Source organism: Kitasatospora sp. MMS16-BH015, from assembly GCF_002943525.1.
Taxonomy (GTDB): domain Bacteria; phylum Actinomycetota; class Actinomycetes; order Streptomycetales; family Streptomycetaceae; genus Kitasatospora.
Window position 1 is genome coordinate 5,438,550 of the sequence record NZ_CP025394.1, and the last position, 55,738, is coordinate 5,494,287.

General features: G+C 72.2%; 51 protein-coding genes (2 of these 51 only partly in view). 27 read left to right on the forward strand and 24 right to left on the reverse strand.

All coding sequences use genetic code 11. From position 1 onward, the window contains the following. From CFP65_RS23555 to CFP65_RS23570, 4 genes are all read left to right on the forward strand, one after another. Positions 1 to 173 carry the 3' portion of a hypothetical protein gene (locus CFP65_RS23555; RefSeq protein WP_104818059.1) on the forward strand. It extends 154 nt beyond the left edge of the window, so 173 of the gene's 327 nt are visible here — the last part of the coding sequence; its start codon lies beyond the left edge, outside the window; the stop codon is at positions 171 to 173. A gap of 186 nt (positions 174 to 359) precedes the next feature. Next, complete coding sequence (locus tag CFP65_RS23560) at positions 360 to 1,610, forward strand: Ig-like domain-containing protein (protein ID WP_104818060.1); 1,251 nt, start codon at positions 360 to 362, stop codon at positions 1,608 to 1,610. A 52-nt stretch (positions 1,611 to 1,662) separates the two neighbouring features. Beyond that, positions 1,663 to 2,607, forward strand: a complete 945-nt coding sequence (locus tag CFP65_RS23565; RefSeq protein WP_104818061.1) for a MerR family transcriptional regulator — start codon at positions 1,663 to 1,665, stop codon at positions 2,605 to 2,607. 246 nt (positions 2,608 to 2,853) lie between these two features. Beyond that, positions 2,854 to 4,176: a hypothetical protein gene (locus tag CFP65_RS23570; protein ID WP_104818062.1), complete on the forward strand. Its 1,323-nt coding sequence runs from the start codon at positions 2,854 to 2,856 to the stop codon at positions 4,174 to 4,176. Between the two features lie 63 nt (positions 4,177 to 4,239). Here CFP65_RS23570 and CFP65_RS23575 read toward each other — a convergent pair whose 3' ends face one another. After that, on the reverse strand, positions 4,240 to 5,973 hold the full coding sequence (locus CFP65_RS23575; RefSeq protein WP_104818063.1) for a hypothetical protein: 1,734 nt from the start codon (positions 5,971 to 5,973) through the stop codon (positions 4,240 to 4,242). Positions 5,974 to 6,059: 86 nt separating this feature from the next. Beyond that, on the reverse strand, positions 6,060 to 7,610 hold the full coding sequence (locus CFP65_RS41165) for a hypothetical protein (protein WP_158702329.1): 1,551 nt from the start codon (positions 7,608 to 7,610) through the stop codon (positions 6,060 to 6,062). 246 nt (positions 7,611 to 7,856) lie between these two features. On the opposite strand from CFP65_RS41165, the gene CFP65_RS23585 reads away from it, so the two are divergent. Together CFP65_RS23585 and CFP65_RS23595 are read left to right on the forward strand one after the other, a co-directional pair. Beyond that, positions 7,857 to 8,036, forward strand: a complete 180-nt coding sequence (locus CFP65_RS23585; RefSeq protein WP_104818065.1) for a hypothetical protein — start codon at positions 7,857 to 7,859, stop codon at positions 8,034 to 8,036. A 477-nt stretch (positions 8,037 to 8,513) separates the two neighbouring features. Continuing rightward, entirely contained in the window at positions 8,514 to 10,232 is a 1,719-nt protein-coding gene (locus CFP65_RS23595) for a carbohydrate binding domain-containing protein (protein WP_104818067.1), read from the forward strand. 178 nt (positions 10,233 to 10,410) lie between these two features. On the opposite strand, the gene msrA is transcribed toward CFP65_RS23595, so the two are convergent. Then, positions 10,411 to 11,076, reverse strand: a complete 666-nt coding sequence (gene msrA / locus CFP65_RS23600) for a peptide-methionine (S)-S-oxide reductase MsrA (protein WP_217368181.1) — start codon at positions 11,074 to 11,076, stop codon at positions 10,411 to 10,413. Between the two features lie 155 nt (positions 11,077 to 11,231). Here msrA and CFP65_RS23605 point away from each other — a divergent pair, with 155 nt between their 5' ends. From CFP65_RS23605 to CFP65_RS23620, 4 genes are all read left to right on the forward strand, one after another. Further along, on the forward strand, positions 11,232 to 12,386 hold the full coding sequence (locus CFP65_RS23605; RefSeq protein WP_104818068.1) for a cystathionine gamma-synthase: 1,155 nt from the start codon (positions 11,232 to 11,234) through the stop codon (positions 12,384 to 12,386). A gap of 94 nt (positions 12,387 to 12,480) precedes the next feature. Continuing rightward, positions 12,481 to 13,692 (forward strand): threonine ammonia-lyase, encoded by a 1,212-nt coding sequence (gene ilvA / locus CFP65_RS23610; RefSeq protein WP_104818069.1) that lies wholly within the window; start codon positions 12,481 to 12,483, stop codon positions 13,690 to 13,692. 156 nt (positions 13,693 to 13,848) lie between these two features. Then, entirely contained in the window at positions 13,849 to 14,871 is a 1,023-nt protein-coding gene (locus CFP65_RS23615) for an ATP-binding cassette domain-containing protein (RefSeq protein WP_104818070.1), read from the forward strand. Between the two features lie 38 nt (positions 14,872 to 14,909). After that, the gene (locus CFP65_RS23620) at positions 14,910 to 15,731 is read left to right on the forward strand and encodes an ABC transporter permease (protein WP_254553073.1); all 822 of its coding nucleotides are present in this window, start codon (positions 14,910 to 14,912) and stop codon (positions 15,729 to 15,731) included. 86 nt (positions 15,732 to 15,817) lie between these two features. Here the strand turns inward: CFP65_RS23620 and greA are convergent, their stop codons facing one another. After that, positions 15,818 to 16,315, reverse strand: a complete 498-nt coding sequence (gene greA / locus CFP65_RS23625; RefSeq protein ID WP_104818072.1) for a transcription elongation factor GreA — start codon at positions 16,313 to 16,315, stop codon at positions 15,818 to 15,820. A gap of 319 nt (positions 16,316 to 16,634) precedes the next feature. After that, on the reverse strand, positions 16,635 to 17,057 hold the full coding sequence (locus CFP65_RS23630; protein WP_104818073.1) for a DUF4307 domain-containing protein: 423 nt from the start codon (positions 17,055 to 17,057) through the stop codon (positions 16,635 to 16,637). Between the two features lie 142 nt (positions 17,058 to 17,199). On the opposite strand from CFP65_RS23630, the gene mca reads away from it, so the two are divergent. Both mca and CFP65_RS23640 read left to right on the forward strand, forming a co-directional pair. Next, entirely contained in the window at positions 17,200 to 18,081 is an 882-nt protein-coding gene (mca, locus tag CFP65_RS23635) for a mycothiol conjugate amidase Mca (RefSeq protein ID WP_104818074.1), read from the forward strand. A gap of 64 nt (positions 18,082 to 18,145) precedes the next feature. Then, on the forward strand, positions 18,146 to 18,334 hold the full coding sequence (locus tag CFP65_RS23640; protein WP_104818075.1) for a hypothetical protein: 189 nt from the start codon (positions 18,146 to 18,148) through the stop codon (positions 18,332 to 18,334). Positions 18,335 to 18,373: 39 nt separating this feature from the next. On the opposite strand, the gene CFP65_RS42185 is transcribed toward CFP65_RS23640, so the two are convergent. Further along, positions 18,374 to 19,396 (reverse strand): LuxR family transcriptional regulator, encoded by a 1,023-nt coding sequence (locus CFP65_RS42185; protein ID WP_217368182.1) that lies wholly within the window; start codon positions 19,394 to 19,396, stop codon positions 18,374 to 18,376. Between the two features lie 228 nt (positions 19,397 to 19,624). Between CFP65_RS42185 and CFP65_RS39165 the strand changes: the two genes are divergently transcribed. Continuing rightward, positions 19,625 to 19,924 (forward strand): hypothetical protein, encoded by a 300-nt coding sequence (locus tag CFP65_RS39165; protein WP_158702330.1) that lies wholly within the window; start codon positions 19,625 to 19,627, stop codon positions 19,922 to 19,924. A 148-nt stretch (positions 19,925 to 20,072) separates the two neighbouring features. Further along, positions 20,073 to 22,025, forward strand: coding sequence for a vanadium-dependent haloperoxidase (locus CFP65_RS23655; RefSeq protein ID WP_104818076.1), 1,953 nt, complete (start codon positions 20,073 to 20,075; stop codon positions 22,023 to 22,025). Positions 22,026 to 22,056: 31 nt separating this feature from the next. Here CFP65_RS23655 and CFP65_RS23660 read toward each other — a convergent pair whose 3' ends face one another. Next, positions 22,057 to 22,542, reverse strand: coding sequence for an Lrp/AsnC family transcriptional regulator (locus tag CFP65_RS23660; RefSeq protein ID WP_254552533.1), 486 nt, complete (start codon positions 22,540 to 22,542; stop codon positions 22,057 to 22,059). A gap of 112 nt (positions 22,543 to 22,654) precedes the next feature. Between CFP65_RS23660 and CFP65_RS23665 the strand changes: the two genes are divergently transcribed. Then, the gene (locus tag CFP65_RS23665) at positions 22,655 to 24,316 is read left to right on the forward strand and encodes a histidine decarboxylase (protein WP_104818078.1); all 1,662 of its coding nucleotides are present in this window, start codon (positions 22,655 to 22,657) and stop codon (positions 24,314 to 24,316) included. On the opposite strand, the gene CFP65_RS23670 is transcribed toward CFP65_RS23665, so the two are convergent. From CFP65_RS23670 to CFP65_RS23680, 3 genes are all read right to left on the reverse strand, one after another. Continuing rightward, the gene (locus tag CFP65_RS23670; protein WP_104818079.1) at positions 24,303 to 25,373 is read right to left on the reverse strand and encodes an NAD(P)/FAD-dependent oxidoreductase; all 1,071 of its coding nucleotides are present in this window, start codon (positions 25,371 to 25,373) and stop codon (positions 24,303 to 24,305) included. The two genes, CFP65_RS23665 and CFP65_RS23670, sit on opposite strands and share 14 nt — an antisense overlap. A gap of 31 nt (positions 25,374 to 25,404) precedes the next feature. Further along, positions 25,405 to 27,144 (reverse strand): serine/threonine-protein kinase, encoded by a 1,740-nt coding sequence (locus CFP65_RS23675; RefSeq protein WP_104818080.1) that lies wholly within the window; start codon positions 27,142 to 27,144, stop codon positions 25,405 to 25,407. Between the two features lie 160 nt (positions 27,145 to 27,304). Beyond that, positions 27,305 to 27,883: a DUF2269 domain-containing protein gene (locus CFP65_RS23680; protein WP_254552534.1), complete on the reverse strand. Its 579-nt coding sequence runs from the start codon at positions 27,881 to 27,883 to the stop codon at positions 27,305 to 27,307. Positions 27,884 to 28,152: 269 nt separating this feature from the next. On the opposite strand from CFP65_RS23680, the gene CFP65_RS23685 reads away from it, so the two are divergent. Genes CFP65_RS23685 through CFP65_RS23695 form a run of 3 tightly spaced genes read left to right on the forward strand, consistent with a single transcriptional unit; the run spans position 28,153 to position 31,047 of the window. Then, a complete protein-coding gene (locus CFP65_RS23685; RefSeq protein ID WP_104818081.1) occupies positions 28,153 to 29,370 on the forward strand; it encodes a sensor histidine kinase in 1,218 nt (405 codons plus the stop codon). After that, a complete protein-coding gene (locus tag CFP65_RS23690; RefSeq protein ID WP_104818082.1) occupies positions 29,345 to 30,007 on the forward strand; it encodes a response regulator transcription factor in 663 nt (220 codons plus the stop codon). The genes CFP65_RS23685 and CFP65_RS23690 overlap by 26 nt, the downstream gene beginning before the upstream one ends. Positions 30,008 to 30,054: 47 nt before the next feature. Further along, positions 30,055 to 31,047 carry a sigma-70 family RNA polymerase sigma factor gene (locus CFP65_RS23695; RefSeq protein ID WP_104818083.1) on the forward strand — a complete coding sequence of 331 codons (993 nt, stop codon included), beginning with the start codon at positions 30,055 to 30,057 and terminating at the stop codon, positions 31,045 to 31,047. Positions 31,048 to 31,181: 134 nt separating this feature from the next. On the opposite strand, the gene CFP65_RS23700 is transcribed toward CFP65_RS23695, so the two are convergent. The 4 genes from CFP65_RS23700 to CFP65_RS39170 form a co-directional block, all read right to left on the reverse strand. After that, positions 31,182 to 31,958: a MerR family transcriptional regulator gene (locus tag CFP65_RS23700; RefSeq protein ID WP_104818084.1), complete on the reverse strand. Its 777-nt coding sequence runs from the start codon at positions 31,956 to 31,958 to the stop codon at positions 31,182 to 31,184. Then, positions 31,958 to 33,052, reverse strand: coding sequence for a serine hydrolase (locus tag CFP65_RS23705; protein ID WP_104818085.1), 1,095 nt, complete (start codon positions 33,050 to 33,052; stop codon positions 31,958 to 31,960). The genes CFP65_RS23700 and CFP65_RS23705 overlap by 1 nt, the downstream gene beginning before the upstream one ends. A gap of 775 nt (positions 33,053 to 33,827) precedes the next feature. Further along, positions 33,828 to 35,240, reverse strand: coding sequence for an RNA-binding domain-containing protein (locus tag CFP65_RS23710; RefSeq protein WP_158702331.1), 1,413 nt, complete (start codon positions 35,238 to 35,240; stop codon positions 33,828 to 33,830). Next, positions 35,227 to 35,598: a DUF262 domain-containing protein gene (locus tag CFP65_RS39170; protein WP_158702332.1), complete on the reverse strand. Its 372-nt coding sequence runs from the start codon at positions 35,596 to 35,598 to the stop codon at positions 35,227 to 35,229. The genes CFP65_RS23710 and CFP65_RS39170 overlap by 14 nt, the downstream gene beginning before the upstream one ends. A 259-nt stretch (positions 35,599 to 35,857) precedes the next feature. On the opposite strand from CFP65_RS39170, the gene CFP65_RS23720 reads away from it, so the two are divergent. Beyond that, positions 35,858 to 37,906, forward strand: a complete 2,049-nt coding sequence (locus tag CFP65_RS23720; RefSeq protein WP_104818088.1) for a thioredoxin domain-containing protein — start codon at positions 35,858 to 35,860, stop codon at positions 37,904 to 37,906. Between the two features lie 253 nt (positions 37,907 to 38,159). Then, positions 38,160 to 38,999 (forward strand): GNAT family N-acetyltransferase, encoded by an 840-nt coding sequence (locus tag CFP65_RS23725; protein ID WP_104818089.1) that lies wholly within the window; start codon positions 38,160 to 38,162, stop codon positions 38,997 to 38,999. Between the two features lie 20 nt (positions 39,000 to 39,019). Here CFP65_RS23725 and CFP65_RS23730 read toward each other — a convergent pair whose 3' ends face one another. Continuing rightward, positions 39,020 to 39,493 (reverse strand): hypothetical protein, encoded by a 474-nt coding sequence (locus CFP65_RS23730; RefSeq protein WP_104818090.1) that lies wholly within the window; start codon positions 39,491 to 39,493, stop codon positions 39,020 to 39,022. Positions 39,494 to 39,596: 103 nt separating this feature from the next. Then, positions 39,597 to 40,526, reverse strand: a complete 930-nt coding sequence (locus CFP65_RS23735; protein WP_104818091.1) for a hypothetical protein — start codon at positions 40,524 to 40,526, stop codon at positions 39,597 to 39,599. Positions 40,527 to 40,943: 417 nt separating this feature from the next. On the opposite strand from CFP65_RS23735, the gene CFP65_RS23740 reads away from it, so the two are divergent. The 3 genes from CFP65_RS23740 (at position 40,944) to CFP65_RS23750 (ending at position 42,975) form a co-directional block, all read left to right on the forward strand. After that, complete coding sequence (locus CFP65_RS23740) at positions 40,944 to 41,588, forward strand: papain-like cysteine protease family protein (RefSeq protein ID WP_104818092.1); 645 nt, start codon at positions 40,944 to 40,946, stop codon at positions 41,586 to 41,588. Positions 41,589 to 41,598: 10 nt separating this feature from the next. After that, on the forward strand, positions 41,599 to 42,426 hold the full coding sequence (locus tag CFP65_RS23745; RefSeq protein WP_104818093.1) for a hypothetical protein: 828 nt from the start codon (positions 41,599 to 41,601) through the stop codon (positions 42,424 to 42,426). A gap of 279 nt (positions 42,427 to 42,705) precedes the next feature. Continuing rightward, positions 42,706 to 42,975 carry a hypothetical protein gene (locus CFP65_RS23750; protein ID WP_158702333.1) on the forward strand — a complete coding sequence of 90 codons (270 nt, stop codon included), beginning with the start codon at positions 42,706 to 42,708 and terminating at the stop codon, positions 42,973 to 42,975. A gap of 27 nt (positions 42,976 to 43,002) precedes the next feature. Here the strand turns inward: CFP65_RS23750 and CFP65_RS23755 are convergent, their stop codons facing one another. Further along, the gene (locus CFP65_RS23755; RefSeq protein ID WP_104818095.1) at positions 43,003 to 43,683 is read right to left on the reverse strand and encodes a hemolysin III family protein; all 681 of its coding nucleotides are present in this window, start codon (positions 43,681 to 43,683) and stop codon (positions 43,003 to 43,005) included. Positions 43,684 to 43,958: 275 nt separating this feature from the next. Here CFP65_RS23755 and CFP65_RS23760 point away from each other — a divergent pair, with 275 nt between their 5' ends. Next, positions 43,959 to 45,779, forward strand: a complete 1,821-nt coding sequence (locus CFP65_RS23760; RefSeq protein WP_104818096.1) for a phosphoenolpyruvate carboxykinase (GTP) — start codon at positions 43,959 to 43,961, stop codon at positions 45,777 to 45,779. A 67-nt stretch (positions 45,780 to 45,846) separates the two neighbouring features. Here the strand turns inward: CFP65_RS23760 and CFP65_RS23765 are convergent, their stop codons facing one another. Next, positions 45,847 to 47,061, reverse strand: a complete 1,215-nt coding sequence (locus tag CFP65_RS23765) for a pyridoxal phosphate-dependent aminotransferase (RefSeq protein ID WP_104818097.1) — start codon at positions 47,059 to 47,061, stop codon at positions 45,847 to 45,849. A gap of 111 nt (positions 47,062 to 47,172) precedes the next feature. Then, on the reverse strand, positions 47,173 to 47,793 hold the full coding sequence (locus tag CFP65_RS23770; protein WP_104818098.1) for a bifunctional 2-polyprenyl-6-hydroxyphenol methylase/3-demethylubiquinol 3-O-methyltransferase UbiG: 621 nt from the start codon (positions 47,791 to 47,793) through the stop codon (positions 47,173 to 47,175). 155 nt (positions 47,794 to 47,948) lie between these two features. On the opposite strand from CFP65_RS23770, the gene CFP65_RS23775 reads away from it, so the two are divergent. Together CFP65_RS23775 and CFP65_RS23780 are read left to right on the forward strand one after the other, a co-directional pair. Continuing rightward, complete coding sequence (locus CFP65_RS23775) at positions 47,949 to 48,632, forward strand: prepilin peptidase (protein WP_104818099.1); 684 nt, start codon at positions 47,949 to 47,951, stop codon at positions 48,630 to 48,632. 42 nt (positions 48,633 to 48,674) lie between these two features. Beyond that, positions 48,675 to 49,106: a hypothetical protein gene (locus CFP65_RS23780; protein WP_104818100.1), complete on the forward strand. Its 432-nt coding sequence runs from the start codon at positions 48,675 to 48,677 to the stop codon at positions 49,104 to 49,106. 31 nt (positions 49,107 to 49,137) lie between these two features. On the opposite strand, the gene CFP65_RS23785 is transcribed toward CFP65_RS23780, so the two are convergent. The 5 genes from CFP65_RS23785 to CFP65_RS23805 form a co-directional block, all read right to left on the reverse strand. After that, positions 49,138 to 49,785 carry a sensor domain-containing protein gene (locus CFP65_RS23785; RefSeq protein WP_104818101.1) on the reverse strand — a complete coding sequence of 216 codons (648 nt, stop codon included), beginning with the start codon at positions 49,783 to 49,785 and terminating at the stop codon, positions 49,138 to 49,140. Positions 49,786 to 50,069: 284 nt separating this feature from the next. Further along, positions 50,070 to 50,297, reverse strand: coding sequence for a hypothetical protein (locus CFP65_RS23790; RefSeq protein ID WP_104818102.1), 228 nt, complete (start codon positions 50,295 to 50,297; stop codon positions 50,070 to 50,072). A 20-nt stretch (positions 50,298 to 50,317) separates the two neighbouring features. Further along, positions 50,318 to 52,246, reverse strand: a complete 1,929-nt coding sequence (locus tag CFP65_RS23795; protein WP_104818103.1) for a hypothetical protein — start codon at positions 52,244 to 52,246, stop codon at positions 50,318 to 50,320. After that, the gene (locus tag CFP65_RS23800) at positions 52,243 to 53,136 is read right to left on the reverse strand and encodes a protein phosphatase 2C domain-containing protein (RefSeq protein WP_104818104.1); all 894 of its coding nucleotides are present in this window, start codon (positions 53,134 to 53,136) and stop codon (positions 52,243 to 52,245) included. The genes CFP65_RS23795 and CFP65_RS23800 overlap by 4 nt, the downstream gene beginning before the upstream one ends. Further along, positions 53,133 to 53,816, reverse strand: a complete 684-nt coding sequence (locus CFP65_RS23805; RefSeq protein WP_104818105.1) for a hypothetical protein — start codon at positions 53,814 to 53,816, stop codon at positions 53,133 to 53,135. Before CFP65_RS23805 ends, CFP65_RS23800 begins: the two co-directional genes overlap by 4 nt. 186 nt (positions 53,817 to 54,002) lie before the next feature. On the opposite strand from CFP65_RS23805, the gene CFP65_RS23810 reads away from it, so the two are divergent. Continuing rightward, positions 54,003 to 55,738, forward strand: the 5' portion of a protein-coding gene (locus tag CFP65_RS23810; RefSeq protein WP_104818106.1) for a helix-turn-helix domain-containing protein. It continues 610 nt past the right edge of the window; only the first 1,736 of its 2,346 coding nucleotides appear in the window; its start codon is at positions 54,003 to 54,005; its stop codon lies beyond the right edge, outside the window.

The window sequence follows — 55,738 nt, forward strand, 5'->3', positions numbered from 1 at the left end:
AGTCCGTCGAGGCCATCGAGGTCGACCCCTCCGGTTCGCTCGCCCACTTCATCGACCCGGTCGCGCTGCTGGCCGAGGTCCCCGGGGTCGAGCTGGCCTCGGCCACCTGGGAGTCGGCGCAGACCGAGTTCGAGGCTTCCGAAGAGGGCTGGGACGAGTACACCGTCGAGTAAGGCCCCCTTCTGTCACTGCCGCCCGTCCCGAGCCCCGGCTCGGGGCGGGCGGTTTGTCCTTTTCTCCTCTTATGGCATGAGTCGAAGTACTCTCGTACGATCTCAACCGGTTGATGATGGAACCGTTTCCTCCTGAACTGCGTTGTTTGTCCGTGGTAGCGCAGCTGTAGAGCAGGGAGACACGAAGTGACGGCATCCGAGAAGCAGCACCGTCCGGCCCAGGGCCAGTGGAGCCGTCGTGGGGTGCTCACCGGCCTGCTCGGCGCCCCCGTGCTGCTGGTGGCGGCCTGCAGCGGCTCCAGCGGCTCCAGCGGGGGTTCCGGCGGGGCGTCCGGGGGTGGCGGGGGCGACACTCCGAAGACCTCGGCCGCGAAGATCACCGTCTCGCCGGCCGACGGGGTCACCGACGCCGCGTTCACCGATCCGGTCAAGGTCACCGTCACGGACGGCAAGCTCGGCTCGGTGAAGGTGACCGACGCGGCCGGCAAGGCGATAGCCGGGCAGCTGGCGGCCGACGGCACCAGCTGGACCTCCACCGACCCGCTGGTCAGCGGCACCAAGTACACCGTGGCGGCCGTGGCCACCGACGGGAAGAAGCTGGAGGCGGATTCCAACACCGCCTTCGCCACCGCGACCCCGGCCAACACCTTCGTCGGCTACTTCACCCCGGAGAACGGCTCGACCGTCGGGGTCGGGATGCCGGTCTCGATCAACTTCAACAAGCCGGTCACCGACAAGAAGGCCGTGCAGCAGGCGATCACCGTGGTCGCCGAGCCGGGCGTCGAGATCGTCGGGCACTGGTTCTCCAGCACCCGGCTCGACTTCCGCCCGGAGCAGTACTGGGCCAAGGGCACCAAGGTCACCCTCAAGCTCCGGCTGAAGGACGTGGAAGGCGCCAAGGGCGTCTACGGCACCCAGTCCAAGGACGTGAGCTTCACCGTCGGCCGCAGCCAGGTCAGCGTGGCCGACCTCTCCGCCGACACCCTCACCGTCACCACCGACGGCAAGGTCACCGCCACCTACCCGGTGATCGGCGGCGCCCCCGAGCACAAGACCTGGGCCGGCAAGCTGGTCATCGCCGAGCAGTACCTGCAGACCAAGATGGACTCGCAGACCGTCGGCCTGGGCGACGAGTACAACATCCCGGACGTGCCGCACGCCCAGCGCCTGACCAGCTCCGGCACCTTCATCCACGGCAACTACTGGTCGCCCGCCTCCGCCTTCGGCAGTGCCAACACCAGCCACGGCTGCATCGCCCTGCGCGACGTCAAGGGCGCGGGCGACCCGGGCACCAACGCCGCCAAGTTCTACGCCTCCTCGATGACCGGCGACGTGGTCGAGGTGGTCAACTCCGGTGACAAGACGGTCGATCCGTCGAACGGCCTGAACGGCTGGAACATGGGCTGGGCCGACTGGAAGGCCGGCAGCGCGCTCTGACCCGCCGCCTAGGCTTGAGTCTCCAGTGACGGGAGACCCCAGGGTGGAGGGCATGGACGAAGCACCGCTCCGCACCATCGGCGAGCTGGCCCGGGCGACCGGGCTCTCGGTCAAGACCATCAGGTTCTGGTCCGATGCCGGGGTGGTGCCGCCCACCGACCGCACCCCGGCCGGTTACCGCCTCTACGGGCCTTCGGCCCTCGCCCGTCTCGACCTGGTGCGCACCCTGCGCGACCTCGGCGTCGACCTCGCCACGATCCAGCGCGTGCTGGCCCGGGAGGTCACCGTCGCCGAGGTCGCCGCGGTGCACGCCGAGGCGCTCGACGTGCAGATCCGCACCCTCCGACTGCGCCGTGCGGTGCTGAGGGCGGTGGCCCGCCGCGGGTCCACACCCGAGGAGCTGGAAATCATGCACAAGCTCGCCAAGCTGACCGACCGGGAACGCCGCCGGCTGATCACCGACTTCATCGACGAGGCCTTCGACGGGCTGGACGTCGGGCCCGAGTTCATCGCCAAGATGCGCCAGGCCATGCCCGAGCTGCCCGAGGACCCGACCCCCGAACAGGCCGACGCCTGGGTGGAGTTGGCCGAGCTGGTGCAGGACGAGGACTTCCGGGCCGGGATCCGCCGGGCCGCCGCGTACCAGGCCGCCGAGCGGGGCAACGGCGCCCGTACCGGCACCGCCGCCGATGCGCAGCTGGTCGAGCTGGTCCGCGAGCGGGCCGAACTGGCGCTGGCCGCGGGGGTGCTCCCCGGCAGCGCGGCCGCCGGGCCGGTGGTGGACGAGCTCGCCGGTGCCTTTGCCGGGCTCTTCGAGCGCACCGACGGACCGGAGTTCCGGGTCTGGCTGCTGGAGCGGATGGAGCAGGGCAACGACCCGCGGTACGAGCGGTACTGGCAGCTGATCTCGGTGATCAACGGCTGGCCGGTCGCGCCGACCCTGGCCCCCGCCTTCGACTGGCTGACGGCCGGCCTGCGGGCCGGGCTGAGCCGCTAGCTGAACGGGTGGGGAGCGGAGTTCAGCGGTCAAGTTCAGGTGATTCTGTACGGTCTTCTGACGGTCTGACCCCAGGGCCCGATCTGTCCCTCCCTTGGGATACTTTGGGCCCAGCTCTCATCTTCGGGGGAGAAAACCAGTGCGTCCCGGTGAGGGATGTGTGCTTGCCTGGGGCGGTCCGCCGCACCGGCGGGCCGCCGGGCCGGCCGCGTCCGGGGCGCAGTTCACAGGAGACAGCCAGACATCATGACGATACGTCGCACCACTCGCACCGTCCTTGCCGCCTCCGTCTGCACCGGGGTGCTCGCCCTGGGCATGACGGCCTGTGGCACCGTCAAGGAGATCAGCGCCGCGCAGAAGGTCTCGGGGGCGTTCGGCAAGCTGGGCGAGAGCAAGACGGTCAAGGCCGAGCTGTCGCTGGACGCCACCGCCGACCAGCTGATCGCCTTCGAGAAGGCCACCGGCGCCGACGGCAAGGACAAGCTGGACGCCAAGTCGGCCGCCGCGATCGCCGGCACCTCGCTGACCCTGGCCGTCACCTCGGACAAGCCGCTCAAGGACGCCCAGGCCGAGGCCCAGAAGCAGGCCCAGAGCGGCTCCGCCTTCGGCGGCAAGGGCCTGGCCCTGGAGTACGTGCTGGCCGGCAAGGACGGCAAGACCTACGCCGACGTGCGCGCGGTCGACGGCAAGCCCTACCTGAAGGTGGACGCCGAGGCGATCTCCACCCTGGTGGGCAAGGACCCGGCCGAGATCAAGAAGTTCAGCGACACCGTGCCGGCGGAGCTGAAGATCGTCAAGGACGCGCTGGCCGGCAAGTGGGTCAGCGTCGACCCCAAGCTCTTCGAGGAGCTGGCGAAGAACGTTCCCGGCGGTGCCCTCGGCGGTGCCAAGCCCTCCGCCGCGCCCTCGATCGACCCCAAGGTCGCCGAGTCGCTGGTGCAGTCGCTCAAGGACGTCGTCACCAAGAACGTCAGCTTCGAGGACAAGGGCAGCAAGGACGGCGTCGACCACGTGGTGGCCCTCGCCTCGGCGAAGGGCCTCGCGGACGGCTTCCTCGGCGCGGTCAAGCCGCTGGCCAAGGACTTCCCCGGCTTCAAGGACCTCCCGTCGGACGCGCCCACCGAGCTCACCAACGAGAAGGTCAGCGTCGACCTGTACCTCAAGGGCGGCGCGCTGAGCTCGGTCTCCTTCGACCTGGCCCAGCTCGACGCCAAGCTCGGCAAGGACGTCCACCTCCCGGTGAAGCTCGCCCTCACCCAGGACGCCGCCCCGATCCAGGCCCCGAGCGGCGCCACCGAGTTCGGCATGTCCGACATCACCAACCTGATGGGCCTGTTCACCAAGTCCATCGCCGGCGGCCTCGACGGCGGACTCGGCGGCGACTCCCCGCTGGGCGGCGCCGGCCTCAAGCCGGGCGGCGCCAAGGCCGCCCCGCTCACCCCGGACCAGGTCAAGGAGCTGACGAAGTCCGGCGCCACCGAGCAGGAGCTCAAGATGCTCAACGCCGGCGGCATGTCCTACGAGGACATCAAGGCCCTGATCGCGGCCGGCGACGGCGCCCAGAGCTGACGCTCCCTCGAGACCGGTGGCCCGCCCCTGCCCGGGAGCGGGCCACCGGCCTTCCGGGACGGGTCAGTCGGCGGTGAAGTAGCCCGCCAGGTCGGCGACCAGGTCGGTGGTGCCGGCGAAGTTGTAGAAGGCCACCCCGTTCCGGGCGTTGGGGGTGATCGCGGCGTTGGCCACCGTCTGGTGGGCCGTGAAGTTCAGGTTCGAGGCCGTCGGGCGGTCCGCGCCGGTGTTCGGGTAGACGGTCACGTAGCTCGCCGCCGTCGGGTTGGTGGCGGTGACGTTGAGGGCCACGGCCTGTACGCCGAAGGCGGGGATGCCGTTCTTCCAGCTGCTCACCTGGAGCACCGCCGGATTGCCGCTCCAGACCGGGCTGTTGACGCCGCCGGTGCCGTTGCGGCTGTCCAGCACCCGGGTCGGGCCGGTCGGCACGAAGACCGAGCCGCTGCCCGAGTAGTACCCGGCCAGGTCGGCCACCAGGTCGGTGGTGCCGAGGAAGTTATAGAAGCTGATCTTGCCGTCGGCCCCGACCGGGACGGTGACCAGGTTCGGCACGGTCTGGCCCGCCGTGAAGTTCAGGTTCGAGGCGGTCGGGCGCTGCTCGCCGTGCGGGTAGACCGTCAGGTACCCGCCCCGACTCGCGTTGGTGGCCGTCACGTTGAGCACGACGGCCGTGACGCCGCTCGCGGGCACCCCGCTGCGCCCGGTCACCTGGAGGTCGACCTGGCCGTTCGGCCCGGCCGGGGCCTTGGCCACGCCGGTGCCGTACCGGGTGTCCATCACGCGGGTCGGGCCGGCCGTGGTGTAGCGCGAACCGGTGCCGTCCGAGGTGTAGTAGCCGCTGATGTCGGCCACCAGGCTGGTGGTGCCGAGGAAGTTGTACAGGCTGACCTTGCCGTCGGCGCCGACCGGGACGGTGACCAGGTTCGGCACGGTCTGGCCGGCCTTGAAGTTCAGGCTGGAGGCGGTGGGGCGGGCGGTGCCGTGCGGGTAGACCGTCACGTACCCGTCGTGGGTGGTGTCGGTGGCCGTCACGTTGAGGACCACCGCCGTGACGCCGCTCGCCGGCACCCCGTTGGCCCCCGCGACCTGGAGCGCGACCTCGCGGCCCGGGCCGACCGGGCCCTTGGGCGCGCCGATCGCGGACCGGGTGTCCAGCGCCCGGACGGGCGTCAGCGGCTTGAAGGTGCCGGCCTGCCCGGTGGGTGCCGGGTGGCCGTCGGCCACGTAGTCGAGGTCGGCGTCGGCCTGGACGGAGTCGCCCTGGGCGGAGGTGAGCGCGAAGGTGCCGTGCAGCCGGGCCGACCTGGGGCCGGAGGAGGCGGAGAACAGGAAGTCGACGGTGCCGATGGTCTGGCCCCAGGCGGGCAGCAGGTCGAAGGCGGCCGACCGGAGGCTCAGCGAGCCGTCCTCGCCCACCACCGGCGTCCAGACGCCGTTGGAGATCGAGTGGGTGGCGTCCCCGACGCCCACCTCGGGGACGATCATCCGGGCCAGCTGCCGAGCGGTGTAGCCGCTTGCGGTCACCGAGGCGGCCGAGATGGTGTAACTCGCGGTCAGGCCCCGGAGGTCGCCGCCGTAGCCGTTGATCCGAACCCGGCAGTAGGTGTTGAAGTCGTTGCCGCCCTTGAGCGTGAACGGCTGGTCGGCCGTCCACGGCCGGCTGCCCCCGTTGGCGGTGTCGCAGACCGGGTTCAGCTGCGCCGGCAGCTGGGCGGCGACGGCGCTCTGCACGGGCAGCAGCCCGGTGGCGAGCACGGCTCCGGCCGCGAGCAGGCCGGTGCGTCGGTTGATGCGCATGGTGAGTCCCCCTTGCCGCGCCGGGCGCGGCCGCTGATGGTCGGTCGGATGCTACCGACCGCGATCCGGCGCAGTTGGAGAGGGTCTCAGTTCGCGGCGAAGTAGCCCGACACGTCGGCGACGAGATCGACGTTGCCGGCGAAGTTGAAGAAGGCCACGCCGCCCTGCACGGGGGCGAGCACGGCGTTCGGTACGGTCTGGCCCGCCGTGAAGTTGAGGTTGGAGGAGCCGGGCCTGGCCTGCAGGGGGCCGAAGACGGTGACGTAGCTGCTCGCGGTGGCGTTGGTGGCGGTGACGTTGAGCGCGACGGCCGTGGCGCCGAACGGCGGGACGCCGTTCGCCCAGCTGTCGACCCGGACTTCCGCGGTGTGGCCGCCCCGGATCGGGCCGTGCACGGAGCCGGTACCGTCGCGGCTGCCCAGCGCGCGGGTCGGGCCGGTGGGCACGAAGACCGAGCCCTTGCCGGAGTAGTAGCCGGCCAGGTCGGCGATCAGATCGGTGCTGCCGCTGAAGTTGTAGAAGGTCACCTTGCCGTCCACCACCGGCACCGAGACCAGGTTCGGCACGGTCTGGCCGGCCGTGAAGTTGAGGTTGGAGGCGGTGGGGCGGCGCTGGCCGTGCGGGTAGACCGTCACGTAGCCGGCGGCGGTGGGCTTGGTCGCGGTCACGTTCAGGACGACGGAGGTCACACCGGTGGCCGGGATGCCGTTGGCGCCGGCGATCTGGAGGGTGACCTCCCGGCCCGGCCCGACCAGGTCCTTGGGGACGCCCGTCCCACTGCGGGTGTCCATGATGCGGGTCGGGCCGGCGGTGGTGAAGCGGGAGCCGGTGCCGTCGGAGGTGTAGTAGCCGTCGATGTCGCCGACCAGGTCGGTCGTCCCGGCGAAGTTGTAGAGGTTGATCCTGCCATCGACGACGGGGACGGTGACCAGGTTCGGAACGGTCTGGCCCGTGGTGAAGTTGAGGTTCGAGGCGGTCGGCCGGGTCTGGCCGTGCGGGTAGACCGTGACGTACCCGCCCTGGCTCGGGTTGGTGGCCGTGACGTTGAGGGTGACGGCGGTGACGCCGGTGGCCGGGATGCCGTTGGCGCCGGCGATCTGGAGGGTGACCTCGCGGCCCGGGCCGACCGGGGCCTTGGGCGCGCCGATCCCAGAGCGGGTGTCCAGCGCCCGGACGGGCGTGACGGGCTTGAACGTCCCGGCGGTGCCGGTGGGGACGCTCTTGCCGTCGGCGACGTAGTGCAGACCGGCATCGGCCTGCAGCGTCCCCTGGGGGCCGGTGGCCTTGAACTGCCCGTGCAACTGGGCCGAGCGCAGGCCGGAGGCGGCGGAGAACTGGAGGGTGATCGCGCCGTGGCTGCCCTTCTCGTCGCCGTGCGGCAGCACGCTGAACTGCGGGGACTCCATCGTCAGCGAGCCGTCCCCGTTGACCGTCCAGGGCCAGGCTCCGGAGTCGAGCACACCGCCCGAGTCGGTGATGACCGCCGTCGCGACGATCATCCGGGCGAGTTGCTGCGCGGTGTAGCCGCTGGCGGTGACTGAGTCGGCGGGGATCGTGTAGCTCGCCGTCAGGCCCACCAGCCCGGCACTCAGCACGGCCCCGGCCGCGAGCAGCCCCACCCGACGGTTGATACGCACAGCGATCCCCCTCACCACGACGGGCGCCGCGCCCGCCGGTCGCCATGATCGTACCGATCGCCCATTCGATGGCCGTGGCCAATTCCTGCCAGCAACTCCGTTGTGATGGCCGGTGCATGACGAATAGTCAACTCGGCTCGGGAGGTGGTGGGCCGAGTGATGTCGATCCCGGGCGAACTTCGGTTGCATCGGAGATCAATAGGCGTATGGTGAAGGCACGTTGTGGTGTCTTCACGGGGGGTTGAGATGGCGCGTTCGTTCAAGGAATTCTGGGCCCGGTTCAAGGCCGAGAACGGTCTCGGTAAACGGTCGGCCGAGACTGTGTACGCGGAGAACCTCCGGCGTCAGGCGCCGCCGGACCTGAACCTGGCCAAGCACTACATCCCGAGCAGCGGTGCCGGTAACGGTGCCGGCTTCGGGCGCTGAGTCCGGCTGAAGCCGGCACCGCTTCGAGCGGTGGTCAGCAGGCGCATGGTGAGGGCGCGTTCACGTCGATCTCGCGGGGGTTGAGATGACACGTTCGTTCAAGGAGTTCTGGGCCCGGTTCAAGGCTGCCAACGGTATCGGGACGCGGTCGGCGGGCTATGTTCCCTCCGAGGATCTCCGGCGCCAGGCTGCCCCGGACCAGCACCTCGGGGAGCACTACCGCCCGTCGGGCCCCGGCGGCCCGATCGTGGGTGGCGGGGGGCGCTGAGGCCGGCCGGGCTCCCCGGGGCGGGGGCAGGCACCCTTGATCTGATTGCACCGACCCTCGTCAATGGTCCAGACCTATTGACGGGGGTCGGCGGCTTTCCTACGATCCGGTCCGGCACATCCCCACATGTCCCCCCACCTCACCCGAGCCGGGCGTCACGCCCCCACGCGTCGGTCATGTCCGCGCGCCCGGCGGGAAGGGAGCACAGCATGTTCCGTCGGAGGTCCTCGCACGCCCAACGGGTCGGCCGCCCACCGCAGTCGGGGGTGGCGCGCGCAGTCTCGGCGCCCCGGCCGGGACGGGTGGAGCAGCGGCCGAGCGTGCTGCGGCGGTCGCTCGCCGGGGTGAGCGCCGCAGCGGTGATCAGCGCCGGCATCGCGGTGGCCGGCTCGGTGTCGGCCGGGGCCGCGACCACCAACCTGCTGGTCAACCCCGGTTTCGAGAGCGGCCTTTCGAGCTGGAGCTGTACCGGCGGGACGGGCACGGTGGTGAGCGGCCCGGTGCACTCGGGCAGCTCGGCGCTGCAGGCCACCCCGGCCGGGCAGGACAATGCCCAGTGCAGCCAGACCGTCAGCGTGCAGCCCAACTCCCAGTACACGCTGAGCGCTTGGGTCCAGGGCAGCTACGTCTATCTGGGTGCCACCGGCACCGGCCTCGGCGGCACCACCTCCACCTGGACGCCGAGCAACGCGACCTACGGCCAGCTGAGCGTGGCCTTCAGCACCGGCGCGAGCACCACCTCGGTGACGGTCTGGCTGCACGGCTGGTACGGCCAGCCCGCGTACCTCGCCGACGACGTCTCGCTCACCGGCCCCGGCGGCAGCGGCAGCCCCTCCCCGTCGCCGTCCAGCACCCCGCCGACCTCGCCGCCCCCGTCGAGCACCCCGCCCAGTTCCCCGCCGCCGAGCAGCACCCCGCCCAGCTCGCCCCCGCCGTCCAGCACCCCGCCGAGCAGCCCGCCGCCCACCGGCAGCAGCTGCCCGACCAAGCCGCGGCCGGCCGGCAAGGTGCTCCAGGGCTACTGGGAGAACTGGGACGGCGCCGCGAACGGCGTGCACCCCGGCATGGGGTGGGTGCCGATCACGGACAGCCGGATCGCCGCGCACGGGTACAACGTGATCAACGCCGCCTTCCCGGTGATCCTCTCGGACGGCACGGTGCTCTGGCAGGACGGGATGGACAGCGGGGTCAAGGTCTCCACTCCCGCCGAGATGTGCCAGGCCAAGGCGGCCGGGGCGACCCTCCTGATGTCCATCGGCGGCGCGGCGGCCGGCATCGACCTGAGCTCGAGCACCGTCGCCGACCGTTTCGTGGCCACCGTGGTGCCGATCCTCAAGCAGTACAACTTCGACGGCATCGACATCGACATCGAGACCGGCCTGGCCGGCAGCGGCAGCATCGGCACGCTCTCGGCCTCCCAGGCCAACCTGGAGCGGATCATCGACGGCGTGCTGGCCCAGATGCCGGCCGGCTTCGGCCTGACCATGGCCCCCGAGACGGCCTACGTCACCGGCGGCAGCGTCACCTACGGCTCGATCTGGGGCGCCTACCTGCCGATCATCAAGAAGTACGCGGACAACGGCCGGCTCTGGTGGCTGAACATGCAGTACTACAACGGCAGCATGTACGGCTGCTCCGGCGACTCGTACCAGGCCGGCACCGTCCAGGGCTTCACCGTCCAGACCACCTGCCTCAACAACGGCCTGACCATCCAGGGCACCACCATCAAGGTGCCCTACGACAAGCAGGTCCCCGGCCTCCCGGCCCAACCGGGCGCCGGCGGCGGGTACCTGGACCCGGGCTCGGTCGGCCAGTCCTGGAACGCCTTCAGCGGCGCCCTCAAGGGCCTGATGACCTGGTCGATCAACTGGGACGGCTCCAAGGGCTGGACCTTCGGCGACAACGCGAAGTCCCTCCAGGGACGTTGACCCCCGGCGGCGCCGGAGGGCGGCCCCGGGCGGAACGGGACGGGCGGCTCAGGAGGACGGGACGTCGGGCGGGTGAGCCTGGACGGGTCAGCCGAGTCGTTCGTCCCGAGGAGTCGCCATGCTCACCCGCCGACACCGCACGGCCCCCGGCGCCGCAGCGCCGGGGGCCGTCCGTGGCTCAGCCCTCGGTGCGGGCCACGCCGATGGGGCAGGTGGCGCCGGTGCCGCCGAGGCCGCAGTAGCCGTTGGGGTTCTTGGCGTCGGAGAGGTACTGCTGGTGGTAGGCCTCGGCGGGGTAGAAGGGGCCGGCCGGGGCGATCTCGGTGGTGATGGGGCCGAGGCCGAGGCGGGTGAGGGCGGGCTGGAAGGCCTCGCGGGAGGCCTCGGCGGCGGCGAGTTGGGCGGGGGAGTGGGTGTAGACGGCGGAGCGGTACTGGGTGCCGACGTCGTTGCCCTGGCGGAAGCCCTGAGTCGGGTCGTGGGCCTCCCAGAAGGTCTTGAGCAGGGTCTCGTAGGAGACCTGGGCCGGGTCGTAGACCACCCGGACGGCCTCGGTGTGGCCGGTCAGGCCGCTGCAGACCTCCTCGTAGGACGCGTTCGGCGTGTGGCCGCCCTGGTAGCCGACCAGGGTGGTGTACACGCCCGGGAGCTGCCAGAACTTGCGCTCGGCGCCCCAGAAGCAGCCGAGCCCGAAGTCGGCCACCTCCAGGCCGGCCGGGTAGGGCCCGGTGAGCGGGGTGCCGAGCACGGTGTGCGGCTCGGTGAGAGTGAAGACGGGGGCGGCGCGGCCGGGCAGGGCCTGCTCGGCGGTGACGAGCTCGGGCTTGGGGTGGTGGAACAGCAAGGCGGGCTCCTGAGGGCTCGGGGGTCGCGGTGGGTACAACGCCCGGCGGCGGTCGGTGATTCCGGGGCGGCGGCCGGGCGGCGGACCTGACGGAGGGCCCGCGGCAGGTGGCCGTGCCGACTGCCGGGGGCGGTCGGGCCCACTAGGCTCGGGGCATGACCGAGCACCCTCTTCCCCAGGGCTTCGAGACCCTCGCCATCCACGCGGGCCAGGAAGCAGACCCCCAGACCGGGGCCGTCGTCACGCCGATCTACCAGGTGTCCACCTACAAGCAGGACGGCGTGGGCGGCCTCCGGAACGGCTATGAGTACAGCCGCTCCGCCAACCCCACCCGCACCGCGCTGGAGGAGTGCCTGGCGGCACTGGAGGGCGGCGCCCGCGGCCTCGCCTTCGCCTCCGGCCTGGCGGCCGAGGACACCCTGCTGCGGACGATCCTCAAGCCGGGCGACCACATCGTCATCCCGAACGACGCCTACGGCGGCACCTTCCGCCTGTTCGCCAAGGTGCTGACCCGCTGGGGCATCACCTTCGACGTGGCGAACATGCAGGACCTCTCGACCGTGCGGGCCGCCCTCAAGCCCGAGACCCGGGCCGTCTGGGTGGAGACCCCGTCCAACCCGCTGCTCGGCATCGCCGACATCGCGGGCCTGGCCGAGATCGCGCACGGCGCGAACGCCCTGCTCGTGGTGGACAACACCTTCGCCAGCCCGTACCTCCAGCAGCCGATCTCGCTCGGCGCGGACGTGGTGGTGCACTCCACCACCAAGTACATGGGCGGCCACTCGGACGTGGTCGGCGGCGCGCTGGTCGCGGCCGAGGCCGGTCTGGGCGAGGAGATCGCGTACCACCAGAACGCGATGGGCGCCGTCTCCGGCCCGTTCGACGCCTGGCTGGTGATGCGCGGCATCAAGACCCTCGGCGTCCGGATGGACCGGCACAGCTCCAACGCCGAGAAGATCGTCGAGCTGCTGACCCGCCACCCGAAGGTCAGCCAGGTGCTCTACCCGGGCCTGCCCGAGCACGCCGGCCACGACATCGCGGCCAAGCAGATGAAGGCGTTCGGCGGCATGGTCTCCTTCCGCGTCGCGGGCGGCGAGGAGGCAGCGGTCGAGGTCTGCAACCGGGCCAAGCTGTTCACCCTCGGCGAGTCGCTGGGCGGCGTCGAGTCGCTGATCGAGCACCCGGGCCGGATGACCCACGCCTCGGTGGTCGGCTCGGCCCTGGAGGTGCCGGCCGACCTGGTCCGCGTCTCGGTGGGAATCGAGTCGATCGACGACCTGCTGGCCGATCTGCAGCAGGCGCTCGGCTAGGACTGAGCACCTGTCACCGAGGGGCGTGCGGCCGGTGCCGCGCGCCCCTCGCGCGTGATCGGCCGTGCCCGGAGGCGGTGCCTACAGTGGGGGCATGCAGAGCTGGCCGATCACCATGGACGACGTACGCGGCGCCCACAAGATGCTCGCCGGGGTCGCCCGGGTCACCCCGATGGAGGGCAGCCGGTACCTCTCCGGCCTGGTGGGCTCGCCGGTGCATCTCAAGTGCGAGAACCTCCAGCGCACCGGCTCCTTCAAGCTGCGCGGCGCGTACGTGCGGATCGCCGGCCTCTCCCCGGTGCAGCGGGCCGGCGGGGTGGTGGCCGCGAGCGCGGGCAACCACGCCCAGGGGGTGGCACTGGCCGCGGCCCTGCTCGGGGTGCGCTCCACCGTCTTCATGCCGCTGGCCGCCCCGCTGCCCAAGGTGGCCGCGACCAGGGAGTACGGCGCCGAGGTGCGGCTGCACGGGAGCACGGTGGACGAGGCGCTGCAGGCGGCCCAGCGCTACGCCGAGGCGACCGGCGCGGTCTTCATCCACCCCTTCGACCACTGGGACGTGGTGACCGGCCAGGCCACCGTGGGCCTGGAGATCCTGGAGCAGTGCCCCGAGGTGCGCACCATCCTGGTGGGCGTCGGCGGCGGCGGGCTGCTGGCCGGGATCGCGGCGGCGGTCAAGCCGGTGCGGCCGGACGTGCGGGTGGTCGGGGTGCAGGCGGCGGGCGCGGCGGCCTACCCGCCCTCGCTGGCGGCCGGGCGGCCGGTCTCGCTGGAGCGGTACGCCACGATGGCCGACGGGATCATGGTGGGCCGGCCGGGCGACATCCCGTTCGAGGTGGTCAACACGCTGGCCGACGGGGTGCGCACCGTCTCCGAGGAGTCGATCTCGCGGGCCCTGCTGGTCTCCCTGGAGCGGCTCAAGCTGGTGGTGGAGCCGGCCGGGGTGAGCCCGGTGGCGGCCCTGCTGGAGCACCCGGAGAGCTTCGAGGGCCCGGTGGTCGCGGTGCTCTCCGGCGGCAACATCGACCCCCAGCTGATGCAGCGGGTGCTCCGGCACGGCCTGGCGGCGGCCGGCCGCTACCTCTCGCTCCGGGTGCGGCTCACCGACCGCCCCGGCGCGCTGGCCGGCCTGCTCGCGGTGCTGACCCGGGCGGACGCCAACGTGCTGGACGTGGCGCACGTGCGGATCGATCCCCGGTTGGGCCTCACCGAGGTCGAGGTGGACCTGCACCTGGAGACCAAGGGCCCCGAGCACTGCGCGCTGGTGATCGGCGAGCTGCGGGACGCGGGGTACGTGGTCAGCCAGTAGGAGCTGATGGCGGGTCGGAAAACCCCTTGACGCGATATATCGCGAGCTGCCATTCTCGCGACCTATCGCGACCGGGCGATGCCCGCTGGCCGGGATACCCCGGTCGGGCCAGAGTGGACATGTCCGACAGACCACCAGAGGAGATGAGGCAGGCCCATGGCGCCAGCCATCGAAGCCGAGAACCTGGTCAAGACCTTCGGAGACGTACGCGCCCTGGACGGCGTCAGTCTCGACGTCCCCGAAGGCACGGTGCTCGGGCTGCTCGGCCCCAACGGCGCCGGCAAGACCACCACCGTCCGGGTGCTCACCACCCTGCTCCGCCCCGACTCGGGCCGCGCCGTGGTGGCCGGGGTCGACGTGCTCAAGCACCCGAACCAGGTGCGCAGCCTGATCGGACTCTCCGGGCAGTACGCGGCCGTGGACGAGTACCTGACCGGCCGGGAGAACCTCCAGATGGTCGGCGAGCTCTACCAGATGTCCAGCCGGGCGGCGAAGGCCCGCGCGCTGGAGCTGCTGGAGTGGTTCAACCTCACCGAGGCGATGGACCGCACCGCCAAGACCTACTCCGGCGGCATGCGGCGCCGGCTCGACCTCGCGGCCGCCCTGGTGGTGCGGCCGCCGGTGATGTTCCTGGACGAGCCGACCACCGGCCTCGACCCGCGCAACCGGCTGGCCCTCTGGGAGGTGATCGAGACGCTGGTCGAGCAGGGCACCACCCTGCTGCTCACCACCCAGTACCTGGAGGAGGCCGACCGCCTCGCCCACGACATCGCGGTGGTCGACCACGGCAAGGTGATCGCCCGGGGCTCGGCCGACGAGCTCAAGGCGCAGATCGGCGGCGAGCGGGTCGAGGTGGTGGTGCACACCCCGAGCGACGTGAGCGAGGCGCTGGCCGCGCTCACCCCGTACGCCAAGGGCGACCCGACGGTGGAGAAGAACACCCGGAGGATCACCGTCCCGGTGAGCGGCGGCGCCAAGGTGCTCGCCGACGTGATCCGCGAGCTGGACGCCCGCTCGATCGAGCTGGACGACATCGGCCTGCGCCGCCCGACCCTGGACGACGTCTTCCTCTCGCTCACCGGCCACGCCACCCTCGCCGAGGAGGGCACCGAGGAGAACTCCGGCGGTCGTAAGGGCGGCAAGGGCGCCAAGGGCAGCAAGCACGGGAAGGACGACTGATGGCCACCACCACCCCCGACCACGCGATCGGCGGCGCGATGCCGGCCCAGCGGCACGGCATCCCGGCGATGCTGCACGACTCCTGGGTCGTGGCCAAGCGCAACCTGCGCCGGATGACGCGGATCCCGGAGATCGTGGTCTTCGGGCTCATGCAGCCGGTCATGTTCGTGCTGCTGTTCAGCTACGTCATGGGCGGCGCGATCCAGATCCCGGGCGCCCGGTCGAGCTCCTCCACGTACACCCAGTTCCTGATGGCCGGCATCTTCGCCCAGACCGTCACCTTCGCGGTGGCCGGCGCCTCGGCCGGCATCGCGGAGGACATGACCAAGGGCCTGGTCGACCGGTTCCGCTCGCTGCCGATGACCCGCTCCGCCGTGCTGGTCGGCCGCACCATCGCCGACCTGGTGCAGACGGCCTTCACCCTGCTGGTGCTGGCGCTGGTCGCGCTGCTGGTCGGCTGGCGGATCCACGAGGGCTTCCTCAAGGCGCTCGGCGCCTTCGGGCTGCTGCTCCTGCTGGGGTACGCGTTCTCCTGGATCGGCGCGCTGATCGGCCTCTCGGTGCGCAGTCCGGAGGCGGCCACCTCGGCCGGCCTGATCTGGCTCTTCCCGCTGACCTTCATCTCCAACGCCTTCGTGCCGGTCAGCTCGATGCCGGGCTGGCTGCAGGGCATCGCCTACTGGAACCCGTTCTCCGCCACCGTGCAGGCCTGCCGCAACCTCTTCGGCAACCAGGTCGGCCCGGTGGACCAGGCCTGGCCGATGCAGCACGCGGCGCTGGTCTCGGTGCTCTGGTCGCTGGTGATCATGGCGGTCTTCTCCTGGCTCTCGGTCCGCAAGTACCGCTCGGCCGCCGGCTGAGCCCCGCCGCGGCCACGCGAGAGGGCACGCGAAAGGCGGCCCGGAGCGCTCTCACTCCGGGCCGCCTTCGCACGTACGGGTGCGGGTCAGCCGGCGTGCGGCTTGACCTCGATCACGGTGACGCTGGCCTTCTTGCCGTTCGGCAGCTCGTAGACGGCCTCCTCGCCGACCTTCTTGCCGTCGATGGCGCGGCCGAGCGGCGACTGCGGCGAGTAGATCTCGATGTCGTCGCCGACCACCTCGCGGGAGCCGAGCAGGAAGACCATGGTGTCGTCCTTGTCGCCGTCGAAGGCGACGGTGACGATCATGCCCGGGGCGACCACGCCGGAGTCGGTCGGGGCCTCGCCGACCTTGGCGCGCTCCAGCAGCTGGGTCAGCTGGCGCACGCGCAGCTCGCCCTTGCCCTGCTCCTCCTTGGCGGCGTGGTAACCCGCGTTCTCCTTGAGGTCACCCTCCTCACGGGCGGCCTCGATCTTCTGGGCGATCTCGATCCGCCAGGGGCCGGTCAGCTCCTCCAACTCAGCCTTGAGCTTGTCGTATCCGGCCTGAGTGAGCCAGGTCACGTTCTCGCTGGTCTGGGTCACGGGTGCTCCTCGTCGGTGCTGTGGCAGTGCTGAGGGTGGGGGTCGTCAGCAAACGGCGATGGTTCGTCGTACTGCGGGCTCATACGGTCTACTGCGGGGCGGAAACTGTCGTACTACAAAGCAACGCCCGCTCCCGGGCCACTCGGCGCGGAAGGGGCGAAACCACCAGCCTAACAACTTCCGGCGCCCAGTGGGAGGGTCATTTCTCCTGGCCCGGCCTCCCTACGGATGCCCGGACTCCTCGTCGAGTATGCCGCCGGTTCATGGCGCGTCGTTGTGCGCCGGGCCGCTTCGAGGGAGTGCGGGCCGCTCGCGGGAGCTACTTGGCCGGGGTGCAGCCGAGCAGCTCGGCGGTGGTGCTGCGCGCGGTGGTCCTCAGGGTGACGGTCTCGTCGTAGCCGCCGCCCTGGGCGGGCACGGGCACGTCGCTCAGGCCGACCACCGAACCGTCGGCGGCCTGGGCGCGGACGGTGCAGACCCCGCCGACGCCCTTGGACTTGCTGACGGTCAGCTGCACCTTGATCGCACTCTCCGAGACCACCTCGAAGCCCTGCACGGTGGCCCGCAGCTTGGTCTCCCGCATCAGGTAGGACCCGCCCAGCCAGGCGATGAGCCCGAGCGCCAGCACCGCGCAGACCGCTCCGACGATCTTCAGCTTGCGATCGGCCGAGGCGTCGCTGCCGCGCCCGTACCGATCGGCCGGGGGCCGGGGAGTGGTGGCGGTCCTAGTGCCGGAGTCCATGAGTAGGCTCAGTCCTTTCGCCGAGGGGCCGTCGGTCGCCGGTGGGAATGGACGAGCCCCTCGTTCAGTCACTATAGGAGGGGCTGAACCGCGCCGGTGTCGGCGGGGGAGCCGTAGCTCTTGCTTTGGAAGGAACCAGGCGTTGACTGAGCAGCTCAGACTGATGGCGGTGCATGCCCACCCGGACGACGAGTCCAGCAAGGGTGCCGCCTCCATGGCCATGTACGTCTCCCAGGGGGTGGACGTGCTGGTCGCCACCTGCACCGGCGGTGAGCGTGGCTCGATCCTCAACCCCAAGCTCCAGGGCCGCCCCGAGATCGAGGAGAACATCCTCGAGGTCCGGCGCAAGGAGATGGACGCGGCGCGCGAGATCCTCGGCATCAAGCAGGCCTGGCTGGGCTTCGTGGACTCCGGGCTGCCCGAGGGCGACCCGCTGCCCCCGCTGCCCGAGGGCTGTTTCGCCCTCCAGGACCTGGCGGTGGCCACCGAGCCGCTGGTGCGGCTGATCCGCGAGTTCCGTCCGCACGTCATCACGACGTACGACGAGAACGGCGGGTACCCGCACCCGGACCACATCATGACCCACAAGATCAGCGTCGCGGCCTTCGAGGCGGCGGGTGACCCGGACGCCTTCCCCGGCACCGGCGAGCCCTGGCAGCCGTCCAAGCTGTACTACAACCACGGCTTCCCGATGAGCCGGATCCGGGCCATGCACGCCTACCTCACCGAGCGCGGCATCGAGTCGCCCTACGGCGAGTGGATCGAGAACTGGGACAAGAGCGGCCGCCAGGAGCGGGAGATCACCACCCGGGTCGAGTGCTCCGACTGGTTCGAGACGCGGGACCGCGCGCTGATCGCGCACGCCACCCAGATCGACCCGGACGGGCCGTGGTTCCGAGTGCCGATCGAGGTGCAGCGCGAGGTCTGGCCGACCGAGGACTACGAGCTGGCCCGTTCGCTGGTCGACACCGACCTGCCGGAGAACGACCTCTTCGCCGGGCTGCGGGTCGCCGCCACCGCCTGAGCCCTACCCCGCGTTACCCCACCCCGGTGGCCCGCGCCCCGTAAGGCCGGGTCACCATGGAGAGATGAGCAACTCCGTGCACCTCGTCAACCTCGCCGCCGACGCGTACGACGCGAACAAGGTGACTCCCGGTCTCCTCGGCTTCATCGTCTTCGCCGCCCTCGGCGTGGCGACCTGGTTCCTGGTGAAGTCCATGAACCGCCAGTTCAAGCGGGTCGACTTCGTCGAGGAGCCGGAGCAGCCCAAGCAGTAGCCGGTCGCGGCGGCGGCTCCCGGGTCGGGCCCTCCACGGCTACGACTCGTCGAGCCAGCCGCTCGCGGCGGCGAGGGCGCCCGCCTGGAAACGGCTGCGGGCGCCGAGGCGTTCGGTCAGATCGGCGCTGAGGCGGCGGACCGTCCGGTCGGAGACTCCGAGTCGGCGGGCCGCCGCCTCGTCGGTGTCGCCGTGCGCGAGCAGCCGCAGCAGGGCCCGTTCCTGGCCGCTCAGGCCGTGCCCGTCCCGGGGGCGGGCGGTGGTCAGCGGGGTGGCCCCGGCCCAGACCAGCTCGAACAGCGCCGCCAGCGGGGCGACCGCGCCGCGCCCGGAGACCAGGGTCGCGCCGCGCTCCGGCCGGTCCGGGTCGAGCGGCACCAGGGCGGTCTCGCGGTCCACCACGACCATCGGCAGCGGCAGGGTCGGTGCCGTCCGCACCTCACCGCCGTGCCTGGCCAGCCGACGCCCCCGGGCGAGCGCGGCCGGGTCGTGGCGCACCGCGTCCAGGTACAGGGTGCGCAGCAGCACGCCCCGGGCCGGCAGGGCCTGCTCCAGCGCCTCGGTGCCGTCGGCCGGAGCCGTCGGCGCCCCGGCGGTCACGAAGGAGAGCACCTCCCGCCGGGCCCGCCCGATCAGCCGCTCCAGCCCCTCGCGCACCGCGTCGGCCCCCTCCAGCGCCGCCCCTCCGCCCGGCGCGCCGGCTCCCGGCCGGCTCCGCTCGGCGGTCAGCCGGGCGAGCGCCGCCCGGCCCTGTTCGAGCCGGTGCCGGCGGCTCAGCAGCTCCGCCTGCTGCCGGGCCAGCAGCGACTCCAGCCCGACCTCGGGGGTGACCGGCCGCAGCGCCAGCGGGTCCTCCCAGGAGGGCCGGAGCAGGGCCAGCCGGGCCAGCGCGTCGAAGGCCGCCCGGACGGTCGGCAGGTCGATCCGCAGGTGCGCCGCCAACTCCCCGGCTCCGGCGTCCGGATGCCGCAGCATCGCCAGGTAGACCGCCTCGGCCGTCCCGTCCACCCCGAAGGGGGCGAGCACGCCCGCTGCGGCGAGCTCGCCGCCCTGTTCCGTCATGACCGGATCCCCCCTCGCGCGAGCCCTTGATCCGCAAGCTCTTGATCGAAGCGGGGACCAGCCTGGTGGCCGGCCCCTACCGATCGCTTTCACCGCGCTTACCGGGTGCTGCCCGGGGTGTGTCCGGTGCACATCGCTGCGCGTCCGGCGCGTCCGGTGCCGGTCAGGCCGGTACCGGACAGGGGCCGGTGCTGGCGGGTCGGCGACGGGGGTTGCCAGGGTGCCGGGATGTACCTGGTCAGTGTGCGGCTCGCGGGCAGCCGGGTCGGGGCGGCGGCGGAGGCCGGGGCCCTGACCGAGGCGGTCTGGCGCGAGGCCGGTGAGGACGATCTGCTCAGCCACGTCTATGCCCAGCCCGGCGGGCCCGGGCTCGAACTGGTGCTGTTCCTGCGGGCGGAGCGGATCGAGGCCGCCGAGCAGGTGGCGGGGGAGCTGGTGCGGCGGGGGGTGGTGGCCGAAGGGCTGCCGTTCACCGTCACGCACTGCGCGGTCGACCTGCTGCTGCCCGATTTCGAGGGGCGGCTGTGAAGGGGCAGCTGTGAAGGAGGTGGCTGTCCGGTCGGCTGCTTGGCCGGTACCGGTCAGGCCGGGGTCGGACAGTGATCTTCCCTTCACCGTCCGGGGGCGCAGTGGCGAGAGTGGGCCGACCACCCCACCGCTCGCAGAAGGACCACAGATGCGCAGAACCGTCGCCGCGCTCGTCTCGGCCGTGCTGGCCGCCTCCGGCGCCCTCGCGGCCTCCCCGGCCCGGGCCGCCACCGATCCGGTCGGCACCAACCACGTCCTCGACTGGAACGGCTACCTGCTCCGGGCGTTCACGGCCGACACCGGCCCGGCCACTCTGCTCACCGGAGGCTCGCCCGGCCCGCTGACCCGGGCCGCCGCGATGATGTACACGGCCATGTGGGACGCCGAGAACTCGGTGGTCGGCGGCGCCAACCCGACGTACGGCTACTACCTGGGCCAGCAGCCGGTGTCGGCCGGCGCCTCCGCCCAGGCGGCCATGGACCAAGCCGCGCACGACACCCTGGCCGGCGTCTTCACCGCCCAGAAGGCCACCTTCGACGGCGAGTTGACCACCGAGCTGGCGACCTTACCGGGCGGGCCGACCGACCCGGCCGTGAAGAACGGCACCGCCGTGGGCGCGGCGGCCGCCAAGGCGGTGATCGACAAGCGGTCGGGCGACGCGGCACAGGTGAACGTGCCGTTCACCCCGGCCGGCGTGCCCGGCTCGTACCCGGCCGGCCCGGCCGCCGACCCGGGCTGGGGCAAGCTCCCGCCGTTCGCGATGACCTCGGGCAGCCAGTTCCGCCCCGGGCTGCCCGGCGGCTACTCCGACTACCCCTCGCTGCTGGCCAGCCAGGCCTACGCGGCGCAGGTCAACGAGGTCGAGCAGCTCGGCGGGGCGAACTCGACCACCCGGACGGCCGACCAGACGCAGCTGGCGTTGTTCTGGGCCAACGACGCGAACGGCACCTACAAGCCGCCGGGCCAACTCTTCGACATCACCGGCCTGTTGGTGCATCAGAAGGGGCTGAACGAGTACGAGTCCGCCCACCTGTTCGCACTCACCGCGATCGCGATGGCCGATGCCGCCGTCACCGCCTGGGACAGCAAGTACCTGACGCCGATCCAGCTCTGGCGCCCGTACAGCGCGATCAACAACGCCTCGGCGCTGACCAGCCCCGGCGTGCAGGCCGATCCGAACTGGAAGCCGCTGGCGGGCGCCACCCCGAACTTCCCGTCCTACGTCTCCGGCCACTCCACCTTCGCCGGGGCCTGGGGCTCGGTCATGCGGGACTACTTCGGTGACAACGTGAGCTTCACCGCGGGCACCAAGGACCCCCGGGTGCCCAATGTCACCCGGTCTTTCACCAGCATCACCGCCGCTGCCGAGGAGGACGGCATCAGCCGGCTCTACCTCGGGGTGCACTACCGCTGGGACACCCGGGCCGGGCTCGACGAGGGCTACGCGCTGGGCGACTACGTCTACGGCAGCCAGCTGCGCACCCCGCCCTCGTACACCGGCCGGGTCGCCGCCGCGACGGCCGCCGTCTCCGGCACCTCGGTGACGCTGCCGGTGGGCCGGGCCGTGGCGGCCGGGCACACCCTGCTGGTCTCGACGATGCTCACCAACACCCACTCGGGCACCGTGACGGCCACCGACAGCCAGGGCAACGGCTACGCGCTCGTGCCCGGCTTCCCGGTCAACGACGGGGCCGGTGACCGCACCCTGGTGCTGAGCGCGGTCGGCGTCCGGCCGCTGAGCGCCACCGACACCATCACGCTGCACTACCCGACCACCGGCGAATACCAGGTCGCCGTGGACGAGTTCGCCAACGTCTCGGCCGTGGACAGGGTGGCCACCGCCACCGGTGCGGCCGGTACACCGTTCAACTCCGGTGCCACCGCTGCCACTTCGACGCCGAACGAGCTGGTCTGGGGTGTGGGCGGCATCCAGGGCGGCAAGACCGCCGGCTGGGACGCCGGGTACTCCGCCCTGCCCACCGTGACGCTGGTCGAGGACCAACTGGCCACCGCCTACCGGTCGGTGTCCGCTGTCGGCTCCTACGCGGCCTCCGGCACGGCCAGCCACCAGTGGATGGCCGCGGCGGTCACCCTGCGGTAGTCGCCGGCTCCGCCTGGCCCCTCGGGTGGTTTCAGGGGGTCAGGTGCCGGCGGCCGGGGATCTGCTCGAAGATCAGGTTGGTCCGGGTCTGCGCCACCGCCGGATGGGTGGTCAGGTGGTCCACCACGAAGTCGCGGAGCGACTCGGGGGCGGCCAGGGCCACGTGCAGCAGGTAGTCGTCGGAGCCGGCCATGTGGAAGACCTCGACCACGCCCGGCAGGTCCGGGGCGCTGGCCCGGAAGCTCTCGTTCTGCTCCCGGGTGTGCGCCCGCAGCCGGACCGAGATCATCGCCTGGAGCGGCAGGCCGATCGCCGCCGGGGAGATCTCGGCCCGGAAGGCCCGGATCACCCCGCGCTCGCGCAGCGACCGCACCCGGGCCAGGCAGGTGGAGGGCGCGATGCCCACCGCCTCGGCCAGCGCGTTGTTCGGCAGCCGGGCGTTGTCGGCCAGCACCCGCAGGATCGCCCGGTCGGTCTCGTCGAGGGGCTGCTGCGGCCCCCGGTGATTGTTCGGCACGGTACCCAGGATCGACCCTCCAGCCGAGTTTTCGCAAACTTCTGCGCACCTGTACCGAATCTTCTTCGGCACTGTTTCGGTCGGCCCGACGGATGTTCCATCCTTGCTGCTCATGAGCCCGTTCGAGACCATGAACCCCGCCGCCGACCAGGAGCTGCCCCCGCTGGCGCTGGCCGGCCACCGGCTGCCGCAGCCCCCGGCGGAGGAGCCGCAGGTGGCGGAGTACGCGATACCCGTCGGCGGGCTCGACCGGGAGCAGCGCCTGCGCGCCCTGGACCGGATTGACACCTACCTCGCCCACAAGCGGCAGCACCTGCTCGGCTACCAGGCCAACCAGGAGCTGGACGGCTGCGCCTCGGACCTCGGGCGCTTCATGCGGCACAACATCAACAACCTCGGCGACCCGTTCCGCAGCGGCGGCTACAAGCCGAACACCAAGGCCGTCGAGCACGCGGTGCTCGACTACTACGCCGACCTGTGGCGGGCAAAGGGCCCGCACTCGCCGGAGGATCCGGAGTCGTACTGGGGCTACGCGCTCTCGATGGGCTCCACCGAGGGCAACATGTACGCGCTCTGGAACGCCCGGGACTACCTGAGCGGCAAGCCGCTGATCCGGCCCACCGCCTCCTCCGGCTCCGGCGCCGTGGTGACCCCCAACTCCCGCCGCCCGGTGGCCTTCTACTCCGAGGACACGCACTACTCCTTCGCCAAGGCCGTCCGGGTGCTCGGGGTGGAGACCTTCCACGATATCGGCGTGGAGAACTACCCCGGCCAGTGCCCGCTGCCGGGCTCCGGCGGCGTCTGGCCGCTGGAGGTGCCCTCGGTGCCCGGCCCGTCCGGGCTCTCCTGGGACGGCACCGGCGAGATCTCGGTGGACGCCCTCGAACTCCTCGTCGAGTTCTTCGCGGCCAAGGGCCATCCGGTCTTCGTCAGCCTCAATCTCGGCTCCACCTTCAAGGGCGCGCACGACGACGTGCGCGCCGTCTGCGAGCGCCTGCTGCCGATCTTCGAGCGGTACGGGATGGTCGAGAGCGAGGTGGTCCGCGGGCGGGACCAGCGCAGCGGCGAGCTGCTGACCGACCGGCGGCGCCGGTTCTGGATCCACGTGGACGGTGCGCTGGGGGCGGCGTACCTGCCGTTCCTGCGGCTCGCCCAGGAATCGCCGGAGACCTACGGCTGGACGCCCGCCGCGCCGGCGCCGGAGTTCGACTTCGGCCTGCGGCTGCCCACCGCCGGGCACGGCGAGGTCGACCTGGTCTCCTCGATCGCGATGAGCGGGCACAAGTGGCCGGGGGTGCCGTGGCCCTGCGGCATCTACATGACCAAGGTCAAGTACCAGGTCTCCCCGCCCTCCCAGCCCGACTACACCGGCGCCCCCGACACCACCTTCGCGGGCTCCCGCAACGGCTTCTCGCCCCTCGTCCTCTGGGACCACCTGGCCCGCCACTCCCACGCCGACCAGGTCGACCGGATCCGCCGCTCCCAGGAGCTCGCGGCCTACCTCGAATCCCGCCTCACCGCCCTGGAACGGACCCACGGCCTCACCCTCTGGCCCGCCCGAACCCCGGGCGCCCTCACCGTCCGCTTCCGCAAGCCCAGCCCCGAGCTGGTCACCAAGTGGTCCCTCTCGGCCCAGGACGTCCTCACCACCCCCGGTGAGGAAGCCACCCGCCGCTCCTACGTCCACGTCTTCCTGATGCCCTCCGTCACCCGCGAGAAGCTCGACGCCCTGCTGGACGACCTGGTCAACGACCCGGTGATCACCGGTAGCTGATTCCGTCTGGTCGGCCCGGGAGCAGGCGGGCGGCCGTGTTGCGGAGGCGGGTGTGGTCGGTGGTGACGATGCGGTGGAGGGTGCGGGAGGCGAAGGCGGTGCGTTGGGCGCTGCGGCGGCGTTCGCGGTCGTAGGTGTGGAGGGCGGCCGGGAGGGCGCCGGGGCCGTGGTGGGCGAGGGCGCGGGTGAGGGCTTCGGCGTCGAGGAGGGCGGTGCAGGCGCCCTGGCCGAGGTTGGGGGTCATGGCGTGGGCCGCGTCGCCGACCAGGGCGACCTTGCCGGCCGTGACGAAGGTCGGGAGGGCGGGGTGGAGGTGCCGCATCTCGTAGCAGAGCCAGCCGGCCGGGTCGGTCTTGGTGAGGATGTGCGGGATGGGGTCGTGCCAGTCGGCGAAGAGGCCGGGCAGGTCGGCGGCGGTGGTGCCCTCGGGGACGGCGGCGTACCAGTTGGTGTGGCCCGGTTCGACCGGGGTGAGGCCGAAGAAGCGGCCCTTGCCCCAGGTCTCGCCGTGCCGGTCGGTCTCGAAGTCGGCGATGCCGATCCAGGCCACCGAGCCGACCTTGGTGGGCCCGGCGGAGGCGGAGAAGCAGGCCGCCCGCACGGCACTGCGCAGCCCGTCGGCCCCGACCACCAGGTCGTAGCCGGCCTGGAGGGCGGCCGCGTCGGTGACGTTCGCACCGAACTCCACCACGCCCGCGCCGCCCAGGGTCGCCAGCTCGGCCAGCAGGAGGTCGATCAAGTAGGGCCGGGAGATGAGCAGTTCGGGCTTGCCGGCCTTCTTCTCCAGTCGCTCCAGCGGAAGTCCGGCCAGTACCCGGCCGTCCGGGGTGCGGATCTGCGCCGAGCGGTACGGCACCGCGCGGCGCCGGACCGCCGCGCCCACGCCGAGCCGGTCGAGCGCGTCCTGCGCGGCCGGGGTGAGCGCGAACGCCGTGCCGTAGCGCTCGAGTTCGGCCCGGCGCTCGCGGATCGACACCTGCCAGCCGGCCCGCCGTAGCCCGATCGCCGTCGCGAGCCCGCCGACCCCGGCGCCGACCACAACTGCCGTTCCTGTCATCGTTGTTCCTCGGATCGATCGGTGAGGGGAATCAGTAGGGGGTGTCGAAGCAGGTCGTGGGAGTCGTCCAGGCGGAGGTGCCGTACTGGTTGGCCGCGCGCAGGGCGATGCAGACGTGGTCGCCGGAGTACGGGCCCTGGACGTCGTAGCTGGTGCCCGAGGTGGAGAGGACCTTCTTCACCCCGCTGGTCTGGTTGTCGTACTGGATCTCGTAGCGGGTCGCGTCCGACTGCGCGTTCCAGGTCATGGTGAACGGCATGTCGCAGGCGCCGAAGCAGCCGTGGTCGAAGGTCGCCTTGTAGGCCGCCGGGACGGCAGGCGCGGAGCCCTTGGGCTGCACGGGCGTCTGGACGGGCTGGGGCGTCGGAGTCGGGGAGGGCTTCGGCGCGGGAGCGGCCGGGGGCGCGGACTGCTGCGTGCCGGTGGAGCCCCCGCCGGAGCCGCCGCCGGCGCCGTTGCCGGAGCCGCTGCCGGAGCTTCCGTTCGAACTTCCGCCGGAGGTGGTGCCGTTGTTCGTGCCGCCGCCGGTGGTCGTGGTGCCGAGCACGCCGCCGGCGGCGCCGTAGCCGGCGCCTGGCGGCGGCGCGGTGACGGTGGTGACGGTGGTGGCGGGCGGGGTCGAGGGCGCAGCCGAGCCCGGCGGCGGCGTGGCGGGGGCACCGGTCGTGGGGGAGGAGGAGGCCGAGGGGCGGGCCGAGGTGGTGGAGGGCGGTGCGGTGCTGACGGCGGTGCCCCTCGGGAAGCCGTCGGCCAGTGAGGGCGGGGTGCCGGTGCCCGGGACGAGGAGCAGGGTGGCGGCGGTGCCGGCGGTGACCACGGCGGCCAGGACGAGCAGGGCCGGGCGGCGGCGGGGCCGTCCGGGGCCGAGGGTGTTCGCCTCGGTGGGGGTGGGCAGGGCGGAGAGGGCCGGGATCCCGGTGTCGCCCGCGTGCCGGATCAGCACGGCCAGGCCGGTCTGGTCCAGGGTCTCCTCGCCCAGGGTCAGCGCGGCCACCAGGTCGGCGGGGGTGGGGCGTTCGGCCGGGTCCTTGGTCAGGCAGCGGCGGACCAGGCCGACCAGGTCGGCCGGGACGCGGTCGAGCTCGGGCTCCTCGTGCACGATGCGGAAGCCGAAGCCGAAGGAGTCGGTCTGGCCGAACGGGTGCTCCCCGGTGGCCGCGAAGGCCAGCACCAGCCCGAGGGCGAACACGTCGGCGGCGGGCCCGACCCGGCCGCGGACCTGCAACTGCTCGGGGGCCATGAACTGCGGGGTGCCGAGCACCACGCCGGTCTGGGTCAGGGTGGTGACGGCCGCGCTCCGGGCGATGCCGAAGTCGATCAGCCGGGGCCCGTCGGGCCCGAGCAGGATGTTGCCGGGCTTGACGTCCCGGTGCACCAGCTCGGCCGCGTGGATCGCGGCCAGCGCCTCCGCCAGCCGGACGCCGAGCGCCCGCACCGACACGGTGTCCAGCGGGCCGTGCTCGGCGACCACCGCGTTCAGGGTCGGCCCCGGCACGTACTCGGTGGCCAGCCAGGGCTGGGCGCAGTCCACGTCGAAGTCGAGGGTGGCGGCGAAGTACGGCCCGGACATGGCCCGGGCCGCGGTCACCTCGCGGCGGAACCGGGCGATGAAGTCGGCGTTCTGGGCCAGCTCCTCGTTGACCACCTTGACGGCCACCAGGGCGTCCGCGCGCCGCCCGAGGTAGACCCGGCCCATGCCGCCGGCGCCGAGCACCCCGAGCAGCTCGTACGGGCCGACCAGCCGGGGATCCCCGTCCTGGAGGGCCTTCACCGGCCCGCTCCGCGGAGGGGTGCCGGGTGGTCGGGCAGCAGAGGCAGCATGGTTCTCTCACGTTCGGCGGGAGGGTGCGTGGGGTCGTCACCGCGAGGATGACGGCCCGGCCGCCGAAAGCTCCAGGTCACGGCACCGGCCATTGATGGCCGGTCGTCGCTCAGCCGGTCGGGCGCCCCCGTCGTGACCGTCGGCGGCCCCACGGCTTGGCGACGGAGATCACCACCTCGGCGAGGTAGACCGACAGGGCCACGGCCGGGATGATCACCAACTCGTAGCGGGTGGACCCGAGGTGCAGCTCGGCGATGCCGCCGGTGGGGTGCCGTTCCACGAGACGTGCCGCCTCGTGCAACCGGGCGGTCAGCGCGAAGGCCGAGGCGGCCGTGGCGGCCAGGGTGAGCCAGAACTTGACGGTCACCCAGTGGTACCGGAACAGGCCCCAGGGCGTGCCGAGCGAGAGCACCAGCCCGGTCAGCAGCGAGGCCAGGCTCAGCGGCAGCACCAGCGCGTCCCCGAGCAGCGGCAGCACCCGGTAGGCGCTGCGCAGCGTCTCCGCCCGGTCCGTCAGCAGCCCCGCCAGGCCCAGCGTGAGCAGGCAGAGCATCAGGCCGAGCCAGCCGACCGAGCTGACCACGTGCGCGATCACCGCGCCCTTCCGGGCCCGGGGCGAGAGCCGGAACCCGGCGGGCGGCCGGGAGTCGAGCCGGCGCGGAACGGAGCGTGAAGCCGCAGTGGTCATGGCGGGCCCTCCTGAGTGGTGGCGGCGGTGGAGACGGAGGTGGGGGTGTCGGCGTTCGGCCCCGTGCCTCCGCCGGCCTGGCAGCGGAGGCACCCGAGGATCGTCGCCCTGACCCGCCTTCGCCGTCGTCCCCCGCCCGGCGGCCGTCCGGCTACTCCCGGGGGAGTAGCGCCGAGCCGCCGGCGTACGACCGGGGGCGGCCCGGACCGGTGCCGAAGCCGCACCTGTGGCCGATGCCGGGCCGGGGCGAGTCGAACTAGCCTTCCGGCATGAGCGATTCACGCCTGCTGCTGGAGGAGCCGTCGAGGCCTGCGCGCCCGCCGGTGGTCTCCTCGCTAGCCGTTGCCGCCCTCCAGGTGGTGGGCACGGTCGGCGCGGCGCACCAGCAGCCCGACCGCAGTCGACTCGACGCCCTCGCCTACGTCTTGCTGCTGCTCGGCCCCGCGCTGCTGCCGCTCCGTCACCTGCACCCGGTGGCGGTGCTGGCCGGCACGGCTGCGGTCACCCTCGGCTACCTGGGCGCGGGTTACCCGTACGGACCGGTCTTCGCCGGCCTCGGGGTGGCGTTCTACGCCGCCGTCCAGGCCGGGCGACGGCGGGCGGCCTGGGCCTTCGTCGGCGGCTGCTACCTCGTCCAGTTGACGACCGGCTACCTGCTGCCCGGGGTCGGCCGGCCGGCGGGCGGCTGGCAGGAGGTGGGGCTGGCGGCGGTGCTGCTGCTGATCGCGAGCGGTGCGGAGCTGGCCCGGACGCGCCGGGAGCAGTCGGCGGCGACCGAGGCCGCCGAGGCGGCGGCGCGGCGGCGCCGGGCCGACGAGGAACGGCTGCGGATGGCGCGGGAGTTGCACGACATCCTGGCGCACAGCATCTCGCTGGTGCACATCCAGGCGGGGGTGGCGCTCGAGCTCCTCGACACCCACCCGGAGCACGTCAGGAGCGCCCTGACCACCATCAAGTCCACCAGCAAGGAGGCCCTCGGCGAGGTCCGGCAGGTGCTCGACGTGCTGCGCCGGCCGGGCGGCGCAGCACCCCGCACCCCGGCCCCCGGCCTGGACCGGCTGGACGAACTGGTCGACCAGGCGGGCCGGGCCGGGCTGGCCGTCACCGTCCGCACCGAGGGCGAGCCCGCAGCGGCCCCGGCGGCCGTCCAGCGGGCCGCGTTCCGGATCGTCCAGGAGGCGCTGACCAACGTGATCCGCCACTCGGCCGCCCGGACGGCCACCGTGCGGCTCACCCGGACGGCCGGGGGCCTCGCCGTGGAGATAGCCGACCCGGGCCCGGCAGGTGGTGGGGGTGCGGGTACGGGCGGTGCGGGGGCGGCGGGCGGCGCGGGGGCCGGGCTGATCGGAATGCGGGAGCGGGCCGCCGCGTTCGGGGGCACCCTGGAGGCGGGGCCGCACGGCACCGGCTTCCGGGTCCGGGCCCGGCTGACGGAGAGCGACGGGGGAGTGGGGGCGGCGGATGGTCCGGGTGCTGCTGGCGGATGACCAGATGTTGGTGCGGGCGGGGTTCCGGGCGCTGCTCGACGCCCAGCCCGACATCGAGGTGGTCGGCGAGGCGGACGACGGCGAGGCGGCCTTGCGGCTGATGGTCGCGCTGCGGCCCGACGTGGTGCTGATGGACATCCGGATGCCCCGCCTCGACGGCCTGGAGGCCACCCGGCGGATCGCGGCCGACCCCGGGCTGGCGGCGGTCCGGGTGGTCGTGCTGACCACCTTCGAGCTGGACGAGTACGTCTTCGAGGCGCTTCGCTCCGGCGCGGTCGGCTTCCTGGTCAAGGACGCCGAACCGGCCGAGCTGCTCCGGGCCGTCCGGGTCGCCGCCGAGGGCGGCGCGCTGCTCTCCCCGGGCGTCACCCGGCGCCTGATCGGCGAGTTCGCCGCCCGCTCGAAGGAGCCCCGGTCGGTCAGCCTCGACGCCCTCACCGACCGTGAACGCGAGGTGCTCGCCCTGGTCGGCCTCGGCCTCTCCAACGAGGACATCGCCCGCCGCCTGCTGGTCAGCCCCCTCACCGCCAAGACCCACGTCAGCCGCGCCATGGTCAAACTCGCCGCCCGCGACCGCGCCCAACTGGTCGTCCTCGCCTACGAATCCGGCCTGGTCCGGCCCGGCTGGCTCGGCTGAGCCCTGATACTGCGCACCTGTCGGTGCCCGTCGCTAGGGTGGCGGGCGTGCCTGGGACGAACGGACGTGACGACGCCGTCGAGCTGTTGGAGCCGTACCGGCGGGAGTTGACGGCCTACTGCTACCGGATGCTCGGGTCGGCCTTCGAGGCCGAGGACGCGGTGCAGGAGACGCTGGTCCGGGCCTGGTCGAAGTACGGCGGGTTCGAGGGGCGGTCGGCGCTGCGCACCTGGCTGTACCGGATCGCCACCAACGTCTGCCTGGACATGGCACCGGCGCCGCAGCGGCGGGCCCGGCCGATGGACCTCTCGGCGCCCTGCCCGGCCGGTGCACCGGACTTGGCGCAGCTGGAGGAGCGGGTCTGGGTCGGTCCGGTGCCGGACGAGCGGGTGCTGTTCGGGGATCCGGCCGAGGTGGCGGTGGGGCGGGAGACGGTGCGGCTGGCCTTCGTCTCGGCGCTGCAGAAGCTGCCGGCCCGGCAGCGCGCGGTGCTGATCCTGCGGGAGGTGCTGGCCTGGTCGGCGGCGGAGACGGCCGAGCTGCTTGAGACCACGGCCGCCTCGGTCAACAGCGCACTCCAGCGGGCCCGGGCCACCCTGGCCGCCGACGGCGGAGTGCCGGAGGCCGACACCTTCGAGCCACTGGACGAGACGCAGCAGGCGCTGCTGGCACGGTACGTGACCGCGTTCGAGGCCTTCGACATCGAGGCGTTGACCAGCCTGCTGCACGAGGACGCGGTGCTCAACATGCCGCCGTACCGGATGTGGGTGCGGGGCATGGCCGAGCTGGGGGAATGGTGGCGGGGCACCGGCAGCGGCTGCCGCGGGTCCCGCCTGCTCCCGGTCGAGGCGAACGGCACCCCGGCCTTCGCCCAGTACCGCCCGGCCGAGGACGGTGACGGCTGGACCCCGTGGGGCCTCACCCTGCTGGAGATCACCGACGGCCGGATCGCGACGATGACCAACCACCTGGACGCCGAGCGGCTCTTCCCGCTCTGGGGGCTTCCGGCACGACTGCCGCTGCGGCTGCCGGTGCGCTGAGCCGTTCGGTGGCGGTGGCGGTGGCGGTGGCGGTGGCGGTGGCCGCGGGTCGCGGGAAGCCGCCGGTCGGGTCGGCGGTACCGAGGGCTGGCTCTGGCCGCCCGGGCGCCTGCCGTCCATGGTCGCGGACCTGCTCAGTGCTGCGGCATCGGTACACCGGCGGCGCGGAGCCCGGCCTCAGTGAGCGCCGTCAGGCGGGCGGCTACCGGCGCCTGGTCGTCGCGGTGGCTGTTGATCAGCCGGTACTGGGTGGAGGCCCTGGCCCAGGCCCGCAGGCTCGCCTGGTCGCCGAGCAGGGCGGGGTCGGCGAGGTACCGGTCGACCATGGCGGTCGCCAGCTCCTCGATCCTCGGGTCGTCCGGGGCCCAACCCTCGGCCTCCCGGGCCAGCTTGACCAGGCGGACGTACTCGGGGTCGCCCAGCCCGCGTTCGAGCTGGGTCAGGAGGCCCTCGAAGGCCTCGGGCACCAGCGCCAAGGCCATGACCAGGGCCTCGCGTTGGGCGGCCACGTAGTCGGGGTCGAGGCCGAGGCCCGCCATACGCCCCAGTGCGGCGCAGGCGCGGTCCGGGAGCAGGGCCCGATCGCCGTCGGCGAGCCGCTGCAGGGTGGCTCGGCGGGCGGTCAACTCGGCTATCCGCTCGGTGAGTTGCCGCTCGGTTTCGGCGAGCGCGGCGTCGAACCGGGCGGCGTCGGCACCGAGCATGGGCCCGATCTCGGCCAGCGGCACGCCGGCGGCGGCCAGCGTCCGCACCTGCACCAGCTGCAGCAACTCGCCTGACCCGTACCGCCGGTAGCCGGAGCCGTCCCGCTCCGGCTCGGCGACCAGGCCGAGCTTGTGGTAGTGCCGCACCGTCTTCACCGTGACGCCGACGAACGCCGCGGCCCGCCCGATCGTGACCCCGTTCCCCATCAGGCCAGCGTGCCGCAGAACACGGCTTCGACCAAACGCTGCTGGGCGCTCGCGAAGGCCGGTGCGATCGACAGCTCGGCGTCGTCCACCCAAGTCAGCCCGGCCGTCAGGGTGGTGCGGCCGTCGGCGCTGCCGTACATCAGCGCCGCCGAGCCCATGGTGGCGCCGTTGTGGTGGAACACCGGGCCGGCCGCCGTCTGCTGCGCGAACACCCCCAGGCCGTAGCCGACGGTGGCCTCCGGGCTCCGCATCTCGGCCAGCAGTCTGGCCGGCAGCAGCCTGCCGCCCATCAGGGCCGAGAAGTAAATGTGCAGGTCACGGGTGGTCGAGATCAGGTCGCCACCGGCGCCGACCCAGGACGGGTTCTGCCGGGTGACGTCGATGGTCCGCTGCCGCCCGCCGTCCTCGTAGCGGTAGTAGCCGTGGTTGTGCGGCTCGGGGAGCTCCGCAGAGGCGCCCGGTGCCACCGTGCCGGTGAGCCCCAACGGCTCCAGCACCAGCCGCCGCAGCTCCTCGGCGAACGGGCGTCCGGTGACCCGCTCGATCACCAGCCGGGCCAGCACGTAGTTGGTGTTCGCGTAGCTCCAGCCCGCGCCCGGCGCGAACCGGACCGGCTCGGCGAGCGACAGTCGCACCAACTCCTCGGGCAGGTAGGTCCGGAACCGGTTGTCCACCCACTCCTTGCCCTGCCAGGGGACGCCGAGGACGACCGTGCCGTCCTCGTAGAGCTCTCCGGTGTGGTTGAAGATCCCGCTGGTGTGCTGCAGCAGCATCCGGACCGTGATCCGCCGGTCGATACCGAACTCCGGCAGCAGGTCGGCGACCTGGTGATCCAGCCCGAGCCTGCCCTCGTCGACCAGCAGGAGCACCACGGTGGCGACGAAGCTCTTGGTGCTGCTGCCGATCCGGAAGTGCCCGTCCGTCAGCGGTGCGGCGTCCCCCTTCAGCTCCCGCCGGCCGGCGCTACCGACCCATTCGCCACGCTCGTCGTTCACCCGGAGCTGGACCCCGAGGAAGCCGGACGCGGCCAACTCCTCGATCGCCTCCTGCAGTTCGGTTCGATTCTGTCGCACGCCGGAAAGGTCGGTGGTCATGGTGCCCCTCGATTCGGTGCCGTCTTCTGCGGCGACCTGCCGCTGCGAAGAGCCTCCACCCTGCCCCAGGGTCAACCTCCAGCGTGATCTGGCTCACGGAGCGATGAGCGCCTCGTGAGCGGACGATGTTCAGCGACGTCGGCGGCGGTTGCGCACCAAGCGGACGAGGCACGCGGCAGTACCGATGGCGGCGCCGATGACGAGGTCCAGTACGCGAAGAAGACCGGGCCGGAGTGGAAGCCGGTGGTGTCGGGGCGGGGGCAGACGGAGCAATCGCCCCGTCGATCACCCGGTGTCTGCTCTGCACCCCCGCCAGCACTTCTTTCGACCGCCAACCCGACACCCCGCTCACCTACCGCGAGACCGAGGCCGTCCGCGTTGTCGTCAGGGGCGGCACCAGCCACGAGATCGCCACTACCCTTTCCGTCTTCGCTGGCCCCGGCAAGGGCCACCTGCCCGCGATCCCGCACAACCTTGGAGCCCGCAACCGCAGCGAAATCACCGCCTGGGCCTGGGGGTCCCGTCTCATGCCCGCCCTGGGGTGGCCTCTCTGCAACTTGAGACGGGCGGTCCGGTTGGGCCGCGGACAGGTTTTCCTGACTTCGTGTGCAGGATTGGCGGTATGCCGAGTTGGTTCGAGCTGCTAATTCCCTCTGCCACTGCGGGATCGCCGGGGAGAGGGCGGGGAGCATACCTCTGGCGATACTGCCATGGGTACTCGTTACAGTCGTAAGCCCCGGAGTGAATGTGATTCAATCCGGGGCTATTTCAGCACTTATGCGCGAGGCCTGGCGAACCGCTGGAAGAGTCGCATGTAGTCGGCCTGTTCCACTATCTTGACTCCTGGTCCACTTCGCTCGTACATGACGTCCTTGTAGAAGCTGGGCTCGGTTGATGGCGTGATCTCGACGAGGATGACAGAGCGCCCGTGATAATCGACGAGACTGATCCCAGCGGCGACTCGCTTCTGCAGGCCAAGCGTCAGGTCGGATCCTGCCAGCTTGTCGGAAACCCAGTCGAAATAGCTCTTGAGGCTCTCGCCTCGCACGGCAGCCTCTCGTTCTATGCCGACGACGTCGAAGCGACTGCTGCGCGACTTGACCGACTTGACGCCGTCCATCTCCTGAATACGCTGCACATCCTTCTCGCTGTCCGCCACGCCGATAACGAGGTAGCCGGTGCTATCGGGGCCAACGTTGGCAATCGCCGTGATGCTGCGGAGGATTTTTTCCCAAGACCCCTCGTCGAATTCCCGCTTTCCGCCCAGGACTGGCAATCCTTGCTTCAGTTCGAAGAGAGACTGCTCGGTGACCGAGTTCTGGAGGATCCTCTCCAGATGTGATGCGAGGCCAAACCGGGCGGCATCGCGGCGGGAACCCGGGTCGGACTCGAAGGCGTCCCGGATAGCTCCCTTCACCACGTCGATGTTCGTGCGCTTGTTCTCTGCGGTCCAGTCGCCGCCACCTCCGGGGATGTTCAGTGGTCCGCGAGAAGTTCCGATGTCACGGAGCTTGAGTGCGGCCTCCGTGCGCCCGGAAACGCGCATTCCTTCTCTGATGATCAGCTCCCAAAAAGCCAGGAAGACTGCATGGAAGTAGCGCGGATAGCGGCCTCCGGAGCTTCTGCCGACGACGTGCTTCACAAACTTCTCGCCGGCGGCATCCAAGGCAGCTCGCAGCTCCTCGTAGACGAGTGAGAAGTCATCCCGAACGTTGGACTCTCCGTATATGTCGATGCGTTCGGACAGTCGCCTGTCCAGTATGTGCGGTACGCTGTCATCGGAATCCACCGAGCCGTACACGGCGTCCCGAGTGGACGTGCCAGATGAGACAAGTGGATCGATGAGGCAATCCACCAGAATGTCAAGGATAAGCTGCTCGTCGATTGAGCCACGGACATCGATGCGGCGCAGGATTGCCTGCTGCACCCAGAAGATATTGTCGACGTCGACGCCATATTCAAGGTGACGATTATTGATACTGAGGTTCGGCATTGCGCGCAGGGGAACGATGTCGCTACTGCTGGAATCCCCCCGGATCTCGCTCACGATAATGCGCACCAGCTGCGCTATCTTGGCCGTGGATCCTACCTGGCGAAGCTCTTGGCCGGAGAGTCGACGACCGCCTGAATTGATGCGGCGAAACGCCTTGTCGACCTGCTCTGGATTCGATGCCTTAAAGACGGACATCGGCAGGAGGTAGTTGGCAATCTTGCGGGACTGTTGTGTCGGCAAGCGCTTGCAGGTCGAAATACTGGCCGTCTATGTCGAATTCGTTCTCGATGAATGAGAAAATTGCATTGAGGCGCTGCATGCCGTCGATCAGCTCGTAGCTCGTGCCGCTTTCTCCCGCGATCTCTGCGACCAGGATGAGTGGAATGGGCAGGTCGCTCAATATCGAATCTACGAGATCGCACTTCTCCTCGACGGTCCAGACGAGCTTTCGCTGGTAGCGTCGATTCACGGAGAACCGGTCGGCGAGATAGTCAGTGTAGAGCTTCTGGATGCTCTCGCTGCGAACGGACAGGTCTGACAAGGGGATCGACAAGGCGGTTGCTCCCGTACTTCTGCCACTGGTGTCCCGATGAGCCCGGGTTTGGTGGAGTCTATAAGCTAGACCTGTCGTATCGCAGGGGAAATATCCAAGTAGTTGCTGCCCGAGATAGCGGTGGTTTGCCTGGAGGGTCGTAGCCGTGGCCGAGATCCTGGGGACCGGCAGTGGGCGCCGGGTTGGCCAGCGTTGGTTGGCTCGGCGTGTTCGGTGAGACCGGTACCGCCGAGGGGGGAAGGGTTGGAATACTGCCAGCATGCCGAATCGTCTCGCGGACGCGACCTCCCCGTACCTGCAACAGCATGCCGACAACCCCGTGGACTGGTGGGAGTGGGGGCCGGAGGCGTTCGCGGAGGCCGAGCGGCGTGGGGTGCCGGTGCTGCTGTCGGTCGGTTATGCCGCTTGTCACTGGTGTCATGTGATGGCGCACGAGAGCTTCGAGGACGCCGAGCTGGCCGGGTACCTGAACGAGCGGTTCGTCGCCGTCAAGGTGGACCGGGAGGAGCGGCCGGATGTGGATGCCGTCTACATGGAGGCGGTGCAGGCGGCGACCGGGCAGGGTGGGTGGCCGATGACGGTGTTCCTGACGCCAGGGAAGGATCCGTTCTACTTCGGGACGTACTTTCCGCCGGAGCCGCGGCACGGGATGCCGAGCTTCCGGCAGGTGCTGGTGGGGGTGGACAAGGCCTGGCGGGAGCGGCGGGAGGAAGTGGCCGAGGTGGCCGGGCGGTTGAGGGTGGAGCTGGCGGAGCGGGCCTCGGTGTACGGGAAGGGGGCCGGAGTGGCCCCGCCCGGGGAGGAGGACCTGCGGCAGGCCGTGGTGGGGCTGGCGAAGAGCTTCGACCGGGTGGCCGGGGGGTTCGGCGGGGCGCCGAAGTTCCCGCCGGGGATGGTGGTCGAGTTCCTGCTCCGGCACCACGCTCGGACCGGGGACGCCACCGCGCTGGACATGGCCGAGCGGACCTGTGAGGCGATGTCCCGGGGCGGGCTGCACGACCAGTTGGGCGGCGGGTTCGCGCGGTACTCGGTCGACGCCGGGTGGGTGGTGCCGCACTTCGAGAAGATGCTCTACGACAACGCCCTGCTGCTGCGCTGCTACCTGCACCTGTGGCGGGCCACCGGCAACGAGCGGGCCCGCCGCACCGCGCTCGACACCGCCGACTTCCTGCTGCGCGAACTCCGCACCGCCGAGGGTGGTTTCGCCTCGGCGCTGGACGCCGACAGCCTTGACCCCGCGACCGGGAAGAGCGTCGAGGGCGCGTACTACGTCTGGACGCCCGAGCAGCTGAGGGAGGTGCTGGGGGAGGCGGACGCCGAGCTGGCGATCGGGCTGTTCGAGGTCACCGGCACGTTCGAGCACGGGAGTTCGGTGCTCCAGCTGCTCACCGACCCCGAGGACGAGGAGGCGTGCCGGCGGATCCGGGCCGCGCTGCTCGCCGCCCGGGCGAGCCGGCCGGCCCCGGCCCGGGACGACAAGGTGGTGGCGGCCTGGAACGGGCTGGCCATCGCCGCGCTCGCCGAGACCGGTGCGCTGCTGGACCGGCCGGACCTGGTGGCAGCCGCCGTGGCCGCCGCTGACCTGCTGCTCTCGGTGCACCTCACCGCCGACGGCCGGCTGCTGCGCACCTCACGGGACGGCCGCGCCGGCGCCAACGCGGGTGTCCTGGAGGACTACGCGGACACCGCCGAGGGGTTCCTGGCGCTGTACGCGGTGACCGGCGACGCCGAGTGGCTGGGGCTGGCGGGCGGGCTGCTCGACACCGTGCTGCTGCGGTTCACCGACGCCGAGACGGGTGCGCTCTTCGACACCGCCGACGACGCGGAGGAGCTGATCCGCCGACCGCAGGACCCGACCGACAACGCCACCCCGTCGGGTTGGACGGCCGCCGCGAACGCCCTGCTCTCGTACGCCGCGTACACCGGCTCCGAGCTGCACCGCACTGCGGCGGAGCGGGCGCTCGGCATCGTCGGTGCGCTGGCGGCGCAGGCGCCGCGGTTCGTCGGCTGGGGGCTGGCCGCGGCCGAGGCGCTGCTGGACGGCCCGCGCGAGGTGGCCGTGGTCGGCCCGGCTGGTGACCCGGCCACCGCCGAGCTGCACCGCATCGCGCTGCTCGGTACCGCGCCCGGCGCCGTGGTGGCCGTCGGCACCCCGGGGGAGGAGGAGGTCCCACTGCTGGCGGACCGCCCGCTCCAGGACGGCCGGGCGACGGCGTACGTCTGTCGCCATTTCACCTGTGACGCCCCTACCACCGACGCCTCGGTGCTGGCCCGCCGCCTGGGCTCGTTGCACTGGGGGCAAGAGTAGGCGGAGGGCAACGATAGGTGGGGGGCAACGATAGGTGGGGGCAAGGGTAGGCGGGCGGCACAGGTAGGCGGAGGGCAAGAGTAGGCGGGAGGCAAATGTAGGCGGGTGGCAAGGGTAGGCGGAGGGCAAGAAGAGGCGGGTGGCAAAGGTAGGCGGAGGGCAAGAAGGGGCGGGGAGTAAGAAGAAGAGGTGGCGGGGCGACGGTCGCTGTAGTTCGCGGGACGCGGCGGCGCAGCCCCGAGCACAATAGGGCATGACCTGGACCCTCTCCGCCTCCGTGGCGGATTTCGAAGCCGAGGCCGGTGCATTCCTGCGGGCGCACGCCGCCGCCAACACCGTCCTGTTGACCCTGCTGCACACGCTCCGCCAGGACGGGCCGCACGCGTACGGTGCGGCGCAGCCCCGGTTCGGGTGGTGGCGGTCGGAGCCCGGGGCACCGGTGGGTGGGGCGTTCGTGCAGACGCCGCCGTACCCCGTGCGGCTCGGGGTCATGCCGTCGGAGGCCGCCGTGGCGCTGGCGCGGCGGCTGCGGGCGGACGGGGTGGAGCTCCGTGGGGTCGGCGGCGGAGCCGCACCGACGCGGGCCTTCGCCGAAGCGTGGCAGGCGGAGCCCGCGCTGCGCGTGCGGGAACGGCTCTACCGGCTGGCGGAGTTGACCCCGCCCCTGCCGGTGCCCGCCGGTGCGGCCCGGCCGGCCACGGTGGCGGACCGGGAGCTGTTGGTGGCCTGGTCGGAGGAGTTCCACGAGGAGATCGCGTTGGCCGCCCCCGCCGATCACGCCGCCCGGGTGGACAGTCAGCTCGGGCACGGTTCCGTGACGCTCTGGGAGGACGGCGGCGAGCCGGTCTCGTACGCGGTGCACAGCCCGGTACTCGGCGGGATGTCCCGGATCGGCCCGGTCTACACCCCGAAGCACCTGCGCGGCCGTGGTTACGCGAGTGCGGCCACGGCGGCGGCGAGCGCGGCGGCGCAGCAGGAGGGCGCCGAAGAGGTGGTGCTCTACACGGACTTGGCGAACCCGACCAGCAACTCGATCTACCAGAAGATCGGCTACCGGCCGGTGGAGGACAGCCTGGTGTACGACTTCAGCTGAGCACAGGGCGGCAAACGCACTCAGGTGGCGGCGAGTTGGCGGCGGGCGGCGCGGAGGAAGGCGTCGATCAGCTGCTGCGACTCGTCCCGCCGGGGGAGCAGTTCCTCGCGCCCCTCGGCCCGGTCGATCCGGCCGACCGAGCGGAAGGCGGTGGTGGCGGCCTCGACCAGTGTGGGTTCGTCAACCAGGAGTTGGAGGCGGAGCAGGGCCTGGTGGGTGCTGGTGCGCAGTTCGAAGGAGTGGCGGCGGAGCTGGACGGTGTCGGCCTCGTCGAGCTGCTCGTGCTCGCTGAACCAGGCGTGCAGCATCGCCTGCCGGAACTCGACCAGCAGCCCGGCGTAGCCGCCGTAGGCGTCGAGCCGCTCCTGGCGGAGCCGTTCGACGGCCTGGCGGGCCTCGGTGTGCCGGGTGGCGCGCTGCTGGAAGAGGTGGGTCACGGAGGAGCCGAGCAGCGTGCCGAGCACGGCGATCAGGCTGGTGAACAGGGTGGTCATCGTGGCGGATCCGAGTTCCGGTGGGTGTCGGGCGGGAAGGGGCGGAGGAAGCAGAGGAGCGGAAGGGGCGGGGGAACCAGAGGAACCAAAGGAGCGGAAGGGGTTACTCCCAGTCCCAGCGGACGCCGAGCAGGCAGGGGCCGAGGGCGCTGGCGACCAGGTGGACGCAGTGGTGGCCGTCCAGGGTGAGTTCCTCGGTCTCGTGCGGGGCGGCGCCCGGGGCGCGGGCGGTGAAGCGGTGGCAGCGGACCGGGAGGGCCTCCGGGTGGAAGGTCACCTGTAGGACGTACTGGCCGGCGCCGGAGTTGAAGCCGCGGACGTACTCGCAGCTGGGCTCTGGGGACGGGGGGTCGTCGAAGCCGTAGCCGAGCAGGTGGGTCTCGCCGGTGCGCAGGCGGCGGTCGAGGAGGAGTTCGGCGATCAGGAGGGAGGCGGCCGGGTCGCGGCGGATCCGGCCGGGGCGGCAGTTCTCCTCGGCGCGGAGGCGGGCCAGGGCGATGTCGGAGCCGGGGTCGCCCTGGTAGATGGCGTGGTAGCGGTCGATGCCGTCGCGGTGGGCGCGCAGGGCGTGTTGGGAGTCGCGGCTGAGGAGTTGGCGGTCGGCGCCGACCCGGATCCGTTCGATGTGGGTGATGGTGTGCAGGCCTGTGTCGCGCGGGCCGGCCAGGTCGGCGAGCAGGCCGTCCACGGCGGTGGCGGGGGCGATCAGGTCGCGGTAGGGGCGGACCGGGGGGGAGTCGGCGGCGGCCGGGGCCTGGCGGGGGCCGAGCAGCCGGGTGAGGGAGTGCTCGGGGAGTTCCAGTACCTCCTCCAACGCCCGCACCGCGCGCAGGGATTCGGGCCGCTCGGGGCGGCGGCGCCCCTGCTGCCAGTAGCTGAGGCTGGTCAGGCCGACCTGCACCCCGCGCTGGGCCAGGTGCTGCCGAACCCGGTGCAGGGCCAGCCCGCGGGCGGCGATCGCGGCCCGCAGGGCGAGGTGGAACGGGCCGGTGCGGAGCGCGGCGGCGAGCTCGGGTTGGACGGTCTGTGGCATCGGTGCGTCCTCCCCGGGAGCCGGCCGGTTCACGCGCGGGCCCGTCCGGCCAGAGGGTCCGTCCGGCCGGCGAGCCTGGCCCGCCGGCCGGCCCAGGCCGCCGGCAGGTCCGGTCCGCCGGCGGCCTGGTCCACCAGCAGGTCCGGTCCACGCGTTTGACCGTGAATATTCACACAGGAACGGTGGCTTGTCATCAGGCCACCGGGCGAAAGGGCCTGCGGACGGCCCGTTGACAGCCCGGTTGTTCACACCTCGTCAGGCCCGTTCACACCCCGGCGGGGGCCGTTCCGAGCTCCGTTGACCGCCTGCGGTCACGGGTCGATGCTCTGTCGCAACGCGTCCCCCGGAGTCGTAGCGAAACTCCCGGACGCCACCCCCACATCCCCTCTCCTGCGGTCTCGCAAGGAGGAGAAGCCCATGTCCAAGTACCGGACTCCCGTGCGCAGAGCGGTCGCCGCCCTCGCCCTCGGTGTCCTCGCCCCCGTCCTCACCGTCGCGACCACCACCCCCGCCCAGGCAGAGACGGTCCGGCAGCAGGTCACGGCGCAGCAGCCCCGCGCCGCCACGGCCTCCGCCGCGTACACCTGGCGCACGCTCAACCTCACCATGCAGCAGCAGGTCAACTCCAACTGGTGCTGGGCGGCGAGCGGCAACACCATCGCCACCTACTACGGCTACACCTACAGCCAGAACCAGTTCTGCAACGCCGCCTTCGGACGCTCGATCAACTCCACCTGCCCGAACAGCCAGGCGGCGCTGGACGACGTGCAGAACGCGCTCAGCTGGATCGGGATCAACCCGGGCAGCTACGTCAACGGCTACCTGCGGTACAGCACGGTGCAGACCGAGATCGACGCCAGCCGTCCGGTCGAGACGCGCATCCAGTGGAGCTCCGGCGGCGGGCACATGGAGGTGATCTACGGCTACGACGTCAGCAACAACTGGGTGTACTGGGGCGACCCGTGGCCCTCGGACAACCGCTACAACTGGGCCGACTACTGGTACTACGTCAGCAACAACTCGTTCTCCTGGACCCACTCCCTCTACCGGATCGGCGCGTGAGGAGACGACCATGACCGACTTCCGTAACTTCACCCGCCGCGCCGCCGCCACCACCCTGCTCGCGGCCGGCCTCGCGCTGGCCGCCGCCCCGCTGGCCCAGGCGGCCGGCAGCGAGCCGCTCGCCCCCAGCGGGGCCGATCTGGCCGCAGCGCACGCGGCGGCCGGCGCCCCGGCCACCCTCGGGCAGCTCGGGCACTTCTTCGCCCGCAAGGGCGTGCCGCCGACCCAGCCGCTGGCGATCACCCCGGCCCAGGAGGCGGCGGCCGCAGGCCAGGCCGCACCCCGGCTGACCGGCGCCACGGTGCCGGTCTACACGCTGGCCGCCGAGTTCGTCGCGGGCCGTTCCGGCGCGCCGGTGGCCCAGGCCGACTTCACCGCCACCGAGGCCGTCGCGGCCGACGGGCAGACGGCCTCGGTCTGGACCGTCCGGGACGGCGCCGGCTGGCGGGTGGTGAACATCGCATCCGGCGCGGACGAGACCGCGTACGCGGCCAAGGCGGCGAGCGGCGGTGGTGGCACCGCCTTCCGCGAGCCGCAGGTGAACGCCTGGTACGTGCTGCGCGGGGGCCGGGTGCTGCCGCTGGACGACGAGGCGCGCCGCTCGGTGGGCGCGGGCGGGGTGACCCTGGCCGCGTACCAGAAGCTGGTGCACCAGCGGTACGGGGACAAGCTGCCCGGCTCGGCCTACGACAAGGCCGGCAAGGGCGGCGGCTTCCAGGTGGACGCGGCGCCGAGCCACGGCTCCGAGCAGCTGCCGCTGCTGACCGGGGCGGCGGCGCTGGGCGCGGTCGCGCTCACCGGCGCCGGCCTGCTGGCCCGCCGCCGGGCGAACCGGTAACCCGGGCGAACCGGTAACCCGGCCGACCCCCGTGGCGCGGGGAGGCACGCGGTCCCACACCTGACAGAGTCGGGACGGACCGGGTGGCTCCCCGCGCCTTCGCCGTACCGGCGTCGGGCCGTGGATCCCTTTCCCGCCAAGGGCGCTCCGTATGCACACCGAGCGGCTTCCCAGAATTGACGGAGCGTTGATCCGCCGTTCGCTTACCTCTGCGGCACGTCGTGTCACGCTCGGTGCGATGATGCAGCCACTCGGTGTACGGCCGACAGGGGGGTAGTGATGGCGGGGAAGGCGGTCCACGACGCGCAGTTCTGGGCGTCGGTGGCGGGGTTGACGGCGGCGCTGGCCGTGGTGGCGGCGTACCTGGCCGGTGGCCCGAGGATGGTCTGGGTCGTGGCGGCGGTCGAGGTGCTGCTGGTGATGGCGCACGTGGCCCACCGGTTCAAGGGCCGGGCCCGGCCCGGCACGGTCGGCCGCGACCGGGAGGCGGCGCACTGCGAACGCTGCCGCCGGACGAAGGAGCAGCTGCGCAGCGTCCCCGGCCACTGAGCGGCCACCGACTGCCGGTGCGGGGCGTCAGTTGGTGACGCTGTAGGCGACCAGCGAGACGCCCACGTACTGGCAGATGAACGCGCCGAGGGTGAAGGCGTGGAACACCTCGTGGAAGCCGAACCAGCGCGGTGAGGGGTTCGGCCGCTTGAGGCCGTAGACCACGCCGCCGGCGCTGTAGAGCAGGCCGCCCACGATCATCAGGGTGAGCACGGCGGCGCCGCCGGTCCGCAGGAAGTCGGGCAGGAAGAAGACGGCGGCCCAGCCGAGCGCGAGGTAGCACGGGGTGTAGAGCCAGCGCGGGGCGCCGACCCAGAAGACCCGGAAGGCGATCCCCGCCAGCGCTCCGCCCCAGACCAGCCAGAGCAGCACGTCCCGGCTGCCGCCTTCCAGCAGCAGGATGGTGAACGGCGTGTACGACCCCGCGATGATCAGGAAGATGTTCGCGTGGTCGAGCCGGCGCAGCACCGCGTCGCCGCGCGGGCCCCAGTTGAAGCGGTGGTAGACCGCGCTGACGCCGAAGAGCAGCCAGGCGCTCACCGAGTAGATGGTGCAGGCGACCCGGGCCTGGGTGGAATCGGCCAGGCAGATCAGCACGATCCCCGCCGCCACCGAGGCCGGGAACATCCCGGCGTGCAGCCATCCCCGCCACTTCGGCTTGAGGGCCGCCGTCACTTCCGAAGCCAGGCTCACGTCGTCCGCAGTCATGGGCCCATGCTACCTACGGCAGCGTAGGTTACCGCCAGGTAGGAAGTGGGGCTCATCACTTTTAGACGTTCTGGAGTGTTCGATGCCTGGGTTCGAGGGTCCCGACTCGGACTCGCCAGCCCGATTACCGGTAAGTAACTAGACATAGAGGCGTAAAACTTCGGCCAAACCAGCCGAGGTGCCGTGTTGGAGGGTTGTCCACGGAGCTACGCTGCAAAGACCCTCAACCCCCGCGACGCCTCCTCTTTACCGGGATGGCGTGAAACGGAGCGATCGTGTCGTTCGAGATCTCTGCAGAGTCCGCGCCCACCCGGCACCCGGCCCTGCTGGCCTGGGTGCGCGAGATCGCGGAGCTGACCCAGCCTGACCGCGTCGAGTGGTGCGACGGCTCGGAGGCGGAGTACCACCGCCTCGCGGAGCAGCTGGTCGCCCAGGGCACCTTCAAGAAGCTGGACGAGCAGAAGCGCCCGAACTCGTACTACGCCGCTTCCGACCCGACCGACGTCGCCCGGGTCGAGGACCGCACCTACATCTGCTCCGAGCAGGAGAAGGACGCCGGCCCGACCAACAACTGGAAGGCCCCCGCCGAGATGCGGGAGGTCTTCCAGGGCGAGAACGGTCTCTTCCGCGGCGCCATGAAGGGCCGCACGATGTACGTCGTGCCGTTCTCGATGGGCCCGGTCGGCTCCCCGCTGGCCGCGTACGGCGTCGAGATCACCGACTCCGCCTACGTCGCCGTCTCGATGCGCGTGATGACCCGGATGGGCCAGGCCGTGCTGGACCAGCTCGGCGAGGACGGCGAGTTCGTCAAGGCCGTGCACACCGTGGGTGCCCCGCTGGCCGAGGGCGAGGCGGACGTCGCCTGGCCGTGCAACTCCACCAAGTACATCTCGCACTTCCCCGAGACCCGCGAGATCTGGTCCTTCGGCTCCGGCTACGGCGGCAACGCCCTGCTCGGCAAGAAGTGCTACGCGCTGCGCATCGCCTCCACCATGGCCCGCGACGAAGGCTGGCTGGCCGAGCACATGCTCGTCCTCAAGCTCACCCCGCCGTCCGGCGAGGTCAAGTACGTCACCGCCGCCTTCCCGTCCGCCTGCGGCAAGACCAACCTGGCCATGCTCCAGCCGACCATCCCGGGCTGGAAGGTCGAGACGATCGGCGACGACATCGCCTGGATGCGCTTCGGCGCCGACGGCCGCCTCTACGCGATCAACCCGGAGGCCGGCTTCTTCGGCGTCGCCCCCGGCACCGGCGCCGACACCAACGCCAACGCGATCGCCACCCTGCACAGCAACACCGTCTTCACCAACGTCGCGCTGACCGACGACGGCGACGTCTGGTGGGAGGGCCTCACCGAGAACCCGCCGGCCCACCTCACCGACTGGCGCGGCAACGACTGGACGCCGGAGTCCGACACCCCGGCCGCCCACCCGAACGCCCGCTTCGCCGTCCCGGCCTCGCAGTGCCCGACCATCGCCCCGGAGTGGGAGGACCCGGCGGGCGTGCCGATCTCGGCCATCCTCTTCGGCGGCCGCCGCGCCACCGCCGTCCCGCTGGTCACCGAGTCCTTCGACTGGCAGCACGGCGTCTTCCTCGGCTCCAACATCGCCTCGGAGAAGACCGCCGCCGCCGAGGGCACCGTCGGCGAGCTGCGCCGCGACCCGTTCGCGATGCTGCCCTTCTGCGGCTACAACATGGGTGACTACTTCGGCCACTGGCTGAAGCTCGGCGCCCAGGCCGACGCCGAGAAGCTGCCGAAGATCTACTACGTCAACTGGTTCCGCAAGAACGCCGGTGGCAAGTTCGTCTGGCCGGGCTACGGCGAGAACAGCCGCGTGCTCAAGTGGATCGTCGACCGCCTGGAGGGCACCGCCGAGGGCGTCGAGTCGCCGATCGGCATCCTGCCGCAGCAGGCCGAGCTCGACCTGGACGGCCTCGACCTCACGCAGGAGGACCTCGACCTGCTGCTCACCGTGGACGCCGACATCTGGCGCCAGGAGGCCGCGCTCGTCCCGGCCCACCTGGAGCTGTTCGGCGAGCACACCCCCACCGAGCTGTGGGACGAGTACCGCGCGCTGGTCAAGCGCCTGGGCTAGTCGACTGGCGGAAACGTCGGGGCCCCAACGGCAGCAGCCGTTGGGGCCCCATCCACGTACGGACGGCCTACGGCTGGACGTAGCCGCTGAGGAAGTCGCCGATCCGGGTGACCGCGTCGGCGATCTCCTCCGGGCGCGGCAGGGTGACCAGCCGGAAGTGGTCGGGCTCGGGCCAGTTGAAGCCGGTGCCCTGGACGATCAGGATCCGCTGGGCGCGCAGCAGGTCGAGCACCATCTGCTGGTCGTCCTTGATCTTGTACACCTGCGGGTCGAGCTTCGGGAAGGCGTAGAGCGCGCCCTTGGGCTTCACGCAGCTGACGCCGGGGATCTCGTTCAGCAGCTTGTAGGCGGTGTCGCGGGATTCGAGCAGCCGGCCGCCGGGCAGCAGCAGCTCCTTGATCGACTGCCGGCCGCCGAGCGCCGCCGCCACCGCGTGCTGGGCGGGCATGTTGGCGCAGAGCCGCATGCTGGCCAGCACGGTCAGGCCCTCGATGTAGCTGCGGGCCCGGTGCCGGTCGCCGGAGAGCACCATCCAGCCGGAGCGGAAGCCCGCCACCCGGTACGACTTGGACATCCCGTTGAAGGTCACGCAGAACAGGTCCGGGGCCAGGGTGGCCAGCGGGACGTGCTCGGCGTCGTCGTAGAGGATCTTGTCGTAGATCTCGTCCGCGTAGAGCACCAGGTCGTGCCGGCGGGCGATCTCGACGATCCCCTCCAGCACCTCGCGCGGGTAGACCGCCCCGGTCGGGTTGTTCGGGTTGATCACCACGATGGCCCGGGTGCGGTCGGTGACCTTGGCCTCGATGTCGGCCAGGTCCGGGTACCACTCGGACTGCTCGTCGCAGCGGTAGTGCACGGCGGTGCCGCCGGAGAGGCTGACCGAGGCCGTCCAGAGCGGGTAGTCCGGGGCGGGCACCAGTACCTCGTCACCGTCGTCCAGCAGCGCCGTCATGGCCAGCTGGATGAGCTCCGAGACGCCGTTGCCGAGGAAGACGTCCTCGACGGTGAGGCCGTGCAGCCCCCGGTCCTCGTAGTGCATGACGATGGCCCGCCGGGCCGAGAGCAGGCCCTTGGAATCCCCGTAGCCGTGCGCCGTGGAGAGGTTCTTCAGGATGTCCTGGAGGATCTCCGGCGGCGCCTCGAAGCCGAAGACGGCCGGGTTGCCGGTGTTCAGCTTGAGGATGCGATGCCCCTGGTCCTCCAGACGCATCGCCTCGTCGAGCACCGGGCCGCGGATGTCGTAGCAGACATTGGCGAGCTTGCTGGACTGAATCACCTGCATGCCAGCAAACGATACGGCGCAGCCGCCCCCGGCGGCTCCGTGCCTTTGCACACATTCGGAAATCCTCCGTCCGGGTGTGCGAGGACTCGATCCACCAGTTCGAGCCGTGGGTCAGCCGGCGGTGGGGCGGCGCAGGACCAGGTCGCTCCAGCTGACGCCGGGGCGGTGGTGCGGGTCGGGGCGCTCGCTGAGGTGCACGGCGGCGAGGCCGTGCCGGGCGGCCAGCGCGGTGGTCTCGGCCGCCGAGACGTCGTACATCCGGCGGCCGGGCGGGACCGGGCCGTGCCGCAGCTTGACGGCCGCCAGGCCGCCGGGGGCGAGGAGCTCGGTGAGGGCGGCCATCGCGGTGGTGCGTTCGGCGGCGTCCAGGTGCATCCAGACGGCAGTCAGCAGCACCAGCTCGAACCGCCGCCCGGCCGCCCGCAGCAGCGGCAGCTCCGGCAGCGCGTCGGCCACCCACTCGATCGGTTGGTCGGCGTGGATCTCCCGTCCCAGCGCGCGGAGTTCGGCCACCGGCTCGGCCGCGACCACGGGGTGCCCGCGGCGGGCCAGCTCGGCGGCGTCCCGTCCGCTGCCCGCCCCGATGTCGAGCACGGCGGCGGGCGGCCCGGGCAGCAGCCCGAGCACGTCCCGGTGCACCTCGGCGAAGGTGACGCTCTCGTACTGGGCGACGAGCTCGGCGGCGGCCTCGCCGTAACCGGCCGTGCTGGCAAGGAGGTTCGAATCCGACATCCGGCCAGGCTAGGGGGTCGGCGGCCCGGGGCGAGCGCGGGGTGAGGGACTCGGCGCCGCCGGCCCGGTGGTTGGCCTAGGCTTCGCCGCACCGGACCGGGTGGGACCAGCCGGACCGGCCGGGGTGGTCGGCGCTGACCGGAGGGGGAGACGACGTGGTCGTGGTCGTACTGGCGGTGGCCGGGGCCGTGCTCGGGGTGCTGCTGCGGGGAGTGGTCCTCCGGCTGGCCGTGCCCGAGGGGGAGGCGTGGCAGCGGGGGTGCCCGAGCTGCGGGGGGCCGGTCCGGCCGGTGCCGCTGCCGTACCGGTGCCCGCACTGCCGGGCCCGGCTCGGGCCGGTGCCGCTGGTGCTCGAAGGCACGCTGGCCCTCGCCCTCGGCGGGCTGGCCGCCGAGCGGTCGGGCTGGGAACTCGCCACGGCCGCCGCGCTGTTCACGCTCCTGGTGCCGCTGGCCCTGGTCGACCTGCGGGTGCACCGGCTGCCGGACCCGCTCACCCTGCCCGCGTACGCCCTCACCCTCGGGCTGCTCGCCATCGCCGGTACGGGGTGGGGGAGTTGGGTGCGGGCCCTGCTCGGCGGCCTGGCGCTGGCGGGCTGCTACCTCCTGCTCGTGCTGATCAGCCCCGAGGGGATGGGCCCCGGCGATCTCAAGCTCGCGCTCCCGCTCGGCACGGTGCTCGGCTGGTACGGCTGGCCGGTGCTCTTCCAGGGCGGCTTCCTCGGCTTCCTGCTCGGCGCGCTCTACGGCCTCCCGCTGCTGCTCCTGCGCCGGGGCCGCACCCTCGCCTTCGGCCCGTTCATGATCGCCGGCGCCTGGCTGGCCCTGCTGGCGGCCTGAGCCGCGGGAACCGGCAGGCCGGGGCGGCCCGTCCGGATCGGTATGAGTACCACCGCCCTCCTCGCTCCGATGCTTGCGCCGCTGCTCGGCCCGCTGCTGTTCTTCACGGCGGCCGTTGTCCTGGCGGTCCGCCGGGTGCGCGGCAGGCGGTGGGGCCACGGCCCGTTCGCGGTGATGGCCGCCTCGGTGGCGTACACGGCGTACGGGCTTGGCCTGTTCTCGGGGCCGCTCTGGCAGGAGCCCGACGAGTACTGCGGCCTCGTCCGCGGCGTCCCGGGCGACCGCGTGGTCTCGCACGAGGCGCTGCCGGTGAGCGTGCAGTGCATGACCCAGGACGGCCACGGCACCGAGCTCGTGCCGGTCTGGGTCAACCCGCTGATCTACGCCGGACTGGCCGGGGCCGTGGCGGTGGTGGTGCTCTGGATCCGCGCGGTGGCCCGGCGCAGGACGACGGCAGGGGCGCGAAGTCGGTGACCTCGCGCCCCTGCTCGGGGGCTGCGTCGGCTCACCCGCCGGGTCCACCGAGTCTCGCCGCCAGGCGGAGGAGGACCCGGGCGGTGGACTCCGGCCCGGCGTCCGGCCCGCAGAGGCTCACCAGCAGCAGGGTGGCGCCGGCGCGTTCGGCCTGGTGGTAGCAGGGGCGGCCGTCCTGGCCGGGGGCGGTCCAGACGAGGCGGTCGGAGGCGGCCGCCTCACGGTACGAGCGGTTGGTGCGCGCCGGCTCGGCCGGGCAGGAGTCGACGGCTGCGGAGAGGCGTCGGTACACCGCCTCGGCGGCGGGCGCGGTGGGGTAGGAGGCCACGGCCTGGTCCACCGTCAGCAGGGTGGAGTCGTGGTAGCCGGTGGCGCGGAAGGCCGTGAAGACGGGGTCGAAGAGTGCCTGGGTGGCCGGCCTCCGTACGAGCTCGCACGGAGGGGCGGTCGCGGTGGCCTCGTCGGGGACGACTGCGTCGTAGGCCTGGGTCAGCGGGCGGTCGAGCAGGCCGCTCAGCTCCTCCTGGGTGAGGAGGGTGGATACGGCCGGACTCCGGGACGGTGGTGCGGCCGCCGTGGTCCTCGGGGTCGCCGAGGCGGCGGTGGGCGGGGCGGAGTGGTCCGGCCAGAGGTACCAGGTGACGGAGACGAGCAGGAGGCCGGCCAGCCCGAGGGCCACCGGGAGCGGCCGAGGTGGCCGGGGCGGCGGGTTCCAGGGCGGTGGGGCAGGTGGTGCGGGCCGAGGCGGCTGTGTCCGGGCGGGCGTCCGGGCGGGAGGGGCGGCGGCGGTGTCGGCAGGAGCGGCGGTGACGGGTGCGGCTGTGGCGCCCCGGGTCGGGCGGGTGGGCGGCCGTGGGGCGGGGCGGCCCAGCGGTGGAGCCACGGCTCGCGGGGTCTGCCGCCAGAGCGGGAGGGGTGGCATGGACGGGTCGGTCACGGACGGTCTCCTCGGCGTGGCTGCGGTCAGCGGTGGCAGGCGGCGGCGAGCACCAGCAGGAGGACGAGCAGCCCCAGCAGCTGGAGGCAGCCGGGGGCACCGCTCGGGCTGCGGTGGTTCACCTCGACCTGGCCGCCCGGCACGAGGCCCGGGTGCTGCTTGCGGTAGTGCTCGATCTGCTGCCGTTCTCCCTGGGACTCGGTGCTCCAGGCGGTCTTGAACCCGCACTCGCCGCACCAGTAGCGGTAGGCCACGGCTGCTCTCCTTCCAGTGGTCAGAGCCGGCGCCAGCACACGGTGTAGGCGAGGGTCGGGTAGTACTTCGGCTGCCAGGCCGTCCAGCCGTACTGGCCGCAGAAGCCCGGGTCGTACGCGTTGGTCCGGCCGTTCACCACCACGTTGGGGCGGACACAGGGGGCGGCCTTGAAGGTCGAACCCGTCTTCGACAGACAGGTGTTGACGCCCGCGCGGGCGGCGTCGTCCGGGTAGTTCATGCTGAGGCAGAGGACCACGTCGCTGCTCGCGCCGGACGGCCCGGGGAGGGGGCGCCAGTAGTTGAAGCCGGGCAGGCTTTCGCACCGGGAGTTCTCGCTGCCCTGGAAGACGGTGAGCACCTTGAAGTTGCCGTCCTGGCACGCCTGCCTGTCCCAGGTGCCGGTGTCCTGGAGGCCGAAGACGCAGTCGCCCGTCCGGGCGTGGAAGGCGGTGCCGCCGGGGCTCTGGTAGCTCAGGCACAGGACGCGCCGGGCCGCTGGTGAGGAGACGCTCTCGTCCTCGTCCGCGGCGTTGGCACAGCTGCTCAGGTCCGTGGTGCCCGAGTTGATCCGCTGCACCTTGAACGATCCCGGGCCGCAGGCGGCGACGGCGAGCACGGGGTGTCCGTCGGTGCCGGAGTCGGTGAAGCAGTCGCCGACCGAGGCGTCGCGGATCAGGTTGGGCGGCGGGGACGGCGAGGGTGGGGGCGGCGGGGCGCTGTAGGCCGGGGTGGTGTACGCGGAGGGGCTGTACAGCGGTGGGTCGGGCACCTGGACGGAGGGGCTCGGGGACGGGGCGACGGGGTGGGCGGTGCCCTGGTCGTGGACGGACAGGAGGACGAGGACGAGCGCCACCACAACGGCGACCCCGGCCAGTACCGCAGCGCCGGCCTTGCGCGGCGGCTTCGGTGGGGTGGGTCCGCTGGTCGAGGACAGGACCGGGGACAGGACCGGGGACAGGACCGGGGGCGGGGCCGGCACCGGGGTCCGCCTGGCCCCGGTGGCGACGGTGCGGGGCGAGGCATCGGCCGTCACCTCGGCGACGGTGGGTGCCGGGTCTTCGGTCGTCATCGTGGCGGCCACCGCCTCCAGCAGGTTGGTCCAGATCCCCGGACCCGGACGGCGGGACGGATCGGGGTGGAGCGAGGCCCGGGCCAGCTCGCCGAGCGTGGGGTTGAGCCGGGCCAGGGCGGCCGGGTCGGTGTCGGTCTGGTGGCGGGCGAAGAGCCTGACGGCCAGCAGGCCGAGTTTGAAGGCGTCGCCGGCCGGGGTGGCCCGTTCCTCGCCCGCGGGGAGCTGCCAGTCCGGGGTCTCGACCTGGGGCAGGACGGTCGAGCCGCGCAGCCGCACCCCGTCGCAGTCGATCAGGAAGCAGGCGGGCTCGGGGGTGAGGGAGAAGAGCAGGTTCCTCGGTGATACGTCGCCCACGGCCACGCCCAGCCGGTGCAGTCGGTCCAGGGTGCGCGCGAGGTCGGCGAGCAGCAGCAACCTGTGCCGGTCGTCGACGGACAGTCCGATCCCCTGGACGTAGGCGTCCTCGTTGAGCAGGTACTCCAGCGTGGCCAGGCGCTCCGGGCCGGTCGGGGCGCCGGGCAGGGCGCGCAGGGTGAAGCGGAAGCGGTCCGGTGCGGCCCGCATCAGGAAGCCGCAGGCTGTCCGCTCGCGCTCCACCACGGCCGTGGGCCAGGCGGTCTTCTCGCAGAGCCAGCGGGTCTTGGCACCGCCGAGGCCGTCGAGCAGGGCGACGGCGGCGGTGAGCGAGGCGCCGTTGACCTGCGGCAGGGTGAGCGGGTCGTACTCCTTGTAGACGACCGCCCAGCCGCCGTCCGGCGCATCCCGGTTGATCCGCTTGTTGCGCACCTGGTGCACGCTGCCCTGGCCGCCGCGGCCGAGCAGTTCGCCCAGGACCAGCGTGGCGCGGTCCACGGGGGTGCGGTGGAGAGGGTTCATCGCGGCGCCGCCTCGGGCCAGACCGCCAGCAGGGTGCGGTCGTCGTCGAAGGTCTCCCGGGAGAAGTCGAGCAGGTGCCCGAACCAGAGCGGCGGCGGCGGGGCGGTCAGGGCGCGGGCGAAGTGCACCCCGACCTGGCCGTCCCCGTCACCGAGGGGATCGCCGAAGCCGTCGGTGCCGATCAGCAGCAGATCGGGCGCGGCCAGGCGGGTTGTGAGCTCCTCCAGTCGGTCCGGCACCCGGGGCAGCGGGGAGACCGCCTGGCTCACCACCACGGCCTCCGGGGGGTTCTTGGCGGCGAACAGCGGCAGGTAGCCGCCGCTCGTACGGTCCAGCAGCCAGGCCCCCGAGTCGCCGACCCGGCAGAGCTCGACCTGGGTCTCCTGACCGGCGGGGCGGACGGCCCCGGCCACCAGCGTGGTCGCGTACAGCCCGGCCACCTCGGCGGGGGAGGGGTCGGCGGTCTGCAGGCGCCAGCCTGCCAGTTCGCGCAGCCGCTCGGCAGCGTGGCCGACCACGGAGGCGAGGTCGAGCGGTCCGGGCCCGAGGTCGAGCAGGTGGAGCAGCCGTTCCACGGCGGCGCGGCAGGCCTCGGTGGCGCCGTGCTCGGCCTCGGCGGCGCTGGAGACGCCGTCGGCGACGGCGAAGACGAGGCTGCCGGTGGCCGGGTGCGCGGCGGCCCGGGCCGCGTCCTGGCGCGGGCGGCCGTAGTAGCGGTGGGCGGAGCCGCGGACGGAGGCGAGCCGCAGCGCGAACCGGTCGGTGGACCAGCCGTCGCAGCTGCTGTCCGGGTGCTCGAAGGCGTGCGGGCCGGGCGGCCGTGACTCGAAGGCCGGCTCCGGGGTGCCCACCGCGATCCGCGCCCAGGGCGGGTGAGGTACGGCGGTCACAGCGTCAACTCGTCGATCACCAGGGTGAAGTGCTCCGGCCGGTGCACCACCAGGGTCGGGTCGCCCGAACCGAGCGCGCGGCTGGAGGCGACCAGGCTCGCGGTGAGCGCGTGGAAGAACTCCGAGATGGCCTGCCCCAGGTCCGCGCTCGGGTTGGCGAGGAAGGCGAACTCGGCGCGGGTGGCCACCTCGACCATGGTCCGGGCCTGGGCGTCGCCGATGCCGCAGGCGACGATGTTGGGGGCGGCCGGAGTGCGGAGCCGGTCGGTCAGGACGGCGTGCGAGGCCCGCCAGGCGTCGCCGTCGGTCGGCTGGCCGTCACTCAGGAAGAAGACCACCGGACGGTGCACCCGGTAGCCCTCGCTGCGCAGCCAGCGGACGTCGGCCGGAAGCCGGTGCAACAGGTCGTCGAAGACCGAGCCGTACGTGGTCACGCCGCGGATCTGCAGCCTCGGCACGGTGTACTCCGTCCGCATGTCGGCCACGGCGAGCCGCACCTGCACGTCCTCGGAGAAGCCGAGCACGGCCAGCCGCAGTTTGGCCGCCAGCATCGGCTCGGCCCGCAGGCCCTCGCAGAGCGAGGTCACGCCCTCGTCCAGCTCCCGCTGGTACGGGCTCATCGAGGCGGATTCGTCAGCCACCACGTACGCGGGCAGCAGCACGCCCCTGGTCTCCGTCATCCGGATCGGTCTCCTCTTCGCCGGTGTCCGCCGCTGCGGACACACCCGGGTGGCGGCCGCACGGGGAGCGGCCGTCGGCTTCGACGTTGACGTCGGTGCAGGTCAGGGCGGAAGGAAACGGACCGGCAGAATTTGACCGGTCGGCTTCAGTAGGCTCACGACCCGTATCTCCGGGGAGGGGGAGCCGTGGCGGAGGGGCTGGGGGCACTGCTGCGCGATCTGCGCACCAGGTCCGGGATGACCCAGGATCAGCTGGCGGAGCGGTCCGGTCTGAGTGAACGGACGATCCGCAGACTGGAGAACGACCGGGGTGCGGATCCACGACTGAGCACCGTGAACCTGCTCGCCGACGCGCTGGGCGCCGGGCCGGAGGAGCGCCGCCGCCTCGCGGAGACGCTGAGCGGTGGCCCGGCCGTCGTACCCGAACCGGCTCCGACGCTGCCGGAGGAGGCCGACTCCCGGGCCGCCCGCCGCCCCAGGGGGTGGGAGCGCACCGTGCTCGCCGAGGCCGCCGAGGAGCTCGCGGCGGAGGTGCTGCGTCGGCTGCGGCAGGAGGAGGGGCAGCGGCGGGTGCACGATCCCTACGCGCTGCCGGTGCGGTGGTCCCCGGCCGCCGCCGAGTTGACGGACCGTCCGGAGAACGTCCGCCAGCTGGCCCCCGGGGTGGGCGCGGCTCCGGAGCTTGACCTGGACGGTGATCTGCACAGCGTCGCGGCGGTCTACCGGCGGGTCGAGTCGGGGCGGCTGGTGGTGCTCGGGCGGGGCGGCTCGGGCAAGTCGATCCTGGCGATCCGCTTCGTGCTGGACCTGCTGGCGGCCGAGCAGCCGCTCGAACGGGTGCCGGTGGTGTTCAGCCTCGGCTCCTGGGACCCGTCGGCCGTCGGCCTGCCGGACTGGCTGACCGACCGGCTGCTCCGCGACCACCCCGACCTGGCCCGCCGGCTGCCGAGCGGACGGACCCTCGCGGCCGAGCTGATCGGCGCCGAGCTGGTGCTGCCGGTGCTGGACGGTTTCGACGAACTCGCCGAGGGGCTGCGGCCGGAGGCCCTGCGGGTGCTCAACCTCAGCCGGATGCCGATGGTACTGACCAGCCGTCGGTCCGAGTACGCGGAGGCCGTCGAGGCGGCTCGCGCTCCGCTGGTCTGGGCGGCGGGCATCGAACTCGCCGACCTGACCCTCACGGACCTGGACGGCTACCTGCCCCGCACCGTCCGGCCGGCCCACCGCCCGCCGGTCTGGGACGGGGTGCTGGCCGAACTGCACACCGGCCGGGCGGCCGGGAGCCAGGGGCTGGCCACCGCGCTGCGCACCCCGCTCTTCGTCGGCCTGGCCCGGACGATGTACAGCGAGGAGCCGGGGAGCGATCCCGGTGAGCTGCTGGACGCCGTGCGCTTCCCGGACGCGCACGCCGTCGAGGAGCACCTGCTGGCCGGCTTCGTGCCGACCGTCTACCGGTCCGGCGTGCCGGACCGCGTGACCGGGCGGCGGCGGGAGTGGGACGCGGACCGGGCCCGGCATTGGCTCGGCCACCTCGCGCACCACCTGGCGCGGCTGGACCGGGAGCGGCAGGACCTCGCCTGGTGGCAGCTGGGCGACTCGGCCGGGGCCTGGGCCAGGGTCCTGGCCACCTTCCTGGTCACGGTCGTCTCCGTCTGCGTCGCGGAGGTCCTGGTCATGCTGGTGGTCCTCTCCCGTGACCCGCTGCAGGCCCTGCTGGACTGCCTGTTGGTGGGACCGGTCGCGGGGTTCGCCTTCGGGGCCGTCCACGCGGTGCTGCTCCTCCGGGGCGCAGGGGAGTTCGAGCCGGCCCGGACGCGGTGGAGCTTACGGCGGGCGGATCGGAGCTGGGGCCGGCTCTTTCGGTCCAGGTTCGTGCTGGGGCTGGCCGTGGGGTTCCTGGCGGGCTGCGGGGTCAGCTGCAC

What these genes read in the sequence shown, in the direction of transcription:
- CFP65_RS23620 (WP_254553073.1), top strand. Translation starts at nt 14,910, where the DNA reads ATGCCGGCCCAGCGGCACGGCATCCCGGCGATGCTGCACGACTCCTGG.
- CFP65_RS23740 (WP_104818092.1), top strand. Translation starts at nt 40,944, where the DNA reads ATGTCCAAGTACCGGACTCCCGTGCGCAGAGCGGTCGCCGCCCTCGCC.
- CFP65_RS23690 (WP_104818082.1), top strand. Translation starts at nt 29,345, where the DNA reads ATGGTCCGGGTGCTGCTGGCGGATGACCAGATGTTGGTGCGGGCGGGG.
- ilvA (WP_104818069.1), top strand. Translation starts at nt 12,481, where the DNA reads ATGCAGAGCTGGCCGATCACCATGGACGACGTACGCGGCGCCCACAAG.
- CFP65_RS23585 (WP_104818065.1), top strand. Translation starts at nt 7,857, where the DNA reads ATGGCGCGTTCGTTCAAGGAATTCTGGGCCCGGTTCAAGGCCGAGAAC.
- CFP65_RS23640 (WP_104818075.1), top strand. Translation starts at nt 18,146, where the DNA reads ATGAGCAACTCCGTGCACCTCGTCAACCTCGCCGCCGACGCGTACGAC.
- CFP65_RS23570 (WP_104818062.1), top strand. Translation starts at nt 2,854, where the DNA reads ATGACGATACGTCGCACCACTCGCACCGTCCTTGCCGCCTCCGTCTGC.
- CFP65_RS23770 (WP_104818098.1), bottom strand. Translation starts at nt 47,793, where the DNA reads ATGTCGGATTCGAACCTCCTTGCCAGCACGGCCGGTTACGGCGAGGCC.
- CFP65_RS23730 (WP_104818090.1), bottom strand. Translation starts at nt 39,493, where the DNA reads ATGACCACCCTGTTCACCAGCCTGATCGCCGTGCTCGGCACGCTGCTC.
- CFP65_RS23755 (WP_104818095.1), bottom strand. Translation starts at nt 43,683, where the DNA reads ATGACTGCGGACGACGTGAGCCTGGCTTCGGAAGTGACGGCGGCCCTC.
- CFP65_RS23565 (WP_104818061.1), top strand. Translation starts at nt 1,663, where the DNA reads ATGGACGAAGCACCGCTCCGCACCATCGGCGAGCTGGCCCGGGCGACC.
- CFP65_RS23605 (WP_104818068.1), top strand. Translation starts at nt 11,232, where the DNA reads ATGACCGAGCACCCTCTTCCCCAGGGCTTCGAGACCCTCGCCATCCAC.
- CFP65_RS23595 (WP_104818067.1), top strand. Translation starts at nt 8,514, where the DNA reads ATGTTCCGTCGGAGGTCCTCGCACGCCCAACGGGTCGGCCGCCCACCG.
- CFP65_RS42185 (WP_217368182.1), bottom strand. Translation starts at nt 19,396, where the DNA reads ATGACGGAACAGGGCGGCGAGCTCGCCGCAGCGGGCGTGCTCGCCCCC.
- CFP65_RS23795 (WP_104818103.1), bottom strand. Translation starts at nt 52,246, where the DNA reads ATGAACCCTCTCCACCGCACCCCCGTGGACCGCGCCACGCTGGTCCTG.
- CFP65_RS23615 (WP_104818070.1), top strand. Translation starts at nt 13,849, where the DNA reads ATGGCGCCAGCCATCGAAGCCGAGAACCTGGTCAAGACCTTCGGAGAC.
- CFP65_RS39165 (WP_158702330.1), top strand. Translation starts at nt 19,625, where the DNA reads ATGTACCTGGTCAGTGTGCGGCTCGCGGGCAGCCGGGTCGGGGCGGCG.
- CFP65_RS23630 (WP_104818073.1), bottom strand. Translation starts at nt 17,057, where the DNA reads ATGGACTCCGGCACTAGGACCGCCACCACTCCCCGGCCCCCGGCCGAT.
- CFP65_RS23720 (WP_104818088.1), top strand. Translation starts at nt 35,858, where the DNA reads ATGCCGAATCGTCTCGCGGACGCGACCTCCCCGTACCTGCAACAGCAT.
- CFP65_RS23745 (WP_104818093.1), top strand. Translation starts at nt 41,599, where the DNA reads ATGACCGACTTCCGTAACTTCACCCGCCGCGCCGCCGCCACCACCCTG.
- CFP65_RS23805 (WP_104818105.1), bottom strand. Translation starts at nt 53,816, where the DNA reads ATGACGGAGACCAGGGGCGTGCTGCTGCCCGCGTACGTGGTGGCTGAC.
- CFP65_RS23680 (WP_254552534.1), bottom strand. Translation starts at nt 27,883, where the DNA reads ATGACCACTGCGGCTTCACGCTCCGTTCCGCGCCGGCTCGACTCCCGG.
- CFP65_RS23710 (WP_158702331.1), bottom strand. Translation starts at nt 35,240, where the DNA reads ATGTCCGTCTTTAAGGCATCGAATCCAGAGCAGGTCGACAAGGCGTTT.
- CFP65_RS23705 (WP_104818085.1), bottom strand. Translation starts at nt 33,052, where the DNA reads ATGACCACCGACCTTTCCGGCGTGCGACAGAATCGAACCGAACTGCAG.
- CFP65_RS23655 (WP_104818076.1), top strand. Translation starts at nt 20,073, where the DNA reads ATGCGCAGAACCGTCGCCGCGCTCGTCTCGGCCGTGCTGGCCGCCTCC.
- CFP65_RS23575 (WP_104818063.1), bottom strand. Translation starts at nt 5,973, where the DNA reads ATGCGCATCAACCGACGCACCGGCCTGCTCGCGGCCGGAGCCGTGCTC.
- CFP65_RS23670 (WP_104818079.1), bottom strand. Translation starts at nt 25,373, where the DNA reads ATGACAGGAACGGCAGTTGTGGTCGGCGCCGGGGTCGGCGGGCTCGCG.
- CFP65_RS23780 (WP_104818100.1), top strand. Translation starts at nt 48,675, where the DNA reads ATGAGTACCACCGCCCTCCTCGCTCCGATGCTTGCGCCGCTGCTCGGC.
- CFP65_RS23700 (WP_104818084.1), bottom strand. Translation starts at nt 31,958, where the DNA reads ATGGGGAACGGGGTCACGATCGGGCGGGCCGCGGCGTTCGTCGGCGTC.
- CFP65_RS23750 (WP_158702333.1), top strand. Translation starts at nt 42,706, where the DNA reads ATGGCGGGGAAGGCGGTCCACGACGCGCAGTTCTGGGCGTCGGTGGCG.
- CFP65_RS23685 (WP_104818081.1), top strand. Translation starts at nt 28,153, where the DNA reads ATGAGCGATTCACGCCTGCTGCTGGAGGAGCCGTCGAGGCCTGCGCGC.
- CFP65_RS23735 (WP_104818091.1), bottom strand. Translation starts at nt 40,526, where the DNA reads ATGCCACAGACCGTCCAACCCGAGCTCGCCGCCGCGCTCCGCACCGGC.
- CFP65_RS23765 (WP_104818097.1), bottom strand. Translation starts at nt 47,061, where the DNA reads ATGCAGGTGATTCAGTCCAGCAAGCTCGCCAATGTCTGCTACGACATC.
- CFP65_RS23725 (WP_104818089.1), top strand. Translation starts at nt 38,160, where the DNA reads ATGACCTGGACCCTCTCCGCCTCCGTGGCGGATTTCGAAGCCGAGGCC.
- CFP65_RS23665 (WP_104818078.1), top strand. Translation starts at nt 22,655, where the DNA reads ATGAGCCCGTTCGAGACCATGAACCCCGCCGCCGACCAGGAGCTGCCC.